Here is a 57671-nt window from a genome sequence, read left to right on the forward strand (position 1 = left end):
TAAACCATTTCAAGTCCCAAAGGAAACCGGTCTCAGAGGTTGTTTATTGTGGAGTAGAATAATGCAGGCCATTACGACACTATGAGGATTGACGGCCAGATTATGCTGGTTTCGGAAACACAAGTAGCATAGCCGGTTGGGGTTCTGACTAGAATATCGGAAGAGAATCAACCGGCTATGTTTACGCCCGGATATTATGTTCTCGTAAAAAGGAAATTGGAAGGCAAAGAGTCCCTGCATCACCTCAAATTCCGATGCAAATCAAGCAATTTTCGCTTATCGTAATGTGTGACTAAATTAATTTGCTGCAAATATCACATAAATATTCGCAATGCTTATTGGTAATCGGACACATAAAAAATAATTCCGTGTTTTCATTTAGAGATACGATTTCGTATTGACCAATAATGTAATCATAGAAATCTTCAAAGAATTCTCTGTTCGTAGGTTTAGTGTCGTCTATGTAAAAAAATATTTCTTTCAGTATTTTCTTGTTACCATAGTCCCATATGTTCGAAACTACAGTTCGGACATTTCTTTCAACTGAATATACTGTCGCATTACATTCTCTGGCAATATCAATATACAAGCATTTCATGGAGTAAAAATCTAAATCTTTATTTCTATATAGAAGTATAATGCCGTTAACAATATAATCATAGCCTCTATAAACGGATCGATGAATCCCTAAACTTTTAAGAGTTTGTTTGGTAATAGCTGCTATTTTATTGTATTGCATCCAATCTACCCTCCATTCTACCTTACACATATCTATCGTAAAATGGAAATGTTTGGTATGCAATACGGTTTATTCGACACAGGTCGACATGGTTTGACAAATCAACAAAATGTGTCATGTGTGAAAAGTGCATACAGAATCTATTGACATCGTGCGATTATTGTGTATAAATAAATTGACGAGGTAATTTAGTCTGTAATCGATAGTGGATCAACGGATACAGAGTTTAGAATTTGAGATAGTACGACCGCAACCCCACTGGCTTTAAACGACGGGTTAAGGTCGTCACAAAAAGGAAGGGTAATAGAAATGATGCGGAAAATGATGAAGGATGCCGGGCTTGCAGTACAGGCTCATATGAGGAACGGAAAACGATTCGGGAAAACAATTCTTTATTTCTTATGTCTGTTCATAATACTGTCGGGCCTTGCCGGTTGTGCCGGCGAGACGCTGTCGGAAACCTACGGAACCGGGAGCTTTTCCGAGAAAGCGGGCTATTTGGCAGGTGAAGACTGGCTGGATTCTATCCCGGATTACCGGGGAACCCCTTATATAGAAGTGAATCATGATGTCCCTTTCTTTTCCGATGATGACAAAAAGAACAAAGAGGCTTTTGAGATATACAGTGATTTAGATGAACTGGGACGGTGCGGTGTGGCCTATGCAAATATCTGCGAGGAGATTATGCCGACTGAGGAGAGGGAGGATTCGCTTAGGTCGGTCACTCCTTCCGGCTGGTGTCAGAAGCAGTATAACGGCGAATACCTTCTGAACCGCTGTCATTTGATCGGTTATCAGCTTGCAGGAGAAAATGCAAATGAGAAGAATCTGATTGCCGGGACCAGATATTTCAATGTAGACGGAATGCTGCCGTTTGAGAATACCGTAGCCGAGTATATCGATGAACACCCTTTTAACCATGTTCTGTATCGGGTGACGCCTGTTTATAAAGGGGAAAATGACCTGATGGCGTATGGCGTTTTGATGGAGGCATGGTCGGTGGAGGATAATGGCTACGGGTGCCAGTTCTGCGTCTTCGTATATAATGTGCAGGAGGGCGTGGAAATCAACTATGCTACGGGCGAAAACCAGAGGGCCAGAGAGAAGAGTTCCAAGCGGGCTGATGCCGAAGAAAATGCCACATATGTTTTGAACACGGGCAACAGGAAATTCCATACAGAGGACTGTGCGAATGGTGATCGAATCAGTGGCGATAACCGTTCGGTGTATACGGGGAGCAGAGAGGATCTGATAGCGAAGGGGTATGAGCCGGCAGGGTGTTGTAACCCTTAAGAGTCGACACTATATTAAAAAAAATATTGTTTGTGTAAAGATGTATTTGCGAGTATAATGATAGAAAATGCCAGGCGATGTTTTGCAGGGGAAATATGAAATTTCGGAGGTGAATAATATGCAGTTTAATGATGAGAAGGACTATATCATGCGTATGATCAAAGAGGCTGTCAGCGTTCTGTTTTCCGTTATGTTTGGGAAAAACTACGTGCAGGTGGAATTGGAAAAAGGCAACAGATTTGCTGTTTCGGGAAGAAGACTGGATGAGTATAAAGAGATGGTCGACCGGGGAGAAATCAATGAAGCAGAGAATATGATGCTGGAGGACATCAATTATACCAACAAAGACGAAGTGGCGGCTGCCATTCTTTTCTACCGGTATCTGAGTCAAAAGGGAGAAGAGTTCTTAAGAAATAGCCATTACTCAAAGGAAGAGGCGCTTGATGGCCTGAAAACGCTTGCCGAGAAGGCTGGATATCAGGGAATTGTTAACTATGAAAAGGAGATATAATATGATGTTAGAAAAGAAAACAACAGAATTTCTTGCAGAATTATCTTCTGCGGCACCGGTTCCGGGAGGTGGCGGCGCTTCCGCCGCGGTAGGGGCATTTGCAGCGGCATTGGGGATGATGGTCGCGAATTTGACAGTGGGGAAGAAGAAATATGCGGATGTGGAAGCAGAGATTATTGAGATACGCGGACGATTAGAGAAGCTCAGAGATCAGATGGTCCGCCTTGTCGATGAGGACGCAAAGGCCTTTGAACCACTTTCTAAGGCGTATGGACTGCCAAAAGAGACCGGGGAGCAGAGAATCGAGAAAGAACGTGTGATGGAGAAGGCGCTTTTCGAAGCCAGCATGGCGCCTCTTCAGATCATGGAGACGGTTCTGGAGGCAATGGGGCTGCTTGCGGTGCTGGGAGAAAAAGGGAGCCGGATTGCAGTCAGCGATGTGGGTGTCGGGATTTTATTTGCCCAGGCGGCGGTAGAAGGGGCATCTCTGAATGTGTTTATCAATACGCGGCTGATGAAGGATCGTGAGCGCGCGGGGGAAATGAATGCGCAGGCGGAAGAGATGATTCGAAAAGCGCGGGAAATGAAGAGTGTTGTGTATGAAAATGTATTGGCTAAGATAAAATAAATTGTATATACAGATGTGCCGGACAAGGTAAAAAGAAAGCAGGAGAGAAAATTATGGGAACGGTAATGTTAGGAGCCGATGTGGCGAAGGCGATGAAGGCAGAGATCATAAGCCGGGTGGAAGAATTGAAGGCAGAAGGGATTTTTCCGTGCCTTACGATCATCAGAGTAGGAGCCAGACCAGATGATATCGCATATGAGCGGGGCGCCAGGAAGAGAATGGAGCTGACCGGAATCGCATGCAGGGTCCTGGAACTTCCGGAGACGATTGAGCAGAAGGAATTTGAAGAGAAGTTCCGGAAGGTAAATGAAGATGCTTCTGTTCATGGAATCCTCTTATTCCAGCCGCTTCCGGCACATTTGAACGCGGAGAGAGTGCGCGTGATGATCCGCCCGGAAAAAGATATGGACTGTATGAGTCCGGTGAATATGGCGAAGCTCTTTGCCGGGGATCGGACGGGCTATGCGCCCTGTACGGCGGAAGCAGTCATGAAAATGCTGGAGCATTATGAAATTGATCCGGAAGGAAAACGGACGGTGATCGTGGGCCGCAGTATGGTGGTGGGGAAACCTCTTGCCATGCTCATGCTGGCGAAAAATGCGACCGTGACGATTTGCCATACGAAGACGAAGGAGATGGCGAAGCTCTGTAAGGAAGCTGAAATCTTAGTGGCGGCGGCAGGGAAAAGCCGTATGATCACTGAGGACATGGTAGGAGAAGGCACTGTTGTTGCCGATGTGGGGATCAATGTAGATGAAGCGGGAAATATCTGTGGCGATGTGGATTATGATGCGGTGGAGAAGAAGGCTTCTTATATCAGCCCGGTGCCGAGGGGCGTTGGCAGTGTGACGACTTCCGTGCTGGCATGGCATGTGGTGCGCTCTGCGATGCGAAGTGCCGGAAAAGCAGAGCTGTTGTAGGTCCTTGCATAGAACACCAGGGAAACAGACGGCTGGCAAATAGGCTGGTTGGCTAAAATATAAGAGTGGATACTGAACTTTGCGAAACGGGTAGAAGTGTTTCGGCAGAAAAGGGGAGAGGAGACATGACGAAGGGGAGAGGGCTGTCTGCAAATGCATTGAAAATGATTGCCATGGGGTCTATGTTCCTGGATCATCTGGGCAGCGGGATTGTCTATCATCTCTATCTGGAAGCCTGTATGGTGGACGGTGTGGATATAGTGGGAGATATTATCCCGGAAGAGGCGAAGAGACTGCATTTATTGTATCAGATTCTGCGCATCATTGGTAGGATCGCTTTTCCGGTGTTTGCCTATCTTCTGGTGGAAGGATTTCTACATACGTCGAATTGGCTGAATTATGCAAAGAGATTGTTTTGGTTTGCAGTGATCTCGGAGGCTGCCTATGATGTACCCTGGAGCGCTGACAGCTTTCTGCGGCAGAATGTGCTCTGGACTTTTTTGATTGGACTTGTTATGCTGCACCATCTGCGGCTGGAGGAGCATCTTGCGGGGCGCCAGAGAAACGGAAAGATGATTCGGGATATTCTGACGGCCATGCTGATGGCGTTCCTGATCCAATCCGATTATTCTGCTCTGGGAGTGCTGCTGATCGCGGTGCTATATATTTACCGGGGAAATTACCGGCGGCAGGCTGCGGCGGGAACTGTAGTGCTTGTGCTGATGACGGTCGTGCAGACCATGCTGTACCGCATGATGTGGATACAGATCTTTAGTGTTCTGGCCTTTGTATTTCTTTATTTTTATAATGGAGAGAGGGGCAGAGGGAATAAGTATGTGTTCTATGTGTTTTATCCACTGCATCTTTTGATTTTGGGGTTATGCAGAAGTTTGATAGATTAGAGATTTACAGATGGTTTGATACACTATACCAGATACTATGGGTAAAACAGTGAAAAATGAAAACAGTTTGTGAAAATAGAATAACGGCATATCCGTTTTGCTGTCAAGCGTAGCTAAAAGAAGGTCTGAAGGCCACACTTTTGGTGCCTGGCATAGTGAAAAGAAGGTCTAATGTCCCTTCCTTTTGCACCAGGCGTACCTGAAAGAGTGTTCAATAGACCTTCTTTTAATTAATTTCTACAATATTACAAAGCAAATATTATTCCTTACTTTTTTACTTCAAGAAGGACGCCAGGAAATCCATAGACGTACCTCTGAGCAGGAACCAATATCCTGCAAATGCCGCAGCGGCAAGGATCAGGATTACCAGAATTACGACGAGTACCGTCGGAAAATGTCCTTCGTCTTCCTCTTCAAAGCCTTCGTCCAGCATGTTCTGGTAGTTTTCGCGCATCTCTTTCTCACGTTTTTCGCGCACTTCCTTCGGCGGAATATTGGAGTAGGTCCGCTCCTCAGTCGCACTTGCAGGAGCTTTGCGTTTCTTTGCCCTGGGCTGAGAATCGAAGGATTCTTCCAATGCGTCGGAGAACTCTTCAATCGGCTCTTCCATTGCGCGTGCTGCGGATTTTACTTTCGCCGGGCGCGCCGGATTTCCCGCTTTCTTTGAAGCTGCCGGGCGTGCAGCCTTCTTCGGCATTTCGGAGTCTTCCCGTTCATTGCGTATCGGTCTGCTTTCCGCATCTGCCGGACGTTTTTTCTTTTTCGGGCGCGGTTTCACTTCTGATTCTGCAGTGGCAGAAGCTTCCGTTTTGGAAACCGTCTTTTCCGGATTCGGGGAAGCCGGACGTTTTTTCTTTTTGGGACGCTCCGTAGTCTCCGTATCAGATGTGGATACACGTTCTGCTTCCGGAGAGGGACGATTCTTCACTTTCTTTTTCGGACGATCTTCCGGGGCGGAAGCGCCTGATGCCACGGCTTTATCTACCGCAGTGGAAAAGCTAATGGTAGGAGAGACGAGAGCATCGCTTGCCTCCTTTGGTTCTGCCGGACGTTTCTTCTTAGGTCTTGCTGCGCCCTCAGCCTCGGAAACAGGGCGTTTTTTCTTCTTCTTGGGAGCCGGTGCTTCCTCCGCTTTCGGAGCCTTTGGCTGTTCGGCCGGTACCTCTTTTTTGGCACGTTGTTTATCTAAATTCCACTGTTTTTTACAGTCATGACAGATGGCAAATTCATTGTAGATCGCATCGCCGGCAGCAGTCTCGCCGACCTTTTTATTCTTAATCTCCAGTTCTTTCTGACAAATGGGGCATTTCATTGGTAATCTCTCCTCTTTTGTTCTTAATTTATCGTTTATGATTTCTTATTTTATATATTTACCCATACATATACCATGTTATCACTTCTACAAAAGATGTCAAGAAATTTTATCGATGTATTGATTAAAACTTTTTGCCGATATACGAATTAAAACTTTGCAGAAGAAAGAAATAATGGTAGAATGGTATTATTCAGCCATGCATGAAATCTGGCAGACAGAATGCGCAGGCTGGCAGACAAAGGAAGGAATCGTAAAAATGGAACATAGAGTAGTGAAAATAGGGCTTCTAGGCCTTGGAACAGTTGGGACCGGCGTATATAAATTAATCGGCCGGCGCAGCGATGAGCTGGAAGAGCGGATCGGCGCTAAGGTCGAGATCAAGAAGATCCTGGTCCACAATTTAAGCAAAATACGCCATGGTGTGGAGCCGGCTCTTCTCACCGATCAGTGGAAGGAGATCCTGGAAGATGACGAGATTCAGATCATCGTGGAGGTCATGGGTGGAATTGAACCGGCAAGATCGATGATACTGGAAGCGCTTCGCGCCGGTAAGCATGTAGTCACGGCAAATAAGGATCTGGTGGCCGAATATGGAAAAGAATTGTTCGAGACGGCCGGGGAAAAACAGGTGGATTTCCTGTTTGAGGCGGCGGTGGCAGGAGGAATTCCGATTATCCGCCCTTTGAAGCAATGCCTTGCCGGAAATGAGATCGATGAGGTGATCGGGATTGTCAACGGGACGACCAACTATATTTTGACCAAGATGTTTGAAGAGGGAATGGATTTTAAGGAGGCGCTGGAAAAGGCAACCAAGCTGGGGTATGCGGAGGCGGATCCGACGGCGGATATCGAGGGTCTGGACGCCGGACGAAAAGCGGCGATCATGGCGTCGGCGGCCTTTCATTCCCGTGTGGTATTTTCGGACGTGTATACGGAAGGAATCACAAAGATTACGGCAAAAGACGTGGCGTATGCGAAGGAATTTGACAATGTCATCAAACTTCTGGCGGTATCCCGGAAGACTTCCGGCGGGATTGAGGTCGGGGTGTATCCGATGATGATTCATAAGCAGCACCCGCTGGCATCGGTGCGTGATTCTTTCAATGCGGTGTTCGTCCATGGAGATGCGGTGGGAGATACCATGTTTTATGGAAGAGGGGCAGGGGAGATGCCGACGGCAAGCGCAGTGGTGGGAGATATTTTCGATGTGGTGCGAAATCTTAAGTATCACTGCAATGGACGGATCGGCTGCGGCTGCTATCGGGAGGTGCCGATTAAGGATTTCCGGGAAGTGAAGAACCGGTTCTTCCTGCGCATGCAGGTGAACAACATGCCGGGAGTTCTGGCGGGAATCGCGAAGGTATTCGGCGACCATAAGGTGAGTATTGAGCGGGTGATCCAGCGGCAGGCGGTGGAAGCGAAGGCAGAGCTGGTCATCGGTACGGCGTCCGTAAAGGAGTATCATTTGAAAGACGCCTTAAAAGAACTGGAAAAGATGGAATATGTGGGCGAGATCAGCAGTGTGATCCGTGAGTATTAACGCACGAAAGCAGAGGAGGTGATCCGGTGCGGGAGAGGACGACGATTGGATTTTTGATCAAACAGATCAATAACGGCTACGAGAAGGATTTTAATAAAATGCTGAAAACCATTGGAATCACGTCTTCGCAGTGCGAGGTGCTGGATTATCTGTTCCACAGTAGCAAAGAGGAGATTACCCAGCGGGATATCGAGAGGAGCCTGAATTTGAAGAATCCGACGGTGACCGGGCTTTTGAAACGGCTGGACGAGAAGGGATTTATCCTCTCCGTTCCCAGCACTACGGATAAACGCTGCAAAAATATTTATCTGACGGAAAAGGCCTACGATATTCAGAGGAAGATGGAGGCCAGCAGGAAGAAGAGTGACCGCCAGCTTACCATCGGAATGAGCAAGAAAGAAATACAGGCGCTTAAAAAGGTGCTTGAGAAGGTGTTATATAATATTTCCGAACCGTAGGAGTAAGAAGCGTGAGGAAATGACAGGAGGAATAGAAGATGAGCTATGCAGACAAGATATTTGTAGAGATGTGCCGGGATATCATCGAAGGCGGCACCAGTACAGAAGGAGAGAAGGTGCGGCCGCACTGGGAGGACGGAAGCCTGGCCTATACGATAAAACGTTTTGGCGTGGTGAATCGTTATGATCTGCGAAAAGAATTTCCGGCGCTGACGCTCAGAAGGACGGCGATCAAGAGCTGTACGGACGAGCTGTTATGGATCTGGCAGAAGAAATCCAATAATATTCATGAGCTGAACAGTCATATCTGGGACAGTTGGGCAGATGAAGAGGGTTCCATCGGTAAGGCTTATGGGTATCAGATGGGCGTAAAGCATCAGTATAAAGAGGGAATGATGGATCAGGTCGACCGGGTGATCTACGATTTAAAGCATAATCCTTACAGCCGCAGGATCATGACCAATATTTACGTGCATCAGGATCTGCACGAGATGAATCTGTATCCCTGCGCCTATAGCATGACGTTCAATGTGACCCGGGATAAAGACAGCGGGAAGCTGGTTCTGAATGGAATTTTGAACCAGCGCTCCCAGGACGTGTTAACTGCCAATAACTGGAATGTTTGCCAGTATGCGGTGCTTATGCATATGCTGGCTCAGGTATGTGATATGCAGGTGGGAGAATTTGTACATGTGATCGCTGACGCCCACATTTATGACAGGCATATACCGCTTGTGGAGGAACTGATCACGCGGGAAATGAAACCGGCGCCTACGTTCTGGCTGAATCCGGAAGTGAAGGATTTCTACCAGTTCACGCGGGACGATGTCCGGCTTGAGAATTATGAGACCGGGCCGCAGATCAAGGACATCCCGGTCGCAATATAAGGGAAGATCCATGATCCATTGGACCTTCACTTAGGAATGCACGGCGATTAAGAAAAAGAAGTCTGGCATATAGCGAAGAAGAGAAAGGATTGGATGAGAAAATGAAATTGATCGTTGCCGTTGATAAGAATTGGGCTATCGGGAAGAATAACCGTATGATGTGGAGCATTCCCGCGGATATGAAGTTTTTCAGGGAGACGACGAAGGGTAACATCGTGATTATGGGGAGAAAAACTTTGGAGAGTTTTCCGCAGGGACAGCCTCTTAAGAATAGAGTGAATATTGTGATTACACAGAACCAGGATTACAAAGTAAAAGATGCGATCGTGGTCCACAGTGTTGAGGAAGCCCTAAAGGAGAGCCAAAAACATGAGGGCGAAGCATTTGTGATTGGCGGGGAGAGCATTTACCGGGCCATGCTTCCCTATTGTGATACGGCCCTGGTCACGAAGATCGATTACGCCTACGAGGCGGACACCTGGTTCCCGAACCTTGACGAAGAGGAAGACTGGGAGATGACGGAAGAAGGGGAGGAGCAGACCTGCTTCGATCTGGAATTCGCATTTACGAAATATGAGAGGATAAAGAAATAATTGGAGATTCTGCATTGACGAGAGGAAGCAATGCAAAATCGCGGAAATAATAAAATAAATCAAGAAAATATGCAAAAAGTGTCATTGACAAATGCAGGTGATGGTAAGTATAATGGTTACAATCAGTTGTGACATATAGGAAATGCTATGACAGGGAGGAGTACATAATTTTCTGATGCAAAGAGAGGGAACGGCGGGTGTAAGTTCTCGTGAAGAGATTATGGAAGTAGCCTTTGAGCAGCGAACCAAACGGGCGGCGGGCCTTAGTAGACTTCGACGTGACTCTCACGTTACAGAGAAACAATATCGGACAAAAGGTCCCGTATTGACAGAGTGCAGAGAGAATTCTCTGAATTTAGGTGGTAACACGGATTGTATATTCGCCCTAGGCTAGCAATAGTTTAGGGCATTTTTATTGTAACTGTCAGGTATACTGATATGGCAGAAAATGAAAGACGTAACACGAAAATATAAGGGAGGTAACAGCATGAAGAAAATTTCGGGGAACAAATTGCTGGTGAAGGCACTTCGGGAGGAAGGCGTAGATATCCTGTTTGGATATCCGGGAGCCTGCACGATCGATATCAGTGATGAAATTTACAAACAGAATTATACGAAGGTGATTCTCCCCAGGCATGAGCAGGCTCTGGTGCACGCGGCGGACGCCTATGCAAGGTCGACCGGCAAGGTGGGAGTGTGTCTGGTGACCAGTGGCCCGGGAGCGACCAACCTGGTGACGGGGCTTGCGACCGCGAACTATGACAGTGTGCCGCTGGTGTGTTTTACGGGCCAGGTGGCGCGGCATCTGATTGGAAATGATGCATTTCAAGAAGTAGACATTGTGGGAATTACCAGAAGTATCACCAAATACGGAATCACCGTAAAGAAAAGGGAGGATCTTGGACGGATCATCAAGGAAGCCTTCTATATTGCAAGGACAGGGCGTCCGGGACCGGTGCTGGTGGATCTTCCAAAGGACGTGATGGCGGAACTGGGGAGCGGAGAGTATCCAGGTACAGTGAATATCCGGGGATACAAGCCGTCCACCACGGCGCATATCGGGCAGCTCAAGCGTGCGATCAAGATGCTGGGTAAAGCCAAAAGACCGCTGTTTTTGGCGGGAGGCGGCGTGAATATCGCGCGGGCCAATGAGAGCTTTCGGAAAATGGTCGAGATCACGAAGGTTCCTGTTGTGACGACAATCATGGGAAGAGGAGCGATTCCTACGGATCACCCCTTATTTATCGGCAACCTGGGAATGCACGGTGCTTATGCATCAAACATGGCGGTAGGGGAATGTGATCTGCTCTTCTCCATCGGAACCCGTTTTAATGACAGAATTACCGGAAAGCTGCACGCATTTGCACCAAATGCACAGATTGTACATATTGATATTGATACCGCATCTATTTCACGAAATATTAAGGTAGACGTGCCGATCGTGGCAGACGCCAAGGAGGCGATCGACAAACTTTTGGAGTATGTGGAAGTCTGCGATACCGCAAAATGGCTGGACGAGATCAGCGTGTGGAAGCGGATGCATCCGCTGAAAATGAAGCTGAAAAATGGGGTTATGCAGGCGCAGGATATTCTGGAGACGATCAACGAAGTGTTCAAAGATGACGAGAAGATCGTAGTGACCGACGTAGGGCAGCACCAGATGTTCACGTCCCAGTATTTGGAGGTCAATGAAAAGACCAGAATGCTCACGTCAGGCGGTCTTGGCACAATGGGCTACGGCTTCCCGGGAGCGGTCGGGGCGCAGATCGGCAATCCTGACAGCACCGTCATTGCGATTTCCGGCGACGGCGGAATGCAGATGAATATTCAGGAATTTGCTACGGCCGTGCTGGAGGAGCTTCCGCTGATTCTCTGCGTATTTAATAATACCTATCTGGGAATGGTGCGGCAGTGGCAGAAATTATTCTATGGAAAACGGTATTCCATGACAGATCTTCGTTCCGGAGCGGCGACCAGAAGGGGCGAGGAGAAGCCACCGACATACACGCCGGACTTTGTAAAGCTGGCAGAGAGCTATGGAGCAAAGGGTATCAGGGTCACCAAACCGGAAGAGATGGCGCCGGCATTTGAACAGGCAAAAAAGAACCGGGCACTTAAAGTACCGACCTTGATCGAATTTATGCTGGATCCGGAGGATCAGGTCTATCCGATGGTACAGCCGGGCGGAACCTTGGAAGAGATGATTCTGGATTAATAAGGAGGGGTAAATGATGGATAACACAATGCGAAAAAGATGGATTTCCTTATATGTGGAAAATCAGGTGGGCGTACTCTCCAAGATTTCAGGACTATTTTCTGCAAAATGCTACAACCTGGAGAGCCTGACCGTGGGAACGACGGAAGATCCTACGATCTCACGTATGACGATCGAGACGCTCAGTGACGAGGAGACTTATGAGCAGATTAAGAAGCAGCTCAACCGTATGGTGGAGGTCATCAAGGTAATTGATTTTACCGAGATTTCCGTGGTGATGCAGGAGCTTATGTTCATCAAGGTAAAGAATTGTTCGAAGGAGGATAAGGCAGAGTTGTTCCGGATTGCGCAGACGTATCAGGCGAAGGTGCGCGACTACGGACATGACAGTTTGCTGTTAGAATTTGTGCACACGGCGCATAAAAACTCAGCGATCATTCAGTATTTGAAATCGGAGTTCAAGACCATCGAGGTAGTGCGGGGCGGTACCGTGGGAATTGAAGCGATCACGATGCCGAAAAGGTAGGGAACACGCCTCGAAGAAGTTGGCGTAAAGAGCGTGAAAGAAAACAGAGCGCACTCTTGATTTTTGAAACTGGTAGTATTATAATGAAAAAAGATTTTAAATATACAGATAAGGGACAGCGAGATTGGAGGAATTACAATGGAAAAGAAGCAGATTGACTGGGCAAATATCGGATTTGGCTATATGCAGACAGATATGCGATATGTCTCTAATTATAAAGACGGAAAGTGGGACGATGGCTGTCTGACAGCAGATGCAAATGTTGTGCTGAATGAGTGTGCCGGTGTGCTTCAGTATGCGCAGACAGTATTTGAAGGGCTGAAGGCTTACACGGCCGAGGACGGACGTATCGTGATGTTCCGCCCGGATTTAAATGCAAAGCGTATGGTAGATTCCGCAAAACGTTTGGAAATGCCGGCATTTCCGGAGGATCGTTTTGTAGATGCAGTGACGCAGGTAGTAAAGGCAAATGCCGCATATGTACCTCCATACGGTTCAGGCGCCACATTATATATCCGGCCGTATATGTTCGGCTCTAATCCGGTAATCGGAGTAAAACCGGCTGATGAATATCAGTTCCGTGTATTTGTCACACCGGTAGGACCGTACTTTAAAGGCGGCGCAAAACCGATCGTGATCAAGGTTTCTGATTTTGACCGTGCCGCACCGCATGGTACAGGACATATCAAGGCAGGACTTAACTATGCGATGAGCCTTCATGCCATCGTGACTGCACATGAGGAAGGATTTGCAGAGAATATGTATCTGGACGCTGCGACCAGAACGAAGGTGGAAGAGACCGGCGGGGCGAACTTTATTTTCGTCACCAAGGACGGCAAGGTGGTAACGCCGAAGTCTGACAGTATTCTTCCGTCTATCACCAGACGTTCGATTCTGTATGTTGCGAAGGAATATCTGGGACTGGAAGTAGAGGAGAGAGAGATTTCGTTCGAGGAAGTAAAAGAATTCGCAGAGTGCGGACTTTGCGGAACCGCAGCAGTGATTTCACCGGTAGGTAAGATCGTAAATCACGGTGAGGAGATCTGTTTCCCGAGTGGAATGGACGAGATGGGACCGGTAACCAAGAAATTATACGACACATTGACAGGAATCCAGATGGGACGCATCGAAGCTCCGGAAGGCTGGATCAAGGTGATAGAATAATGAATGAGAATATCGTAAAACGCAATGCGCTTCTTGCAGAGAAGATGATAAAAGCGCTGGAATCCAGAAACATGGAAGGATATTATGCTAAGACGAAGGAGGAGGCTCTCGCTAAAGCACTGGAGCTGATCCCGGAGGGAAGCTCTGTGTCCTGGGGCGGCTCTATGAGTGTGAAGGAGATTGGATTAAATCAGGCGCTTCATGAAGGAAATTATGAGGTGTATGACAGAGACGGATGCAGCACTCCGGAGGAAAAACGTCAGATGGCAGTGAAGGCATTCGACTGTGACTATTTCCTTGCCAGCGCCAATGCCATGACCGAGGACGGCATTATTGTGAACATTGACGGAAACGCCAACCGTGTGGCGGCGATTGCATTCGGACCGCGAAATGTACTTATGATCGTGGGAATGAATAAGGTCGTTCGGACCGAGGCTGACGCCATGTCAAGGGCGAAGAATATAGCGGCGCCGATCAACGCGCAGAGGTTTGGCGCGGCTCCATGTACGAAAACAGGAGAGTGTATGCTTTGTAAATCTCCGGCGTGTATCTGCTGTCAGACGATGATTACCCGGTTTAGCAGAGACAAAGGAAGAATTAAAGTGATTCTTGTAGGAGAATCGCTGGGATTCTAAATGGCCGGGTATGCCTTTGTTAAAGTACAGGGGTCGTTCTCTCAGTATGACAGAGGTATAAAGTAACAGAAATTGTGAGGACAAATAGTTTGTGATAAGGCCATACTATTTGTCCTTTTTATTTCAGATGAAAGTTCGAATTTCATATAATAGGGCTGGAGTGTCGGTGTGCTCGTCATAATATGGATTATATAGATTTTTCATGATTTTTGTATAAAAAGACAGTCTCATTATGCTGCCAGAAGTATTGACATTGTAACACGCAAAGATTATGATGGAAGAGTATTTGAGGAGAAGTGCCGGTAAAAAGTTAGGAGGCTGGCGAATGAATATAAATTATGAGAACAATATCTATATCATAGATCGAGATTTTCACCTTGTGGAGTTTGACAAGGCGGTGGCGAAGCGCTATCCGGGAATTCAGGTGGGCGATCTGTGCTACCAGGCCGTCATGAAGCGGGATACACCGTGCGCCCATTGCCCAATTGCGGATTGCTCGGACAATACTTCCGTAGTGTATTATGATTCCTTTTATGATGGGTTTGTTGAGGCCGCTTTTTGTGAGTTGACCGGGGGAAAATATTGCGTGACGCGCCATAAAGTGGGCGTGGAGAGCGAGCACATGGAGAAGCAGATTGAGCGTTCCATTGGCTTCTTTGATGCTTTCAGCCACGTGTTTGTATCCACCTATTATGTGGAATTTTCCTCGGGCACCTATTCGGTATTTAACCGCGAAAGTTTTTTTGATGAGCGATACAGCCAGGACAACCATTGGGAGCAGTTTGATGACTATATCCGTAACTTTATCCATAAGGACGATCAGGAAAAGCTTTTCCAGGCCAGCCGGATTGAGACCATGCGGGACCGGCTTCAAAAAGAAACCCGATATTCAGTGGTGGTTCGGGAGGTTACTGAAAAGGGCATGCGTTGGCTGCGCTTCGAAGTGAATCGCAGCGTTGACGGCGGCCATGCGGCGGTCAGCTTATTGGATGTTACCGAGGAGAGAGAGACGAAAATCAAGTTGGAGCAGATGGACATTGTCAAAGCGCTTAGCCGCGATTATACGGAAATCACCCAGGTTGATCTGGAGAAAAATACGTCCGTTGTCTTTAAGTCGCGCGGTGAGTTGGTTGATGATGATAACAGGAAGGTCCATCCATATGATCAGACCTGGGCATGGGTTATCGAAAAGTATGTGCTTCCAGAGGACCGGGAGGCGTTTCGGGAAAAAGTGTCTGCATCGGCGATTGAATGTGCGCTGAAAGACGTGGATGTGCTGTTGATTCCCTTTCGGGCGACACTGGAGGGTAAAGTTCATCACTATCAGGTGAAGTGTGTCACGGCGGGCAGCAACAGGAAGCATCTGATTCTGGGTATTCGAAATGCCGACGCGGAAGTCAGGGTAGAAGAAGAAAGAAGGAAGGTACTCCGGGATGCGCTGGCCGCGGCGGAGCACGCGAATAGGGCCAAGACCACCTTCCTTAATAACATGTCCCACGATATCCGCACGCCAATGAACGCCATTATTGGTTTTACTGCCCTTGCGGCGGCGCACCTTGACAACAAAAAGCAGGTGGCGGACTACCTTGGGAAGATATCCGTGTCCAGCGAACATCTGCTCTCCCTGATCAATGATGTTCTGGATATGAGCCGGATTGAGAGCGGTAAGGTCAAGATTGAGGAAAAGGAAGTGCATCTTCCGGATGTCCTCCATGATCTCAGAACCATCATTCAGGCCAACGTGCATGCTAAGCAGCTCGAACTCTACATAGATACCGTCGATGTGGTTCACGAGGACATCATCTGTGACAAGCTGCGGCTGAACCAGATTCTGCTGAATCTTATCAGCAACGCTGTGAAGTTTACAAAGCCTGGCGGTATGCTCAGCATACGCGTTATCGAAAGGAATGACGCGCCCAGCGGGTACGCCAGCTATATGTTCCGGGTGAAAGATTCCGGTGTCGGTATGAGCAGAGAGTTTCAAAAACATATTTTCGAGGCATTCACGCGGGAGCAGACTTCCACCGTCAGCGGCATTCAGGGCACCGGCCTTGGTATGGCGATTACCAAGAATATTGTGGACATGATGGGTGGGACCATTTCCGTGGAGAGCGAGATTGGCAAGGGATCAGAGTTTACTGTTTGCCTGCAATTCCGCATCAGCGATAACCCGGCGTACTGCGAGCAGATAACCAGGCTTGCCGGCCTGCACGCACTGGTCGCCGACGATGATTTCAACACCTGTGCGAGTGTCACCCGGATGCTCGGGAAGATTGGTATGCGCGCGGAATGGACCACTTCCGGAAAAGAAGCCATCCTTCGCACACAGCTTGCCATAGAGAATGACGACGAATTCAGCGCCTACATTATCGATTGGATCATGCCGGATATGAACGGGATTGAGGCCGTACGGCGTATCCGGGCGCTGATTGGCGACAGCAAGCCTATTATTATCCTGACGGCTTACGACTGGACGGAGATTGAGGAGGAGGCGAGGAAGGCAGGCGTTACAGCCTTCTGTTCAAAGCCGCTGTTCATGTCGGAACTCAGGGAGGCCCTTCTTAAGCCCATCGAGGAGGCAGAAGCGGCGGAGGCAGAGGTGGAATTACCCGACGAAATCTTCGCGGGAAAGAGGATCCTCCTGGTGGAGGACAACGAACTGAATCAGGAGATTGCGGCAACCATTTTGGAGGAACAAGGATTCTCGGTTGATCTGGCCGGGGACGGGAACGTGGCCATTGAGAAGGTGAAGACAGCGGAGGCGGGCCGGTACGACCTTATCCTCATGGATGTCCAAATGCCGTGCATGGACGGCTACGAGGCAACCCGTCGAATCAGATCCCTGGATGACAGGGAGGAGGCGAACCTTCCCATCTATGCGATGACGGCCAACGCCTTTGACGAGGACAGGGAGAAGGCGCTGGAGGCTGGTATGAACGGTCATATTGCGAAACCGATTGATATTGCAAATCTTAGGGCGGTTTTGAAAAGCGCATTAAAATGAAGAAAATTTTAGGGGGCAAAATGATGAAGGACAAAATCAAAAATTTTCTGATCGGTAGCCTGGCCAGTGTGTGTATTGTGTGCATTGTGGCTTTTGCGGTGCTGGCGGTTTATCTGAACCGTCAAAACGAACAGGCTATCGCCCAATTGGGAAACATTTATATGACCAACATAAATGACCGTATCTCCAAGCATTTCGGTGCCATCAGTGATCAATGCCTGACTCCGATGACAACATTTGCCGAGAACATTCCTCCCATGTGTGGGAGCAGCAAGGAGGAATATTTCAGATGGATGACCTATTACGGGAAGAGCCGGAATTATGAGTCCGTAAGCTGGTGCGACGACGAGGGCAACATTGAGACGATTTATGGAGAACCGCTTCAGTACTCCGGGCCTCCAGTATTTCTGAAAGCGTTGGAGAACGGGGAGAGCAGGGTTGCGGTTGGATACAACGGCGCCGGGGAACAGGTGGTTTTGATGTGTGCGCCGGTTCACCTCGATATTCCTGGCATGGAGGACTGCGTCGCCATGGTGGGAGAGCTGCCTATCAGCTATTTGTCTGATATCCTATCCCTGGAAGAGGAGAAATCCCTCGTCTATTCCCTTGTTATCCGCAAGGACGGCACCTTTGTGGTCCGCAATTCCGCTGCAGTGCGAGACAACTATTTTGACCGTGTCCGCGCCGTATACAAGGAAACGAACGGCCAGACCCCAGAGGAATATATTACCGAGCTTGAAGAAGCCATGCAAGCAGGCAGAGATTATTCCACTATGGTTGAGGTCGATGGGGTGCGGCAACATATGTATGCGTCCAGCCTGCCTAACAGTGTGTGGTATCTGGTGACATTTATGCCCTATGGGGCGCTGAACGAATCGGTGGAAGGTCTGGGAACGCGCGCCATTGGGGCCTCCGCGGCAGTCTGCACGGTCATACTGCTGTCCCTGATCGTTGTGTTTCTTCGGTATTTTATCCTGAACCGGGCGCAAATGAAGGAATTGGAGGAGGCTAAGCGTCTGGCGGAAGAGGCCAGACAGGAGGCTGAAATTGCCAGCAAGTCCAAGGGAGAATTCCTCTCCAACATGAGCCACGACATTCGCACGCCAATGAACGCCATTGTAGGTATGACGGCCATTGCCACAGCGCACATGGATGACCCGCAGCAGGTGCAGAATTGCCTGAAGAAGATTACCATGTCCAGCCGGCACCTGCTGGGGCTGATCAATGACGTGCTGGATATGTCCAAAATCGAGAGTGGCAAGATGACGCTCAGCGAAGAGCTTGTATCCCTGCGGGAGATCATGGAGAGCATCGTGAGCATCGTACAGCCACAGGTAAAGGCAAAGCATCAGAAGTTTAACATCTCCATCTTTAACATCCTTTCGGAGAATGTGCATTGCGACAGCGTACGCCTCAATCAGATGCTGCTGAACCTGCTTTCCAACGCCATCAAGTTTACGCCGGAGAATGGCTCGATCGATGTATCCCTCCACGAGGAGGTATCGCCCAAGGGAGATGAGTATGTCCGTATCCGCATCCACGTGAAGGATAGCGGCATCGGAATGTCTGAGGAATTCCAGCAGCACATCTTTGAATCCTTTGCCCGGGAGGACAACAAGCGCATCCACCGCACCGAGGGTACCGGTCTGGGCATGGCTATCACCAAATACATCGTGGACGCTATGAAAGGCGAGATTACGGTGAAAAGTCAGCAGGGCGTGGGTACAGAGTTCCAGGTGGTTTTGGATCTGATGCGCGCGGAAGAGCGGGTGGAGGACATGATTCTGCCCGACTGGGTTATGCTGGTGGTGGATGACGACCGTCAGCTGTGCGAGAGCACCGTCGATTCTCTGCGCTCCATCGGCGTCCGGGCGGAGTGGGTGCTGGACGGTGAGGATGCTGTAAAGATGGCAACCCGGCACCATAGGGAACACAAGGATTATCACGTCATACTGTTGGATTGGAAGCTGCCGGACATGGACGGCATTCAGACCGCACGGGAGCTGCGCAGGCAGTTGGGCGACGATGTGCCTATCCTGCTGATGTCTGCTTACGACTGGAGTGAAATCGAGGAGGAGGCCCGGGATGCGGGAATCAGCGGCTTCCTGATGAAACCGTTGTTCCGCTCCACGCTGTTTTATGGTTTGAAACCCTATGTGGATGACGAGGAGGTCCAACCCGTTGAAGAGGAAAATACGCTTCAATTTTCTAACAGGCGCGTCCTGGTTGCAGAGGACAACGAACTGAATTGGGAGGTTGCTTATGAGCTGCTTCGCGATCTTGGCCTTGAGCTGGAGTGGGCGGAGAACGGCAAGGTCTGCGCAGAGATGTTCCAAGAGTCCAAGCCCGGATACTACGATGCTATCCTGATGGATATCCGAATGCCCATTATGGATGGTTATGAGGCGACCGACACAATCCGCGCCATGAACCGGCCGGATGCTGTGCTTCCCATCATCGCCATGACAGCGGACGCGTATTCCGACGATATTCAGAGGTGTTTAAGCCATGGTATGAACGCACATGTGGCAAAGCCTATCAACATCGATGAGGTTGCCCGTGTTCTTAAAAAGTACCTGAACGATTGATCGCTGTTTGATTTCCAGATACTAAAAATGCTCAGTGGACGTTTTTAGCGCTTGTATGACAGCCGAGATGAAGGTCTGCTGGACCTTCACTTAGGCATGTTTAGCAATGCAGACGGGCACGGTAGAACTGAAAAGTCCTCCCGTGCCTGTTCTTTTTTGCCATGCATACCTGAGTGAACGTCCACCGGACGTTCATCTCGGTTCATAGGAAAATGCAGGAGCCCATTCTATTTTATTTCTGTATATACTTGACAAATTTGGTCTATTGATATAGACTTACAATAAAGAGAAGGTCTATTCCAATAGACCAAAACGTAATGAATATAAGATGAACAGAAATTCTGCGTAAAAAGCAAGGAGTAAAGAAGTCCAGAATCCAGTTATTAAGAGGATTATCTGTTTTTGGAACTATATTTAGGAAGGGAGTGGGCCAAATATGGAAGAATTGAAACTATGTGACAGCGAATATCGTTTCATGTTGCTGGTGTGGGAGGCTTCCCCCGTAAAGAGCGGCGAGCTGGTCAGGACTGCAAGGGAAAGGCTGGGCTGGAAGAAGTCCACGACCTATACGGTGATTAAAAAGCTGGCTGAGAGAGGTTTCTTGAAAAATGAGGACACCGTGGTGACGGCACTTGTTCAGAAGGAGATCTGTCAGGCCGTGGAATCGGATTATTTTGTGGAACGGACATTTGAAGGATCACTCCCCAAATTTATCGCGGCATTTTTGGGTGGCCGGACCATTTCGGAAAAAGAGGCGGAGGAAATCAAGAGGCTGATCGACTCGCATAAGGAGGGGTGATTATGAGAGAAATCTGTGCACTTTTCAGGTTGGTGTGTAACATGTCCCTGACGGCGGGGGTTGTCATTCTCATGGTCCTTTTGGCCAGGCAGTTACTGAAAAAGGTTCCCAGGAAATTTTCTTACTGCCTGTGGCTGGTCGTGGCATTTCGGCTTTTATGTCCTTATTCTGTTCCCAGCGGGATCAGTATGTTCAATCTGGAATTTTTCCGGGACATGGCATCTGCCGGGAATCAGGTGATCTGGAATCTGTCCGAGGTGCTTAATGGAACCCCTTGGGGGCAGACTGCGGTTCAGACAGGCGATGAGGCGGGGGCACAGGCAGAAACATTTTTCGCCGAGCAGAATGCAGACGGTTTTAAAGGTGAGGGGAACAGGACCGGGCAGACGGGAGAGAATCCGGTGACTCCGGCGGATCCGGCAGAACGGGAAGGAATGACGAACGCATTATCCGCGGGAGATGGAAGCGGAAAAGCCGGTACGGCATATGAGAATGGAAGTGCAGGCGGATCGCATTTGGCAGGGAACGGTATATTTGGCCTCTCCGGTGAAAATATAACCCTCATGGAAGTGCTTACGGTCATCTGGCTTGCTGGGATTGTGGTATTTTTATCCTATCAGCTGGCGGCATACTTAAGGCTGAAAAAGCATGTGGAAACAGCAGTTCGCTCCGGGCAGAATATCTATGAGAGCGACACCATACATACGCCCTTTGTCATGGGATTTTTCTCGCCGAGAATCTATCTCCCGTTTCGCCTGACGGAACAGGAAAGGACGTATATTCTGCTTCATGAGCAGTACCATATCCGGCGAAAGGATCATCAGATCAAGGTATTATCCGTGCTGCTTCTTGCGGTGTACTGGTTCCAGCCGTTGGTCTGGATTGCTTATCATGCTATGTGTAAGGACATGGAAATGAGTTGTGACGAGATGGTCATTGCAAAGCTAGGAAGCAAAGTCAAGGAGGATTACAGCCGTTCGCTGCTGGGATTTGCGGTGAAGGGGAGAAACTTTGCGGCAGCTCCTCTGGCGTTCGGAGAAGTTCCGGTCAAGACGCGCATCAAGAATATTCTGCGATTTCAAAGTCCGAAGAGAGCGGCGATGCTGTTTGGCCTTGTGGTCTGCATACTCGTAGCGGTGATCGGCGTTGGAAATGGAAGAAATAGAAATGGGATCCGTTTTGCGGGGCGGCGCAGCATTTCCGCTGGGGATAGGCTGAATTTTGACCAGGCAGTTTCCTATGAATATGAGCTGCCCAAAAATGTGCAGAGCCTGCTTCTATATAAGGAGAGTTACCGGAACGGCGTTCTGGAGGACTATACGCAGGTCGCGCTGCATGAGATTGAAGATGGGCAGAGGAAAGGAACATTTACCATAGAACGGGAATTATTTCAAACGAAAGTGGGAGAGGCTGACGCCATATTTTCTCTGCAATTTCCGGGGCGGGAAGAAAGCGTGGTGGATTACAGCTCTCTACAGCCGTCGGGATTTGCCGGAGTGGCGGAGACCTACTATATGGAAAATAACGATGACTGGACAAAGATCGAGCCGGGAACGGACATTGTAATCGCTGCCTGGAATCTGGGGCTTAGGGAAACGGACGGAGTAGAAGGTATTTCCTGTACTCATTTTATGGATCAGAATCTAAAGTGGGACGCGTTGGGAAGAAATGACGGTGAGATTCTGTATCACCTGGTATTTTCAGAAAAAAGCGCACAGGAATTGGAAGAAGAATATGCCGTCTCCCCTTATGTCAAAGAGCTGTATACGCTAAAGAATCCTTATATTGGTGACGCAGTCGCTGACGGGAAGCTGGTACATGCATTGGGGATCGCTCAGGATCTGGCGCGGACGATGGAACTGGAGACGACGGAGGAGCCCTATGCCCTGGTTCTTCATTTTGAGGATTCTCCGGAAAACGAAGCGGAATTTTATCAGGAGATGGTATGGAAGGCGACTGCACTTTTGGTTTTGATCGACAACGCAGGGAGGGTGGAGTGGAACTACCCGGCAGAAGAGGGAGGCGTAGAGGTCACACGCCATTTCAGTTGGAGCAAAGAGCAGGCAAAACAGGCTCTGGGAGCAGGCAATTTACAGGAATTTGCAGGAGATGAAAGGGCGTTGCAGAACTTCTTTGTCAAGGTGGTTTATGAGCAGCTGGCGTATGAGAAGCTTCCTGAAACAGAACAGGGTTTTCTGGCGCCCAACGGAAAAACGTACCGAAATCGCCAGATTATGACCGGAAGGCACCCGAACGCCGCTGCCAGCAGCACATATCTGGTGTATTATGATGATCCTGAGATCACATTTCAGGATATCACGGACTATTTTTTTTCCAGCGATAGTGCGAAAGCATTTCGGGAAGATATGTATGTGACGTGGCCGACAGAAGAGGGGGAGATGGAATAATGGAACAAGTCAGAAAACAGTATGTATTTACCGGTCGGGTTCAGGGAGTCGGTTTCCGCTACACCGCCCAGTATCTGGCTCAGCATCTTGGAATCACGGGTTGGGTGAAGAATGAATGGGACGGCTCAGTGGTCATGGAGGCCCAGGGGACCCAGGAAATGCTTGAAGAGCTGGTGCGAAAGCTTCAGATGCGGAATTTCAGCAGGGTCGACTATGTGGCGGAGCTTACGATCCCGACGGTGAGCGAGTATGGGTTTCACGTGAGGTAGGACTGGCAGTTGAAAGGGGCACTTCCTATCGTCAGAATATAAATTATGGTTAATAAAATTGAATAAAAGTTAACTACGCAGCGAATTGTAAAATCCTTCTTAGCTTGGTATGATAAAGACAGAAAAGACGTCTTTATCAAAATGGTGCAGAATAAAAGAAAGAGCACCAAAACATACCAGGATAAGGAGGATTTTTTATGGAAATCGGGAAAGTGATACACAAATACAGACAGGAAAAAGGGTATACGCAGGAGCAGCTTGCCAAAATGCTGGGGATATCCGCGCCTGCGGTGAATAAATGGGAGAACAATAATTCTTACCCGGATATCACGCTACTTGCGCCGCTTGCAAGAGCGCTGGATATTACGGTGGATACCTTGCTGTCATTCAGGAAGGAACTGACGGAGCAGGAAGTGCAGGTCATGGTGCAAAGGCTGAGCAAACAGATGGGAGCAGGCGAGTTCGAACAGGCATTTTCCCAGGCGAACAGATGGATGGAGGAATATCCGGGGAGCGAGCTGTTAGCGTTGAATCTTGCTGCGGCATTTAAGGGAGGAATCCTGATGTATCAGGTAGAAGAAACGGGGGAGTACCGGAAATGTGTCCGGGCATGGCTTGAACTGGCGGTAAAAAGCCCCGACCAGCGGGTGCGTGAGGCGGCGATTCCATTTCTGGTGGCAGACTATGAGAGTGAAGAGGAAAGCGAAAAGGCGCAGGAACTGCTTGACAGCGTGCCGGAGCATTCCTTTAATAAGAATTTGATGCAGGCCACGCACTACCGGAAGCAGGGGGAAATCCAGAAGGCTTATGTGTGCCTGGAGAAGTATATGCAGTATTTGTGCAATAATTTAGAAGGAGCGTTGCAGCAGTTAGCGGCCTGTGCTTGCAAGGAAGGGGATTATGGGGCGGCGAAGCAGTATGCCGCAGCATATCGGGAAATGACAAAAGCACTGGAGCGTTCACCGTATAATTATTACGTGCTGGATTTCCTTGTGGCTTCCGAGATGAAGGATAAGGAGATGGGGCTTGCCGCTCTTGCGGAGATGATAGGGGGCATAGAAAAGCCGAGAAATATGAGGGAGGAATTGTTTTGCCGGCATTTGGAATTATCGGAGGGGGCAGGACAGTTTAATGAGCAGATGAAATGCATGCTCAGGAAAAGCTTTATGGAAGCGGAGGAATGTGCATTTCTTCGGGAGGACGAGAGGTTCGTGGAGTTGATGGAGAGATTGAAATAAGGAGTGATGTGGGAGAGGCCTACCGAGATGAACGTCCACTGGACGTTCACTTAGGTATGCTTGGCAACCGAGATGAACATTCGCTGGACTTTCGCTCAGGTATGCTTGGCAACCGAAATGAACATTCGCTGGACTTTCGCTCAGGTATGCATGGCAATATCAAAAAATTTCGCTTGCAATTTGCAGCAGGCGGAATTTTTTACAGGTAAGTGTAGGAAATTTTATAGTTATATAGTAGAATAAAGAGAAATAGCAAGCTGGAAATGGAAAGGAGCAAAAAACAATGAGTAAGTACGACCCGTTATGGGAATATGTGCAGAAAGATGGAAGTAAATCTTTCAAGCTGACATTTGAAGAAATAAAGAATATTGCAGGAATACCGATAGATCATTCTTTTTTGAAGTATAAAAAGGAATTGACAGAATATGGCTATCAGGTAGGGAAAATATCTATGAAAGAACAGACTGTCATTTTTAATAAAATTGATCAGTAAAAGCAGATAGAACGTAAAACGTCCATGACCTTCTCTTAATGCTCTCTTGCTTGGCACCAAAGATCAGAGTATGGAATCTGGCTATTTTGGGAAAATAATAGCAGTAAGATTTTAGCAAAGGCATAGAGGAAGGAAAGAGCGTGACATGGAAGAGCATATGACAGAAGAATATGACGTTGTGATTGTAGGAGCAGGGCTGGCAGGTCTGTCCTGTGCGTACCGCCTGTCGGCAAAGGGGAAGAAAGTTCTGGTGCTGGAGCAGCATACGTATGCCGGTGGGCGGACTTCTTCCTTTGTTGACAGGAAAGAGGAGACTGGGGACGTAGATACCAGAGAAGGAAGAGCAGAGGAGGGAATGCTGGTCGAATCCGGTCTTCATCGTTATATAGGCTATTATTCTGCACTTCCGGCACTTCTAAGAAAGTGTGGCGTGAGGCTTAGGGATATGGTCACGTGGGAGGAAACAGCAGAGATTCTGGTCGCTAAGCAGATCCGGGAGAAGGGGCGGTATGAAGGAAAAAAGGTGGTGCTCGGTCTGGCACCGGTTTTCGGACCATGGAAAACATTGCGTGGAGTATTGGGGAACCAAGATGCGCTGGGAGTGCGGGATAAACTGTCTCTGGTTCCATTTTTCCTGAGTGGTTTTTCCGGTTATGTGTGTTCAAAAAAGCTGGATCGCTATACGGTCGCGGAGTATGCTGACCGCCATCACGTGACGAAAAGGGCGCAGCGGCTGATTCTGGAGCCCCTTAGTACCGGTATTTTTTTCCTGCCGCCAGAGCAGTATTCTGCTTATGTGTTTTTCGGACTTTTTGCTCCGGCAATTCCGAAATTCTATAAAATGCGGATTGGGGCGTATCTGGGCGGAATGACGAAGGTTATGTGTGATCCGATCGTGCGGAAGGTAGAAGAACTGGGAGGAGAGTTCCGGTTTGGAGAGACTATAGAACGTGTTTTAGTGGAACAGGGGAGAGTGACTGGGGTAGTCTCGAAAAGCGGTCAAAAATATCGTGCAGGGAATACGGTGGTCGCTGCGACTCTTCCGGCGGCAAAAGAGATACTGGAACCACTTAAGGAATACGGGGAGCTCCGGGATTTTTTTCGCCTTCCGTGCATGTCCTCGGTTACCGTGCAGATGGAACTGGATATGCCTGTATCGTGCAAGGATATCACGACTTTTGGCCCCGGAACGGATATGGCAAGTTTTGCGGAGCAGTCACGCAGCACTTTCCGGGGGAAGGCTGGAAGGCTGTCGGTGATTTTAGGGAATCCGGAGAACTATGTGGATAAAAGTGCAGAGGAATTGCTGGATGTTGTGGTCGGGCAAATGGAACTGCTGGGCGTGCATCTAAAAGGGCATGTTTTAGATGCAAGAAAGGTGGCGGAGAAGAATGATTTTTACTCTCTTGCTAAAGGGAATCAGCATTTAAGACCGAAGCAGGATACGGGAATTCCCGGACTTGTTCTGGCGGGGGATTATACGCTTACCTCCTCATTTGCAACGATGGAAGGGGCGGTAAAATCGGGGAAGAAGGCGGCGAAGGTCTGCCTGAAAAGAGAGAAAGCATGTTTATAAAAAATTTATTTCCGTGAGCAATGAGCCAAGGATTTGACTTGCTTTTGTGAGAAAGACATGATAGTATGCTTATATTACAGATGATGACTGCTATATAGAGTTACTATCAATTTTCTTGGTTGCCAGGATATTTACTCGACAGTCTGTTGTGTTTTTAGCTTGGCTCTGGTGTTCATAATATGTAATCTGAAAGAGTTCCTCTCGGTTCGAGAAGATTTCAGAAGTGTAAGATATATAAATTGAGTGTATGAAAGCAATTTTAATTTGGTTAAATTCATTGTCTGAAATATTAGATTTTGATATAGTATAAACAGATAGTTTCTCTATATAGCTTATAGAAAGGGAGGCTATATGGATAAAAGAAGCAAATTGCAAAATGAGTATGAATCGGATTCCGCTATTCAGCACGAAGATGCGGCGCTGAAAACTGCGATGCAGTTTTTTGCACAGGAACTGCTTCCTTATTTCGGGATTAAAGAGAAGGTGGTTTCTTTTGCTCCTACGGAACAGGTGCATTTGGATTTACAAAAATTGTTTCAGGATTTTAATCTGGTGATGGAAGATGGTTCCTGGAAGCATTTCGAATTTCAGAGCACCAATGAAGGACGCAAGGGGCTTAAACGTTTTCGGGCGTATGAGGCAATCAGTAGTTATCAGAATCAAGTACCTGTTACAACATATGTACTTTTTTCGGGAAAGATACGAAAGCCTATGACGTATTTTACAGAGGGGATTAATACGTATCGGATTGTACCAATTATCATGCGTGACCTGAATGCGGATCAATTGTTTGAAGAGTTGAATGCAAAAGTGGAATGTGATGAGAAACTCACAAAACAGGATTTGGTTCCGCTGACCTTGTGCATGCTTATGAGCGGAGCTATGGAGCTCAAGGAGCGGATTATAACGGCCTACGAGATTACACGGAAGGCGACAATGGTAGATTCCATAGATGTAGGAAAAATTGAGGCGGTATTGTATATTATGGCGGATAAGTTTTTAGATGCAATGGATATGGAAGAAATTGTGGAGGAGATCAGTATGACGAGATTGGGACAAAAATTGGTGGATAGAGGACGGGAAGAAGAAAAAATTGAGATTGCAAAGAATTTGTTGGGAATTTTAGATGAGTATACGATTGCAGAGCGTACAGGGCTGTCTTTGGAACGGGTACGCGAACTGAAGAAGGAAGCCGGTCCTGTGGCTGTATAGAGACCTATTTGGGCTAAGCCGGGGTAGAACAGGAGAAACCAAATAATGGAGACGTTAGAAATAAAACTTACAAAATATGAACAGCGCGACAGAGACAAGATTACAAAATGGATTGCAGAGTTTTATGGTTTTCACGCGTCCTTGATTAGTGGGAAAAGTGTGTTAAGCGAAGGCGCATATGAGGAAGCAAAAGAGATATTGGAAGACTGGTTAGCGCCAAATCATGAGCTTTACATTATCAACAAGGGGCAGGAAAAGGCAGGGTTTCTGCATTTGGATTACCGCGGTGACATTGTGGCATGGATTGAAGATCTCTTTGTTGATACAAAGTTTAGAGGGCAGAAAATTGCGACGACAGCGATTCGCATGGCAGAGGAAATCATAAAATCAAAGAGTGGATATACAGCAGTTTGCATGGATGTGGCGCCAAGGAATAAGGCGGCGGTTAAGCTTTATCACAAATTAGGATACGATAGCTTGAGTCTGGTGACAGTCCGCAAAGAATTTTATGAAAATAAGCGTGATCGGGTTGAGGAAATTCTGGGTTTAGATTTTAAAATTTAAATAATTTTCCCTATTGACTTTGACGTTACGTAAAGTAGTATGCTGAATCTACCGAAGGAGGTACGTCATATGGAATATAGCATCAGAGAATTATCAGAACTGGCAGGCGTGAGCGCGCGCACGCTGCGCTACTATGATGAAATCGGTCTTTTGAAGCCGTTATATGTTACGGAGGCCGGCTATCGGTTCTATGGAGAGAATGAGCTGGCGATTTTGCAGCAGATTTTGTTTTACCGGGAAAGAAAATTTGATCTGCAAAGGATACGGAAGATTCTCTACGAGGACGATTTTGATCTTATGAGTGCCATGGAAGAACACCTTCGGGAGCTGGAAGAACAGAGAGAACATGTGGACTTACTGATTCGGACAGTGAAGCAGACGATTTTGTCGATGAAGGGAGAATATCATATGAATGATCAGGAAAAATTCGAGGCGTTTAAGAAACATATGGTGCGTGAAAACGAAGCAAAATATGGGAAAGAAATCCGTGAAAAATATGGCGATGATACGGTCGCGGATTCAAACAGGAAGCTCTTAAATATGTCGCAGAAAGATTGGGAGAGGTTCAAGGAACTGGAAACAGAGATTTTGGCGGGACTGCGGGAATGTGTTCAAAATGAGCTAAGCCCGGGGAGCGAGGAAGCAAAAAAGCTGGTGTCTCTTCACAAGGAATGGCTGCGTATGACCTGGAAGCAGTATTCTGTGGAGGCGCACAAAGGAATTGCGAAAATGTATGTTTCCGATGAGAGGTTCAGAGCGTATTATGACAGCGAGGTGCCGGGGTGTGCTGCATTTTTAGAGCAGGCAGTGGCCCGGTGGGCGGACAGACTATAAGAGAAGCTGGTTATATGTGATAGAGAATTCCCCTTGCCGTACTTAACGGGAGGGGAATTCTCTATTTATATTCTCTTTTTATCAAACAATAAGACAGATAAAATAAGATTAATTATGGTAAGAAATGCGCTGGTTCCGAGCGCACCAAGAAACGCCTCTATCGTTTCCGTCTTGTACAAAATGGGAAGCGAGCTTAAGAGTTTTGCAGGCAGGTAGTCCTGTATTCTCGGCAGCAGGCTCAGGAGATATAGTGCTATGAAGATCCCGCCCGTAGACGTGATGACGGCAGAGCCGCTCTCAAAAAGCGTGGACATCAGCATGAGCAGGGAAATCAGCCAGATTCCCAGTACATAAGGGCAAAGCGCAGCAAACGCAGGGTGGGAGGCGATATGGTTATCCCAGAAAAAGGCGTTGTACGCGTAGGTGATCCCGTAACAGAGCCAGTAGCCGCAGGTCCAGGCGAGGAGCAGAAGGAGAGTCTTGGAGACAATCACATTTATGCGAGGCAGTCCTTTAGTGAGAAGGGGAATCAACGTCCCCTTCTGGTATTCAGAAGTCAGAATGTTGCTAAAAAGCAGCAGGAAAATGATGAGTGCCATGGGAACGTTCTTGTAGAACTGTGTCCAGGAAGTGAGAGCATCTACGGTCATATCGGTCATGATGATTCCGGCCTCGGCAAAGCTGTCTGCAAAGGTGGATACCAGCCAGGGAGTCAGTTTGGCGATAGCGGGATTCATGATTCCGAACAGGGTGAAGATGAGAAACAGAATCAGGAGTTTCCCCGTGCGCTTCAGTTCTATGAGTTCTTTGTGAAAAAATGCAGTTGTCGTTTTCATTTTTAAATACTCCTGTTTTGAAAAATTTCGTGTGCTGAGAATAAAGCTAAGCCGTCTCGTTTCCCGTCATTTTCATGAATAGATGCTCCAGCGTAAATTCGCACATTTCTATTTTCCGCACCGGTATGCTGTTTTCAGCCAAAATTTGAATTGCATACAACATATCTTTTTCGTTTTTATGTTCATAGAGAAGCTCCGTTTTGCCGATGACCTTCCCACCGGGGCAGCCTGCGGCAAAACGGCTCAGGTCGTCCGGGCGGAGGAATTCCATCTGAAATCCGGCGTCCTGATGCTGGTGCAGATGGGCCAGAGTCCCGCTCCATGCGATTTTCCCCTGGTGCAGGAGTGCGATCTCGTCGCAGATGCGCTCTACATCGGAGAGGATATGGGTGGAAAAGAGGACGGTGGTTTCATTTTTCACCGCCGAGAGAATATCCAGAATCTCTTTCCGGCCCAAAGGGTCCAGGGCGGAGGTGGGCTCGTCGCAGATCAGGAGGCGGGGCTTTCCTAAAAGGGCCTGGGCAATACCGAGACGCTGCTTCATTCCCCGCGAGAAACCGTGGATTCGTTTCTTGACATCACCGAGTCCCACCAGGTCAAGAAGCTCCCTGGAGCGGTGTGCGATCGTATGTTCCGGCATTTTTGCGATGCGCCCGGCGAGCGTTAAATATTCGGCGGGAGTGAGAAATCCGTAGAACTCCGGTACATCGGGAAGGTAGCCGATGAGGCGGTTGGTAATATTTTGCCCATAGGTCACCGGCCTTTGGTCTACCAGAATCTGTCCACTGTCAGCTTTTAACAGTCCCAGAATCATTTTCATTGTGGTAGTCTTTCCGGCGCCGTTTGACCCAATAAAGCCGAAAATGCTGTGCTCCGGGACGGAAAAACTTAAGTCTTCCAGAACGGTATGGTCTCCAAAGGATTTAGAGACATGTGTAAGAGTGAGCATTTCCATCTAGTCATCTTCCTTTCCCAGCAGAAAATATAAGATGGGGCCGACAAATTCCATGCCGACGATCGTAACGATAAGCCACAGAACCCGGTTTCCCCTCTTGTAGGTGGTGTGCGTCAATATGTGACGCAGGGTAAATATAAGAAGTGCGATTTCTGCGATCGCCAGGGGAATGAGAAATGGCAGGATATCTTTCAGTGAATTCATTGTTTTTCTACCTCCTTTGTCAGGTTGTTCTTAATCTGTTTAAATGTAAGGTTTCCCTGCAATATGGAAAATGAGGGGTGGTCCAAAAGCTGGAGTGAACTGTCTGCGACCATTTTCTTATCTCTTGGCGGTGCGGGGCCCAGATCGAGCTGGGTGATCCACTCGTCGAGAAGATCAAAATAGGCGTCGCCATGAAGCGCAATGTTCGATTCGGCCAGCAGGTAGCGGATATTTTCCTCATATTTTGCCAGGTAGAACAGTGCCCTTTCTTCCAGGCCGTGCATACTGTAGATGACAGCGGTCTGATAATAGAAGGAAGAGGCCGTGTTCGGGTGCAGGTGCTCAATTTGAAAGGTATCTATGAGGGCCGTGATGCGCCGGATTGTCTCTTCGCAGGCGGCAAGGTCAGCACTTTTGATGGAAAGATACTCCAGCGCACTGGCTACGAGACTGAGAAGATGCATATACATACTGATCTGCGCGCGGCTGGCGGCCTGATGCGTTTTTCCGGAGAGAAGATAAGCGCGGATCAGAACGCCGTCGCTCTGGCCTGCCAGGCGGAGCGGATTTAGGAGTTCTTCCAGTGCGTCGATGACTTCCTGTGCCTTTCCCAGCTGCAGATCGACCGTAGATTTGAGAAGGATCGCATCGTTACAGATTCCGATATCGTCACAATCGGAGATGATATGGGCACATAGGCCGGCGGTCTCCTGAAGGATTTGCTGCTGCATCTGCGGACCTTGAGCGAGCATGAAATGATTCAGCCACAGCACGGCCATTTGAAACAGAAATGGATAGCATGCGTAGTATTTTTTGACCAGAGAGCGGCTTTTATCCATAATCTGCCGGAAGGGCTGTTTCGCAAAATCCGAGGCAAGTTCATGGTAGATTTTCCGGATCTGCTCTTTGGAAAGCTGTGGCTTAAATCCCAGCAGCTCGTCTAAAGTGACATCGAAAAAAGAGGCGAGCTGGGGGAGAAGAAGGATATCCGGCAGGCTTTGCCCCGTTTCCCACTTGGAGACAGAGGCTTTGGTTACGCCGAGAAAAGAGGCGAGCTCTTCCTGGGTGATCTTTTTTTGACGGCGCAGCCGGATCAGATTTTCCGAAAAATGAATGGATTCTGATAAGATCATGGTAAATCCTCCTGTGCGGTGTGATTTCATTTGTTGAGATTATTGTACCCGCAGGAAGGAGGAAATACAATGGAGAGGATCGATACTTTGGGAAAATAAATCAACTGACGCGATACTTGGCGGCGGAGAGGAATTGTGGTTGTTTGGGCGACCCGCCGCAGGCGGAGAATCCTTAAAGATTATTCTGCATATACTGAATAAATCGATTCACAGCAGCAGGGACATACTCCTTGTTTGGCAATAGCGCATAAAAGATACGAGTCGTATGACTGCTGTCAAGCCTGTAAAATTTCAGGCTTGTATCTTCCGGCCGTACCAGCCGGTCGCTGACAAAGGTGGCTGCCATATTCGCTCTTGCCAGCCGGTACGCTGTAACGAGCTGTGATAAGTCCAGTTTGATCTTTGGCTTGAAACCGGCCTCATGAAACATAGCCCAGGCACGGTCATACAGATTGTTGCCCTTTCTTAAGAGAATCAGCTCAAGCTCTGAAAATGCCGCCAGTTCTATCATCGGACAATCGGCAGATAAATGTCTTCCCTCAAAAATTTCGGAAGCAGTTAGTGCAAAATCTGCATAACGCGCATTGATTGAATGTTCTTCCGGAACGGCAAGAAGAATATGATCTTCAAAGACCTTGTAATGGTTGTAATTCTTGATTAATGCCGGATTACAGTTAAAGGTAAGATCCAGCTTATAGTCGGCAAGCATATCTGCCAGGTCATAGGAGCTGGCTTCCATGATCTCCAGCTTTACGCCGGGGTATTCCCTGACGAAGCCGGCCAGGATATCCGGCATAATATAGGCATTCAGGTAATGGGAACCGCCCAGCTTTATGGTTCCTGTGACCACATTGCGGATATCGTTTAACTTTTGCTGCTGTTCCCGTTCCAGGAGCAGTGTCTTTTTGATCAATTCAATATAAATCTCCCCGGCATCTGTTAGCTTAAGAGGCCTTCGGCTTCTGTCGAAGAGGGGCATTCCAATAGATTGTTCTATTTTCTGTATAGAAATACTTAACGCAGGCTGGGTCAAAAACAGCTTTTTGGCAGCTTTGGAAAAGCTTCCTTCCTGATATACGGTGTAAACATAGAGCATTTCTTCTTTCATGATTGCTTCTCCGTTTCTTTCTATTATAAATTTAATTTATATTAATATAAAATCTATAAAATTGATTATATATTAAAACAATGATATTGTAAAGATAGATAAAAAATAATATAGAGCAATCACATAATTGTGAAAAATACACAATTTTTATGAGCTGGCGCGGTAAATGGTTTTATCTGGAATGGAGGAAAAATCTGCCACAGAATTCAAACGATTGCCCTGGAAAATGAAACCTCAAAACTCAAATTTCAAGAAACGGAGGATTAGCAAATGGAAATCAATGCATTGTTGATGGACGAAAATGACAATGTAGTTACCTGTGTCAGAGAGGTAGCTACAGGAGAAAATGTAGTCTATCGCAAAGGTACAAAGGTGTGCAGCCTGGAAGCAAAAGAGACGATTCCATACTGTCACAAAGTTGCACTGGAAACGCTGGAGAACGGCGTGGATGTCATGAAGTACGGAGAACTGATCGGCAAGACCAATACCCGCATAGAAAAGGGGTGTTGGGTTTCCCACGACAACATTTTCAGTGTTCCCAGAGATTATGACAGCGAATTAGTAGAAGAAACAGAGGAGGAAATGCCAAAGGTCGTTAAAACGAAGTCCGGCATGAAGTTCTGGGGCTACCGCAGGGCGGAAGGAAGGCCGGGGATCAGGAATCATGTGCTGATTCTGCCGGGGTGTGCCTGTGGAAGTGAAAGCGCTCGAATCGTTGCAAGCCAGGTGAAAGGAGCAGTCAATATCGTGTTCAATACAGGCTGTTCTGATGTGGCTGCCAACACTGCCATGTCGCAGAAAATACTGACCGGATTTGCGTGCAATCCTAACGTTTACGGTGTAGTCATCATTGGACTCGGCTGTGAGACTGTTAATCATAAAATGCTTCGTGAAAAAATACAGGGCATGACCTCGAAGCCGGTCGTCTCTTTTGGAATTCAGGAAGAAGGCGGCACGTTAAAGACGATTGAAAAAGCGGTCCGTGCCGCAAGAGATATGGCGGCGCAGGCAGGTATGCAGCAAAAAGAATTGTTTGATATTTCCGAACTGCTTTTAGGAATTGAATGCGGCGGATCTGATGCAACCTCCGGTATCGCTTCTAATCCGGCTGTGGGCGAGCTGAGCAATCTGCTGGTAGATCGCGGGGCGTCAACGATCATGAGTGAATCGATTGAATGGATCGGTGGCGAACATATCGTTGCAAAGCGGGCAGCGACTACCGCTATTCACAATGAGATCATAGAGGTGTGCAGAGCATATGAGGAGCATTTAAAATCGGCTGGTCAGGACTGCCGTGCAGGTCAGCCGACTCCGGGTAATAAAGCCGGCGGTCTCTCTACACTGGACGAAAAGAGTCTGGGCTGTATCCGCAAAGGCGGCACCCGTCCTGTAATGGAGGTATTAAAACAGGCCGAAAGACCGACTAAGACAGGAGCTCTGGTCATGGATACTGCCGGATATGACATCTCTTCTGTAACGTCCATGGTAGCAGGAGGATGTCAGGCAGTCATCTTCACCACCGGAAGGGGTACCCCTACCGGAAATGCTATCGTTCCTGTCCTCAAAGTCACTGCAAATGAAGTGACCTACCGGAATATGGAGGACAATATGGATATCGATCTGTCAGCCATAATCCGTGGTGAAAAGACCTATCAGGAAATGGGTGAGGAATTATTGGAAGTAATCGGAGAGATTTGTAACGGAAGACTTACAAAGGCGGAGGCGTATGGGTTCTCAGATATTGCAGTTGACCATGTATGCCGGTTTGTCTAATATGGAAGAAACAGGAGGAATGAATTCATGAATACACTCACGATATGTATTATTATTTGTATTCTGACAATGATCAGTTATGTTATTGGTAAAATCCCTATGGGGCTGACCGCGATGTTAAGTATGGTCGCTTTTGTGATTACCGGATGTCTGAATCCGGATACGGCAGTCGGATATTTTGGCAATACCAACGGGGTAATGATGCTTTCCATGTTCGTTGTGGCAGCAGGATTTAATCGCACGCAGTTCGTAAAGCAGGTCGCATCAAGTGTGAACCACATCGCCAAGGGCTCTCTGACACGAGTGATGTTTGGGTATATGTTGATTACGATTATTCTTGCACAGTTCATTCAGAGCTCCGTTATCGTATATGGCATTATGGCTCCTATGATGATTGCAAGCTGTGATGAATTGAAGATCAAACCTTCTAAAGTGTTGTTTCCTCTGGCGATGGCCAGCATAGCAACCATTTCGGTTCTTCCTCTGGGAAGCGGCGCCACGGTTTTCGCCGAGTTGAACGGATATTTGGAGGCAAATGCATACACAACGTATGCTGTGGGCCTGACCGATCCGATGAAGGCTCGTCTGCCTATGCTGATCGCCATTTTCATTTACTGTGTATTCTTTGCATGCAAGTTCAGCCCTGACAAAGAAGTTGTTGCTGTCAGCAATATTCAGACCCGTGAAGACAAACGGGAGCCACTGTCCCCCTTCAAGGAGCGTGCCGGTTACATTATCTTTATTCTGACTACTGTTGCCCTCATTTTCCAGCCGCAGCTTAATCTTCCGGTATGGGTAATCTGTCTGACGGGCGCCCTGGCTATGGTGTTGTTTGGCGTACTTTCTGAGAAAGAAGCAATCGGCGCAATCAATTGGCCTATGGCATTTTTATTCGTAGGCGCCCTCTCCATGGGCGGTGCGCTGACGGAAACCGGCGCCGGTGAAGTGGTCGGTGGTATTTTAGGTAACTTTGCAAATACCCTCAGCAATCCGTATCTGATTGGTTTTGTATTCTTTGTCGTACCGTTCCTGCTGACTCAGGTCATGATGAACCGTACCGTAATGATTATTTTCATTCCGATTGCAATCCTGGCATGTAAGGCGATGAACGCCAATCCGATCGGCATCATCATTTTGGTTCAGGCTGCATGCCTAAGTTCCTTTATGACTCCGATGGCTACTCCGGCCATTCCGATGTGTATGGCCAGTGGTGGTTACGACCTGAAATCTATCATGAAGCAGTCACTGATTCCTGCGATCATACTTTGCGTTGTCTCTGTGTTCTGGATTATGACTGTATTTCCGATGTACTAAATGGAAGGAGAAAATAAGATGAAAATCAAAACATTTCCACAGGATATGAGCGTATTTGAGGTGGATCACGCCCAGCCGAGACGCTGCCTGGTTTCCGGGCTTTTTGAGGAAACCGTAGAGGTGAATGGGCAGAAGCGGATTTTTTATACATACATAAGTCCCGATCTTCTCTATAACAGCCCCTGCCTGGTGCTGGCTTTGTCAGATCATATTTCTGTGGCCGAATATTTGGAAAATAGTTTCTGGCTCCATTTCGCCAAAGAGCATCATATGTTCCTGCACATTCTGGTTCCCCAAAATGAAGCGTGGGATCTGTCAGGGGGTGATGCGGATTACATGAATAAAGTTTATCTGCAGATCAATTCCCGAAGATTCTATGTGACCATGCAGGACAATATCTATGCTGCCGGCATTGGAAATGGCGCTGCCATAGCCCAGCAGGCTGTTATGAAGATGAGCAGCGAATGGTCTGGCCTTGCTACGTTTGGAGATTTAGATGATAGAGCGCTTCTGAACACAGAAGCAACTCACGGGGGAGAAGATACCGGAAAAACGGAGCTTGTCATCTCTGCCGCAAAGGTACAGGTCCCTGCCTGGATGGCGTGGAGCGAGAATAAGGGCGCCAATGCCAAGGTATGTAATTATTGGAAAAAGATCAATCAGGTAGAGGACGAGATCTATTCCAACCGTTGGGCTGATGAGATTTATTTCCCGTCAAAGATTTGTAAAAAGAGCCAGGTGAACGAAGAGAGCATTTCCCAGGTACGTGTGACAAATGGGTTTACCGGAGATGTCGAACAGGAATTCTTCAGTGCAGTATGGGATTATATCAGCCTTGCCTGCCGTCACCGTGGTTTTGGAACGAAGATGCTTCGTTACCGGATCGACCCTGAAAAATATGGATTTACGTACCATACTATGGAGTATGATGGTTTTACACATAGCTGGTACGAATATGTGCCCGAGCAGGTGAAAACAAGCGGAAAACCGGTACCGCTGGTGGTATGTATGCATGGAAGAGGCGGGACTGCCGAGACTTTTATCAGCCTGTCCGGCATGAGCCATGTCGCAGAAGAGCGGGATTTTATCGTCGTATTTCCGGAGGCAGGCGTTTCCTCACAGCGTCCCGGCGGAATCCGAAATCTGCTGCTGTGGGATGGCAACTATGGAGATAAAAAAATAGATGATACCGGTTTTATCCTGAAAATGATTGATGACGTCAAGGAACGCCATTTGGTGGATACGACCCGTGTGTACGCTTGCGGGCAGTCCAGCGGCGGTATGATGACATCGACCCTTGCAGTTAAGTATCCCGGGGTATTTGCCGCAGTTGCGCCCTGGTCAGCGCTGGTTAAGCCGGAGGACGAATTGATTCTTCCTGAAAAAATAGAGCCTGCAGTTCCGTTCCTGTTTCTGTTTGGAGAGAATGACTGGCTCTGTGTTGACCGCGAGAACGGACAGTTGGAATATCATGTGGCAGATAACATTGCAGCTTTTCTCAGGAATCTTATGAAGCTCTATCAGTTAGATGAAAAGCCTCTGCGTTATACTTGCGGTGAGATCAGTTATTATGTATATATGAATGCAAAGCGTGTTCCCATGCTTACCGTAGGCACGGTCAGAGAGATGTCCCATGCAAACTATCCAAGAGAGAGCTGGATTTCTTACGATGAGTTCCTGACCAGGTTCTCCAAACAGGAGGACGGCACTCTGCTCTATATGGGTGAGCCTGCGATGTAAATGAGTTTATCTCTGTCAAGGCAGAGTTTTAGATAACAGGAGGAAAAAATGGAAAGAAAATATCCTAATTTATGTAAGCCGATTACGATAGGAAGAACCACTTTTCGTAACCGCATGTTTTCTGCGCCGATGGGTGGGACTGATATTACCAATGACGGCTGCATCGGACCAAAATCAACCGCATTTTATGAACTGAGAGGAAAAGGGGGAGCAGGCGCGGTGACTGTCAGTGAGTGCATGGTACACCCCCAGACAGATGCTTCCCACGCATATCATCTGGATACGAAGATCTTGAATTCTCTGGCATCAGCGACCTATACGGCAGATGCGATCCGCCGTCACGGAGCAATCCCGAGTCTGGAACTTTCGCATTCCGGAATGTATGCGGGAACATATATGACGGATAAAAGCAAGCAGAAGACTATGAATCAGTGGGGGCCATCGGATACGGTCAGGCCTGACGGCGTTACGGTCAGGGCTCTGACGAAAGAAATGATCGATGAGATCACGGCTTCCTATAAGGAGGTGGCGTCTCTTGCAAAGAGAGCCGGATTTGAGATGCTGATGGTGCATGGTGGACATGGCTGGCTCATCAATCAGTTTCTGTCCCCTTATTTTAATAAGAGGACAGATGAGTATGGCGGTTCCCTTGAGAACCGGTGCCGCTTTGCAATCCAGGTATTGAAGGCAGTAAGGGAAGCGGTCGGGCCGTTTTTCCCGATTGAATTCCGTTTCAGCGGATCCGAGCTGTTTGAGGGTGGTTACACACTGGAGGAAGGTGTGGAAATTGCGAAAATACTGGAGCCATACATTGACCTTTTGCATGTGTCGGCAGGAACGTATCAGAGGGGATTTGGCGATACCCACCCGTCCATGTTTAAAGAGCATGGCTGTAATGTTTATCTTGCAGCAGAGATTAAGAAACATGTTTCCATTCCGGTGGCTACCATTGGAGGCCTAAACAGCCCGGAACAATTAGAAGAGATTATCGCAGGCGGGAAGGCAGATGTAGTCTACATGGCGCGTGCGCTTTTGGCAGATCCGTTTCTCCCGAGAAAGGTCATGGAAAACCGGGATGAAGAGATTGTAAAATGTCTGCGCTGCTTTACCTGTATGGCAGAGCGGGCGGCAACTTCGACCAGAAGATGTACGGTCAACCCGCTGATCGGGCGTGAGATGGAAGGTGACGAGGTGCTTCCGGCTCCGGTCAAAAAGAAGGTACTCGTCGCGGGAGGCGGCCCCGGAGGGCTGTATGCAGCTTATACGGCGGCGAGACGCGGTCATCAGGTAATTCTCTGTGAAAAGGAAGAAGAGCTGGGTGGTATCTTAAAGAGCGAACAGGCATTGCCATTTAAGCATGAGATGTATGAGCTGGCCGGAACATATGCATTGCTGGCCCAAAAAGCCGGTGTGCAGATTTGCACTTCCACAGAAGTGACGCCGGAATATGTGGAAAAGGAAGCTCCGGATGCGCTGATCATTGCGGTCGGCTCTGAGCCGCTCATTCCTCCGATCAAAGGACTTAACGGCGAAAATGTCGTTGTGGTAAATAATTATTATCTGGAAAAAGATAAAGTCTCCGATGATGTGGTCGTTTTTGGAGGCGGACTTGCCGGGTGTGAATGTGCGATCCATCTTGGCATGGAAGGAAAAAGGGTGCATTTGGTTGAGATGAGGGACGAATTGGCGCCGGATGCAAATGTCCGCCACCGTCCACTGCTTTTAAAGGAGATAGAAAAATATGTGACTGTACATACCGGATATCGCGGACTGGAAGTGACAGGGGAAGGCGTTCTGTGTGAAAATCGGGAAAAGGAACAGGTTCTGGTACCGGGCACCACTGTTATTTGCGCTCTGGGGCAGCGCTCCCGGACAAAAGTGGTGGAAAGTCTAAGAGACAGCGCGCCGTATACAGCCGTAATCGGCGATGCGTCGAGAGTCTCTACCATCACAAACGCTGTATACTGGGGATATCACGCTGCCCTTGACATTTAGATTTAAATATGAAGGAAAAAAGAGATTTAACTATTCGCTAATGATTCTTCCATCGGTGGAAATAATCACAATTTGCCAGGGAATCAGCCTGCCGCTTGCCTGGAGCGCTGTTTTCACGGCCTGTACCATACCGACGCAGCAGGGAACTTCCATGCGGACAATGGTCAGGCTCTGGATATCATTTTCCCGAAGAATCTCCGCAAGCTTCTCAGAGTAATCCACATGATCCAGTTTCGGACAGCCCACAAGCGTAATATGATCTTTGATAAAACGATTGTGGAAGTTTGCATAGGCATATGCCGTGCAGTCTGCGGCGATGAGCAGCTTTGCGCCGTCGAAATAGGGTGCGTTTACCGGCGCCAGCTTAATCTGGATGGGCCACTGGGACAGCTGGCTTTCCAGGGTAGGTGAAGCAGATTTATCTTGGTTTTCCCGCAGGATCTGCCTGGACTTTGTGCCGGGACAGCCACAGGGCTGGGCTTCTTTTTTGGCGGCCTGTGCTGCTTTTACGGCAGCCTCATCGTAAGATGCGGCCTCGCGCTCCACAAAAGTGATTGCTCCCGTGGGGCAGGTAGGGAGACAATCGCCCAGACCGTCGCAGTAGTCGTCGCGCAGTAGCCTGGCCTTCCCGTCCACCATGCCGATGGCACCTTCGTGGCAGGCCGAGGCGCAGGCGCCGCAGCCGTTACATTTATTTTCGTCAATGTGAATGATTCTTCTTATCATATGATGCTCCTCCTTTGTTTTGCTGCTCCGTCTTTGTGTACTGTTTTATTTGCCATGCATGCCTGAAATAAGGTCCAGTGGCCCTCATTTTGGCGTTCCAGTCCAAGTCTGCTAAACAGAAATGTATTTTGGCGGAGCGGCCTGTCATTTCTTGACTTTATGTGGTTATTATAGTATGACGTGAAGGAATATTCTGTTGTATTTACAACGAAAAGGGAAATTGTTATGAAGAAATATTTGCCTGTTTTGAAAAATACAAAGCTTTTCAGGGAATTCTCGAGGAAGATAACAGGAGCCATTTTACCAGAAATAAGTATAAAATGACTGCTTCTTTGGAAAATATTATTCCGAGAGGCAGTCATTTATTCTACTCTTTGATTAGATAATTCTTTTATAGTTTTGACCGTTGTACAGGAAACGCCTTACTTCCATAATCAGATCTGCGGGATTGTCATCAATCACCACATAGAAGATAGTGTAATTATCCACATATATGCGATAATATTTATACTTACGTTCTTTTATAGATTCATATGGCTCGAAGGATTCCGCTACAGGAAGTCGTTCGTGGATGGCTTTTTCTACTTTGTCTAATAGTGCATTTGCTGCTTGCGGATTTTTGAGTTTGTAGGTAATGTATGAAACCTTATCATCGAGGTCTTCATAGAAGAGCGGCAGATAGTTTAGTCGGTATTTCTTATTTGGCATTTATCTTCCTCCGAAGATTTCCGAACACTTCATCATGACTCATACGTCTGGAATCGGTATCTGCAATTCTGTCCGCCTCATCTAATGCGGCTTCAACACCGTCTGTTAATCGAGAGTAAGCATCAAGGCTCAGTACAACCATAGAGCCATAACCATTTTTGGTCAGATATATTGGCTCTCCCTCATTGACGATTCTTTCAATCTCCGGGAATTTATTCCTTAAATCGGAAACAGGTCTGATTTGTATCATATGGCATCTCTCCTTATCATAATTTTATCATAATTTTATAATGGTTTTATTGTATCGTATTATGCGGAGAAAAGCAATATAATTTTAAGGAATAAACTATAAGACAATCCTGAGCAATAGCCTGTCATTTCTTGACTTTATGTGGTTATTATAGTAGGGTGTAAAAGAATATTCTGTTGTATTTACAACGAAAAGAGGAATTGTTATGAAGAAATATTTACCTGTTTTGAAAAATACAAAGCTCTTTCAGGGAATACGAGAGGAAGAGATAGAGGAAATGCTGGGCTGTCTGGGCGCGAGGAAGCGGGAGTTCATGAAAGGGGAGTGGATTTATCATGTTGGAGATTGCATTACGGAGGTGGCGTTGGTACTGGAGGGAGCCGTCCATATTAAAAAGGAAGATTACTGGGGGAACCTAAGTATTTTGAATGTTGTGGAGGCCGGCGAGGTGTTTGGTGAGGCTTATGCAGTCTATGGGAGTGAACCGATGGTAAATGACGTGGTCGCCGCCTGTGACACGACGGTGCTGTTTCTTGATATCGGCAGGGTGCTCGCGAGTTGTCCCTCCACCTGTCATTTTCATACGCTGTTGATTCAGAATTTTTTTGCGGTGCTTGCTGCAAAGAACAGAGCTCTGGCGCAGAAAATCGGCCATATGTCCCAGAGAACGACGCGGGAGAAATTGCTTTCTTACCTGTCGGAGCAGAGGGGAAGGGCGAAAAGTCCGTCGTTTGAGATCCCGTTCAACCGACAGCAGCTTGCGGATTTTCTGTCGGTGGACAGGAGCGCGATGTCGAGTGAACTGGGGAAAATGCGGGATGAGGGAATCGTAGAATTTAACAGGAACCATTTTTGCCTGAAATAAAAATAGTTAGGTTTTTTCAGGTTTTGCAAATTTGTGAAATATGCCGGATTGCGTGTGGGGAGAGTGTTTTGTATAATAGAGGTACTTTTCATGGGATTGCATTATAGAAGTGGTCAAGTGGATGCGTTTTTTCGGTGGGAAGAGCAGAGAGGAGTTTGTGAGTATGGCAAAGACAAGCGAATATCTGGATGAAGCTTTTCGGACGTTGGAGGAGCTCAGTGCGGACGATGTGAAGAGATTGGAATATGAGGCAAGGGAGAAGGCATTAAAAGATTATAATACCCAGATGTCAAGCGCATTAGCGCGAGGACGGAGGATTGGGCAGGAACTTGGGGAAAAGCTCGGAGAAGAGCGCACCAAAAAAGTTTTTAAACTGTATCTTCAAGGAAAGACGCCGGAAGAGATTGCTGCAAGCTGTGATGTGACAGTAGAAAAAGTAAGGCAGATCTTGGAGGAATAATCAGATGAAGGTCTATTTTGAGGAAAATTATTGGAGTAAAGGCATGGGTAGAAAGCCTGGAGAAAAAGTGGTGATAGAAAAAGAATTTGTCTGGGATTGTCATGAATGGCGGATACCGGCACTCTACCTCTGTGAGGAGGGAGTCGTAGTGGACTTATGCGTCCGGATTCCCCGGGGGGAAGTGGAAGAGTTCTTGGACAAGTGGAGCTTTGAGAGGCGCAGCCAGGCAGAAGAAGAGTTTAACGAGGAAGAGATCGAACAACTGGAAAGAGAAAGTCCGTTTTGCCGGAATTTCCGGATGCAGGCGGAACTAGATGGCAGAAAGATGGAGAGCAGAGGGTGGTGCGGGACAGCCTGGCACCCGTTTTCGGAGACTGAGGAGGCAGTTTCTGTGACCGAGGAGATGTTGATGAGGGAGTATGGGTGCAGCAAGGAGTGTGGCTGGTACTTTTGCAGAGCGTATTTTGCGGGGGCGGGCGAACCTAAGTCTGGTAAACCTTCCTCTAAGGAGCGGGGTATGTTCAGGCAAAATTCTGATAAATCTTCAACTTGGGAGCGGGGTATGCTTAAGCAAAATTCTAGTGAACCTCCTTTCTGGCGAGAGGAGGAAGGGAGGAAGAATTCGCACAATCTTGCGATTACCTTTGAGAAAGAGGCGGAGCAATATCCGGGACCACATTTTTGTACCAGAGCTGGGGATAGGGGAAGCCGGATCAGGTTTACCTATCCGGGCGATGGACAGGTTCATGTGCTGCAGGTGGTGGCGTGTGAGCAGGGACAGGTGAATGAAACCAGCGAGCATGATAAGTGCCTGGGAAAGAATAGTGTCACAAGATTTCCTGCAAATTATCTGGAACTTTACTATACGCTGGAGCCAGAACTTCCGGAGGATTCTTTATTTATCAAAGATCTGGTCCGGTCAGATCCGCCGGAGCTTAAAAGGCAGAATAGTATAGAGGACGCAGAGGTAAGCGTAATCGGTGGTGCGGATGGACCGACGGCTGTTTTTCTGGCCGGAAAATGGAACGATGGGAGACCAAAGGATCATATCGCATACCCAAGGGCATCCCGTATGGCCATTCGGCCGTTTCACAAAGTATACCCAAGGGCATCCCGTATGGCCATTCGGCCGTTTCACAAGGGATATTCCTCTCTGCATTATGAGCCGGTGGAATCGGTTGAGTGGAGAATGGTGTTTCGGGTGAAGGAGGAAAGCGGGATGGAGGTACAGTTGAATTTCTAGTACGATGATGCCACCACATCGCCTCATTTGGCTGTCAATTCCGAGACAGGCATAATGTGAATAAAAGACATGGATTTTGAAACCATATTCAGAACCATGTCTTTTTATTATTGCCGGGAATATCTAAAGGAAGGTCCATCAGACTAGCTTTGTCTGCCAGAAATATCGGAGGAAAGGTTTGCCGGCTTTTTAGCTTATTGAGAAAAATAACACTTGCAAAATACCCATAAGGGGTATATAATGATTCACAGAAAGGGAGGTACACATCATGAACGAAAGAAAAGAATGTTGTTCCCACAAGACGAAGGAACGTTCGGAGAAAGAGTATAAGAGCCTTCTGAACCGGCTGAACCGTATTGAGGGGCAGATACGGGGAATCAAAGGGATGGTGGAAAAGGACGCGTATTGTACGGATATTCTGATTCAGGTATCGGCGGTGAATGCGGCGCTTAATAGTTTTAATAAGGTCCTTTTGGCAAATCATATTAAGACCTGTGTGACGCAGGATATTCGGGACGGCAAGGAAGAGACCGTGGATGAGTTGGTAACGGTTTTACAGAAATTAATGAGATAATGAGAATGTGGAGGCAAAAAAGCTATGGGAAATGTGATTGTAATTGCAGTTCTTTTGGTAATTGCATTTTTTGCGGTAAAAAGCACAATGAAACATTTTAAGGGAGAGGGCGGCTGCTGTGGAGGCGGCTGCAGTGAATGTGGAAATGCAAAGATGAAACATAAGAAACTTGAGGGAGATAAGATTGCGGAAAAAGTGATCAGGATAGAGGGCATGCACTGCGAACATTGCAAGCACGCGGTGGAAGAGGAGATTAATAAGATTGACGGAGCTTCAGCAAAGGTGAATCTGCGGAAGAATCTTGCAGTAGTTTCCATGGATCGCAGGATTGCAGATGACGAACTGTATGCAGCGGTAGCGCGTGCCGGATTTCAGGTGGTGGAGTGATCTGCCCCAAGGACGATTTTGAGTTGTTATGCATATCTGAGTGAACGTCCGGTGGACGTTCATCTCGATTGCCAAGTATACCTGAGTGAACGACCAGTGGACGTTCATCTTAATGAAGGAGGAGAAACAGATGAAACAATATACAGTGACAGGGATGAGCTGCAGCTTGCAGCGCCCGGGTCGAGAAGGCCGTCTCAAAGGTGCAGGGCGTGACTTCCTGCTCAGTAAGCCTTCTGACTAATTCTATGGGAGTGGAAGGGACGGCAGCTCCCGCGGATATTATTAAGGCGGTGGAAGAAGCCGGATATGGTGCATCGGAGAAGGGAGCGGGGGGAGCCGCGAAGGCTTCTGTATCTGCAGCAGAAGGAGAAGAGATGCTGAAAGACAGGGAGACGCCCGTGCTCAAACGCCGTCTTTTCACGTCGCTTGGATTTTTGATCGTGCTGATGTATTTCTCCATGGGACATATGATGTGGGGCTGGCCGGTTCCTTCCGTTCTGGAGCATAATCATGTGGCGATGGGGCTGATCCAGCTTCTGCTTACGATCAGCGTTATGGTGATCAACCAGAAATTCTTTATCAGCGGGTTTAAGAGTTTATTTCATAAGGCGCCGAATATGGACACGTTAGTAGCGCTTGGTTCCAGTGCGGCGTTCGTTTACAGCACTTATGCGCTTTTTGCCATGACGGATGCGCAGATGCGCGGCGATATGAACGGCGTTATGTCCTACATGCATGAGTTCTATTTTGAATCGGCCGCAATGATCCTGACGCTGATCACCGTAGGAAAGATGCTGGAAGCAAAATCGAAGGGACGGACGACGGACGCGCTTAAGAGTTTGATGAAACTGGCGCCGAAGACGGCGACCGTCCTGCGGGATGGCGTGGAGACGGAGGTACAGATTGCGGAAGTTGGTAAGGACGATATCTTTGTAGTGCGTCCGGGCGAGAATATCCCGGTCGATGGCGTGGTGATTTCAGGCAGTAGTGCGGTAAATGAAGCGGCGCTGACGGGCGAGAGTATTCCGGTCGATAAAGCTGAGGGGGATCATGTCTCTGCAGCTACCGTGAACCAGTCCGGTTTCATTACCTGCAAGGCCACAAGAGTCGGGGAGGATACGACACTGTCGCAGATTATCCAAATGGTAAGCGATGCGGCGGCGACGAAAGCTCCGATCGCGAAGGTGGCGGATAAGGTATCTGGTGTATTCGTGCCGACAGTTATCACTATTGCGGTGATCACGACAATCGTGTGGCTGCTCTTGGGAGAAAGCGTTGGCTTTGCTCTGGCACGCGGCATTTCCGTGCTGGTGATCAGCTGCCCGTGTGCGCTCGGTCTTGCCACTCCGGTGGCCATTATGGTCGGGAACGGGATGGGAGCGAAAAACGGAATCATGTTCAAGACGGCGGTGTCTCTGGAGGAGACCGGGAAAATGCAGATTGTGGCGTTAGATAAGACCGGAACGATCACGGAAGGACAGCCGAGGGTGACGGATATGATACCGGAAGAGGGTATTTCAGAAGCGGAACTGCTTCAGATGGCGTATGCATTGGAGCGCAAGAGTGAGCACCCGCTTGCAAAGGCAATCTTAGAATATGGTGACCAGCATCAGGTGAAGGCGGAGGAAGTGGAAGAGTTCCAGGCTCTGCCGGGAAATGGTCTGGCGGGTATCTATTTAGGAGAGCGGCTCTGCGGCGGTAATGGTAAGTTTATAGAAGGTCAGGCCGAAGTTTCCGGGGAAATGAAAGCGAAGGCCGAGGTGCTTGCGGGTGAAGGAAAAACGCCTCTTTATTTTGCAAAGGGAGGTCATCTGATCGGAATGATCGCAGTGGCGGACGTGATGAAGGAGGACAGCCCTCAGGCAATCAAAGAGCTGCAAAATATGGGGATTCATGTGGTGATGCTGACCGGAGACAATGAGAAGACGGCAAATGCCATCGGCAGGCAGGCAGGCGTAGATGAAGTGATTGCCGGCGTACTTCCGGAAGGGAAGGAGAGCGTGATCCGCTCTCTGAAACGAAAAGGAAAGGTTGCCATGGTCGGCGATGGAATCAACGATGCACCGGCGCTCACCCGTGCAGATATGGGAATTGCCATCGGGGCAGGCACGGATATCGCGATTGATGCGGCCGACGTGGTGTTGATGAAGAGCCGCTTAAGAGACGTGCCGGCGGCAATCAGAATGAGCCGTGCGACCCTTAAGAATATTCATGAGAATCTGTTTTGGGCGTTCTTCTATAATGCTGTGGGAATTCCACTTGCAGCCGGCGTGTGGATTCCGATATTTGGCTGGAAGCTGAATCCGATGTTCGGGGCGGCAGCAATGAGTCTTTCCAGTTTTTGTGTAGTGACAAATGCGTTGAGGCTTAACTTGTTTCATATGTATGATGCAAGTCGAGATAAAAAAGTAAAAGTGAAAAAGAAAGCGGAGGTTAAGAACATGGAAAAAACAATGAAGATCAATGGAATGATGTGTGGGCACTGCGAGGCAAGAGTGAAAAAGGTGCTGGAGAAGATTGAAGGCGTGGAAAATGCTGAGGTCAGCCATGAGAAAGGAACTGCGGTTGTGACTTTGAGTGGGGAAGTTGCTGACAGCGTGCTGAGAAGTGCGGTGGAAGAGCAGGATTATGAGGTGGTGAGCATCCAATAAGGGCGTAGGTTGAGGTGAGCCCCGGGAGCATGCCAGGTACGTTGCTCCGATGCCTCCGGGGGCTCCGACTAGTCCACCAAAATCTAAGAGTCCGAAACAGTCGACCAGAGGGTCTCCTGTCTCGGGCTCTAAGATTTTGAGGGACGGATTCTGCGCCCCCTCCGGCTTGACCTGCGCAACGTACCTGGCATGCTCCCGGGACTCCTTCAACGTTACTGGACTGCTGAGATGGTGTTGTGTGGGGTAGTCTGCTTCGATTTGTTCAAATACCTCGGCAAGCTGTTGGTAGACGGTTTCGTGGGTGGAGCTCAGTTCACTCTTCCTTCTGCCGTCCCTGGTGTTCACGGATAAGAAGCTATTGACGCTGCTGTTGTCTACTTATAGCTTCTATGGAATCTATTTGTCTGCTTAACAGGACTCTAAAGATTTTCGGGGACTATCGGGAAAGTATGTTACATATGAGAATTTATTCTTGTTTTGTACGCTCATTGTTGCCCTTGTTGGTTTTGCTATAAGATTTTCAAGGACAAACGAAAATAGCCGCCATTACTTCCACTTAATAATGACGGCTGTTGTCAATAACAATTAGCTGATTGTTAATAAGGAGTAAGCCGTGTCTTTGGCTTTCCTTTTATATTACTATATCATTCTTTAGGGCGGCAGACAAGTGTTTTTGTCTTATAGACAAATTAATTTTGAGGGAGCGCTTGAAAAATGTAAGAAGTGAAGGCGAAAAGGCGGCAGAAGTTATTGACTTTTCAACACCAGAAATAAACAGCTTACGTCTGCCGACCGTAAAATTAAATAGTGGACAAAAGCGCCTGCCGGATTTATAATTGTCTGTAATCGATTTAGTTGCCATGCATACCTAAATGAAGTAACAAACTGTAGTAAAGAGAGGTTTTGAACAATGGAAAATGCTGATAAATACAGTATGTACGGTAGTTTTGCCCGTGTTTACGACATTTTCATGGATAATATTCCCTACGATGCGTGGAGCGAATACCTGACCGGGCTTCTTAAAAAGTACGGGGTACATGAGGGGCTAGTCCTTGATCTGGGATGCGGAACGGGGAATATGACGGAGCTGCTTGCACAAAAAGGCTATGATATGATCGGCGTGGATAACTCTGAAGACATGCTGGAGATCGCGCTGGAAAAACGGATTGAGTCAGGGCATGAGATTCTGTATCTTTTGCAGGACATGCGGGAATTTGAATTATATGGAACGGTCTGCGCGGTGGTCAGTGTCTGCGATTCGCTGAATTATATTACGGAGCCGGAGGAACTGCTTACAGTATTTCAGCTCGTCAATAATTATCTTGACCCCAAGGGGGTATTTATTTTTGATTTTAATACATTATATAAGTACAGCGAGGTCTTAGGGGAGAGGACGATTGCGGAAAACCGGGAAGAGTGCAGCTTTATTTGGGACAATTACTTTGATGAAGAAGACGGGATCAATGAGTATGAACTGACGTTATTTATCCGGGAAGAGGGCGGCCTGTTCAGGAGGTATGAGGAGACGCACTTCCAGAGGGCGTATACACTGGAAGAGATGGAGCGGCTTGTGAAGCGCTCAGGGCTGGAATTTGTGACGGCCTATGACGCATTTACCCTCAATGCGCCGATGGAAACGAGTGAGCGGATCTATATCGTGGCGCGGGAGTGTGGAAAATAGTCCGTAGGACTGCTGATGGCCGAAGGGAAGAAATATGGTTGGAAATGCAGAGGAAGCATTTGTGAATTAAAATGGTGCGATGCATGGTGTTATATATTTTGAAAAGAACAGAATGGTAGGAGAGATAGCAATGGAAGATTATATTGTAAGAGCGACGGCGGGAAACGGACAGGTGCGTGCATTTGCCGCGACTACGAGGAACCTGGTGGAGGAGGCGAGAAGCAGGCATAATACCAGCCCAGTCGCGACGGCTGCCCTGGGCCGACTTTTGACGGCGGGAGCTATGATGGGGAGCATGATGAAGAATGAGACCGATATGCTGACCTTACAGATTAAAGGCGACGGACCGCTTGGCGGAATCACCGTGACTGCGGACGCAAAGGCGGACGTGAAGGGGTATGTAGAGCACCCGGACGTGATGCTTCCGCCGAAGAACGGGAAGCTGGACGTGGGTGGTGCGGTGGGCATCGGCCTGCTGAGTGTAATCAAGGATATGGGCCTTAAGGAGCCGTATTCGGGGCAGACGATCCTGGTATCCAGCGAGATTGCGGAGGATCTGACCTATTATTTTGCGACCAGTGAGCAGGTACCGTCTTCCGTGGGGCTTGGGGTACTGATGGAGAAGAACAATACGGTGCGCTGTGCAGGGGGATTTATCGTACAGGTGATGCCTTTTGTGACGGACGATGTGGTGAGTACACTGGAGGAGAATATTAAAAATATTTCTTCCGTGACGCAGATGCTCGATGAGGGCGATACTCCGGAGCAGATCCTTGAAAAAGTGCTCGCGGGTCTGGACGTGGAGATCACGGATACACTGCCGGCCAGATTTGCCTGCAATTGTTCTCATGAGAGAATCGAAAAAGCGATTATCAGCATCGGAAAGAAAGAGATCCAGGAGATGATAAAGGAAGGAAAAGAAGTGGAAGTGATGTGCCATTTCTGTAACACGGCGTATAAGTTCAGCGTGGAGGAACTAAAAGCGATTTTAAAACGGGCGAGATAGAAGCGAGGTTGAGGTTATGAAACAGGGATTTATTAAAGTGGCAGCGGTCACGCCGGATATCCGGGTGGCAGATGTGAATTATAATTGTCAGGAAATCATTCAGAAGATGAAGGCGGCGGTGCGGGAAGGCGCGAAGATCATCGTCTTCCCGGAACTGTGCCTGACCGGGTATACCTGTGGAGACTTATTTACGCAGGATATTTTGCTGAAAGAGGTGCGAAGTGCAATCTGGAAGATTGCAGCCGAGACGAAGAATTCCGGCAGTCTGGTGTTCGTGGGAATGCCGCTTGCGGTGGAAGGCGAGCTGTACAATGTGGCGGCGGCTTTAAATGATGGAAAGATCCTTGGATTTACGACGAAGAGTTTTCTGCCGAATTATGGGGAATTCTATGAGATGCGGCAGTTCTGCCAGGGACCAGATACCGCAAGAGAGATTCTGTTCGAGGGAGAGCGTGTCACATTCGGCCCGCAGATTCTCTATCAGGCGAAGGAGATGGAAGAACTGGTTGTATCGGCGGAGATTTGCGAGGACGTGTGGTCACCGGTTCCGCCAAGTATTAAAGCGGCCATAGAAGGGGCACTAATCCTGGTCAACTGTTCGGCAAGCGATGAGACCATCGGAAAAGAGGGTTATCGCGAGGAACTCATCAAAGGGCAGTCAGCGCGGCTGATCGCCGGTTATGTTTATGCAAACGCAGGAGAAGGGGAATCCACTACCGATGTGGTGTTCGGCGGTCATAATATTATCGCAGAGAACGGAAATATTTTAAAAGAATCCGGAAGGTTTGAGAATACGACGATTTTCAGTGAGATCGATATCTGCCGCCTTCTTGGTGAGCGCAGGAAAAATACGACGTTCCAAGTCTCCAAGGTGCGCACTTTGCCGAGAATTGGTTTTTCGGTAGATGTGGAGGAGACACATTTGACAAGAGAATTTTCTCCTTCACCCTTTGTGCCGTCTGATATGGCTCTGAGGGAGAAACGATGTGAGGAGATTCTGTCTATTCAGGCGATGGGACTTAAGAAACGTCTGGTACACACGAATTCCAGGACCGCAGTGGTGGGAATCTCGGGCGGACTGGATTCTACCCTTGCACTTCTGGTTACGGCAAAGGCGTTTGACATGGTGGGAAAGGACAGGAAGAATATCATTGCGGTTACCATGCCTTGTTTCGGAACGACGGACAGAACCTATCAAAATGCATGCCTGATGTCGAGAAAGCTGGGAGCTTCTCTTCGGGAAGTGCCGATTGCCGATTCCGTCAGAGCACATTTCCGGGATATCGGACATGAGGAGGACGTGCATGATGTGACTTATGAAAATGCGCAGGCCAGGGAGAGGACGCAGGTTCTTATGGACATCGCCAACCAGGAGATGGGAATGGTGATTGGGACCGGGGATATGTCGGAGCTGGCGCTTGGCTGGGCGACTTATAATGGGGACCATATGTCCATGTACGGGGTGAATGCGTCGGTGCCGAAGACGCTGGTGCGCCATTTGGTCCGGTATTATGCAGATACCTGTGAGGATAGCGAATTAAGTGCGGTGTTAAATGATGTGCTTGATACGCCGGTAAGCCCGGAACTTCTGCCGCCAAAAGACGGCGAGATCGCGCAGAAGACGGAGGATATGGTCGGGCCCTATGAGCTGCATGATTTTTATTTGTATTATGTTCTGCGGTTCGGCTTTGAACCGTCGAAGATCTACAGGCTGGCTAAGTTTGCTTTTGAGGGAGCGTATGATGACGCTACGATACTGAAATGGCTAAGGACGTTCTATCGCAGATTCTTTACGCAACAGTTCAAGCGTTCCTGTCTGCCGGACGGACCGAAGATTGGAACGGTGGCTCTATCACCCAGGGGAGATTGGAGAATGCCAAGTGATGCCTGCGCGGCGGTTTGGATGAAGGATCTGGAGAATTTGGAAGCATAGAAGGTAAGCCTGGTAATATAAAACAGGAGGCTGGAAATCATTTTGTCAGCCTCCTGAACGCTTCCTATACATACACTATACTATGGCGCATAGTATTCAGATCATATTAATTCAGTTTCAGATTCTTGAATAAGTCGCCAAGACTGGTTCCGATATTCTCAGATTTAGGAAGAACGATCTTCTCGACAGGTTCCTCTTCTGCCTTCTCCTTGTCCTCTATGAGCGCTTTCATGCTGAGGCTGATCTTTCCTTCTTTGATGCCGATGACTTTGACATCTACCTCATCGTCGATCTTCAGTACCTGTTCCGGTGTCTTGATTCTCTGGGTGCTGATCTGGGAGATGTGTACCAGGCCGGAAAGACCATTTTCCAGGCGTACAAATGCTCCGTAGCTCTGGAGAGATTCTACTTTGCCTTTCAGGACACTGCCGACCTTTACGGAAGCGAGAAGTTCTTCCTTCGCTTTCTTCTCCTGCTCTCTTAAAATCTCGCGGGCAGATAAGATCAGACGTCCTTCTGCCTGATCGGCTTCAATGACCTTAACATCAAGCTCTTTTAACAGATATGTCTCCAGATTCTCGATGTAGGAAAGGGAAAGCCGGGAAGCGGGAATAAATCCGCGGATACCTTCTACCATAGCGATCGCGCCGCCATTTACAATGCCTTCGATGGTGACATGAAGGACGGTCCCTTTTTCTAAATAATCCTTGACGATGTTCCATGGATTTGCATCGTCGAAATGCTCCTCAAGATCTGCCATGGTCTCTGTTTTTTCCAGTAACTGTTCGTTGTCCATAATTCTTTACCTCTGTTTGCTTTTTCTTGTTACAGATGTAACGTATATTATCATTATAACATGTTTTTTCGTCAATAGGAACTGAAATTTGCGCAAAACCACAGCAAAAAATCAAGAAAAAACAAGACTTTTGAAGCATTTGATCAGGACAGATGTTTAAAGGAAGGCTTTGGACGTAAAAAAGTGCACGAGGAAAACAAAAGATTTGGGAAATAAGGTTGACGAAAGCGTGAAAAAATGGCATTCTGAATGGTAGAAAGATGGAGGATGTGAATAAAAATGGAGAGTAAAAAAACAAGAAAAACTTATGTGGTGGGACATAAGAATCCCGATACGGATTCTATTTGTTCTGCAATCGCGTATGCAAATCTGAAGAGGAAGGTCACGGGGGAAGAGTATGTAGCCAAGAGAGCCGGTGATCTCAACGGAGAGACGGCTTATGTGCTGGAGCGTTTTGGGGTGGAACAGCCCGGCTACTTAAGTGATGTGCATCTTCAGGTCAAAGACATGGATATTCGCCATGTGGAAGGTGTGATGTCCAATGTATCTATTAAAGAGGCATGGGCGCGTATGAAGTCAGAGAATATTCGGACTCTGCCGATCACGCGGAATGAGCGGCTGGAAGGGTTGATTACGATCGGGGATATCGCCACTTCCTATATGGAGGTCTATGACAGTCATATCCTGTCTACGGCAAAGACACAGTACCGGAATATTATCCGCACTCTCGATGGGGAGATGATTACCGGGAATGAGCACGGGTATTTCCTGAATGGTAAGGTCGTGATCGCGGCGTCAAGCCCGGAGCTCATGGAGAATATCATCGAGAAGGACGATTTGGTCATTTTGGGAAATCGTTATGAGTCGCAGCTTTGTGCGATTGAATTGGACGCGAGCTGTCTGGTGATCTGTCAGGGAGCGGAGGTTTCCCGCACGATCCGCAAGATGGCTGCGGAGCGGGAGATTGTAGTGATCCGGACGCCCCATGATACTTTTACGGCAGCCAGGCTGATCAACCAGAGTATTCCGGTAAAATATTTCATGAGTACGAATAATCTGGAGACCTTCCGCATGAATGATTATGTAGATGATGTGAAGGAAGTCATGTTAAAGAAAAAATATCGGGATTTCCCGATCCTGGATAAAAAAGGAAGATTCTGCGGTTTCCTTTCCAGACGGAAATTACTTAGTTCCCGGAAAAAACAGGTGATTCTGGTGGATCATAACGAGAAATCCCAGGCGGTAGAGGGAATCGACGAGGCTGAGATTTTAGAGATCATCGATCATCACAGGCTGGGAAGTCTGGAGACCATTGGACCTGTATTTTTCCGCAACCAGCCGGTGGGCTGTACTGCGACGATCGTGTACCAGATGTACCAGGAGAATGGGGTAGAAGTGGATAAGACGATGGCGGCGCTGCTTTGTTCGGCGATTCTTTCCGATACTCTTCTTTTCAGGTCGCCCACCTGTACGATGGTGGATCAGGCGGCAGCAGAGGCGCTTTCAAAGATCGCAGGAATTGATATGGAGCAGCATGCGAAAGCCATGTTTAATGCGGGAAGCGACCTGGCCGAGAAGACGCCCGAAGAGATCTGCTTCCAGGATTTCAAGGTATTCAATTCCGGCGGTGTGGTATTTGGCGTCGGCCAGATTACCTCGATGAACCAGGAGGAGCTGGACAGCGTCCGCAAGCGTTTGAAGGATTATCTGGAAGAAGCGAGACATGCACAGCGTCTGGATATGATCTTCCTGATGCTCACGAATATTCTGGAGGAGTCTACAGAGATGATGTCCTGTGGAGACGGCGCCAAACAGTTGATCCGCGACGCATTTGAGGTCACGGACGAGAAGGAGCATATTCTGCTGGAGGGCGTGGTATCCCGGAAGAAACAGCTCATTCCGCCGATCGTGAATTATTTGCAGCAAAGATAGATTGAAAAGGCAGAATGGATCGATATGATAGAAATGAAAGAGATAGAGAGGCAAGGCTTAGATGGCAAAACAGGTTTGGAAGGCCGGAAATATGCTGTATCCGCTTCCCGCTGTTATGGTGAGCGTAGCGGACGGGGAAGGCAGAGCTAACATTCTGACGGTTGCGTGGACCGGGACGGTGTGCACGAATCCTCCGATGGTGTCCATTTCCGTAAGACCCGAGCGCTATTCTTATCATATGCTGGAGGAGACCGGAGAATTCGTGATCAACCTGACGACGGAAAAACTGGTCCGTGCCACGGATTACTGCGGGGTCAGGTCCGGGCGGGACGTGGACAAGTTTCGTGAGATGGGCCTTCATAAAGAGGCGGCAAGCCATGTGAAAGCGCCGATGATTCAGGAGAGTCCCGTGAATATCGAGTGTCGGGTCGTAAAGAAAGAGGAATTGGGATCGCACCATCTTTTTTTGGCGGAGGTTTTGGCAGTCCATGTGGAGGAAGCCTATCTGGACGAGAAGGGGCGGTTCGCCCTGGAAAAAGCAGATCCGATCGTGTATTCTCACGGGCAGTATTTTGGGATCGGAAGTTTACTGGGCAGTTTTGGATACAGTGTCCGCAAAAAGGTTTCGGATAGCAGGAAACGTCCTGTGCCAGGGGAACGGAAAGCCCGGAAGCCGGAGAAGAACGGGATTCAAAAGGCGGGAGGACGGAAAACTTAAAAATGTATTTTAAGGGCGGAATTGCTTTAAAGGCGGTTTCGCTTTTTTGTGCCAAGCATACCGGAAATAAGGTCAGGTGGACCTTGTTTTGGAACCAAGCATGCCTGGGGGTCTTTTTTAGCCGCCTGACATACCTGGACTTTTCAGTCATATAATGAAATGATAGAGTGCGTATATAAAAAGGAGAGGGAAGCGTGAAAGGTAAAGTGCTGTCCGTTATCTGTGGTTTGGTTTATATGGTATGTCTATGTATGGCGTGGGGCATTATGGAAAACGGGACCTGGGAGACGATTCATTTTTCAGTGCCTGCCGGGGAAGCAAATTCGGGGCAAAAGCAGGCGAAAACAGATGCAGGCGGGGAAGTGGACGGGAAGAGAATCGTAAAAGAAGAGGAGGAAAAGAAGATCGCGCTTACGTTCGACGATGGTCCCCGGCCCAGAACGACGCCTGCTCTCCTGGACGGTCTTAAGGAGCGCGATGTGAAAGTGTCATTCTTTGTGATCGGAGAGTATGCCGCGCAGTATCCCGAGATCGTAAAAAGGGAGGCCGAGGAAGGACACATCGTGGGGAATCATACCTGGAACCATGTGGAGATTACCCGGATCTCCGAGGAGCAGGCCCGAAAGGAGATTATGGACACCAGTGAACTGATTGAGAAGATCACCGGGAAACCGACAGCCTTTATGCGCCCACCGTTCGGTGCCTGGCAGAAGGAACTGGAGATGGAGCTGAATGTGATGCCGGTCCTCTGGAATGTGGATCCTTTGGACTGGACAACGGAGAATGAAGATGAAATTGTAAATAAGGTAGTGACGGACGTGAAGGAAAATGATATTATTTTGTTACATGATTGCTATATCTCTTCCGTCAACGCCGCCCTTCGGATTGTAGATCTGCTACAGAAAGAGGGGTATACATTTGTTACGGTAGAGGAGTTATTGCTGGATTAGTAAGGAGTTAAGAGATAATGAATGAATTTTCCAGAATGGAATTACTGATAGGAAACGAAGGCGTTAGGAGACTTCGGAGCTCATCCGTCATGGTATTTGGGGTGGGCGGAGTCGGCTCGCACTGTATTGAGGCGCTGGCGAGATGTGCAGTGGGCAGGCTGATTCTCATCGACAGCGACCGGGTATCCCTGACGAACATTAACAGGCAGTCCATCGCATATCACAGTACCGTGGGACGGCCTAAGACGGAAGTGATGCGGGAGCGAATCGCAGATATTTGTCCGGACACGAAAGTGGTGACTTATGAGCGGTTCATTCTCAAAGAGAATCTTACGGATATTCTGGAAGAGGGCGCGGACTATATCGTCGATGCGATCGATACGGTGACGGCAAAGCTGGCGCTCATCGAGGAGGCCGAAAGG

Annotated in this window: 53 protein-coding genes, 1 pseudogene and 1 other annotated feature (2 of these 55 cut by a window edge); of the genes and pseudogenes, 43 read left to right on the top strand and 11 right to left on the bottom strand. The window is 48.1% G+C overall.

The window, feature by feature from the left end; genetic code table 11:
• Positions 1–62: the 3' end of a nitroreductase gene (locus ABXS75_08590; protein XCP86835.1), read on the top strand. The gene continues 586 nt to the left of window position 1, outside the view; only the last 62 of its 648 coding nucleotides appear in the window; its start codon lies off the left edge, out of view; it ends in the stop codon at positions 60–62.
• A gap of 230 nt (positions 63–292) precedes the next feature.
• Here the strand turns inward: ABXS75_08590 and ABXS75_08595 are convergent, their stop codons facing one another.
• A complete protein-coding gene (locus tag ABXS75_08595; protein XCP86836.1) occupies positions 293–769 on the bottom strand; it encodes a sporulation initiation factor Spo0A C-terminal domain-containing protein in 477 nt (158 codons plus the stop codon).
• A 279-nt stretch (positions 770–1048) separates the two neighbouring features.
• Here ABXS75_08595 and ABXS75_08600 point away from each other — a divergent pair, with 279 nt between their 5' ends.
• The 5 genes from ABXS75_08600 (at position 1049) to ABXS75_08620 (ending at position 4993) form a co-directional block, all read left to right on the top strand.
• The gene (locus ABXS75_08600; GenBank protein XCP86837.1) at positions 1049–2032 is read left to right on the top strand and encodes a DNA/RNA non-specific endonuclease; all 984 of its coding nucleotides are present in this window, start codon (positions 1049–1051) and stop codon (positions 2030–2032) included.
• Between the two features lie 118 nt (positions 2033–2150).
• A complete protein-coding gene (locus ABXS75_08605) occupies positions 2151–2543 on the top strand; it encodes a DUF6483 family protein (protein XCP86838.1) in 393 nt (130 codons plus the stop codon).
• Between the two features lies 1 nt (position 2544).
• A complete protein-coding gene (locus ABXS75_08610; protein XCP86839.1) occupies positions 2545–3171 on the top strand; it encodes a cyclodeaminase/cyclohydrolase family protein in 627 nt (208 codons plus the stop codon).
• A gap of 53 nt (positions 3172–3224) precedes the next feature.
• Complete coding sequence (locus ABXS75_08615; protein XCP86840.1) at positions 3225–4091, top strand: bifunctional 5,10-methylenetetrahydrofolate dehydrogenase/5,10-methenyltetrahydrofolate cyclohydrolase; 867 nt, start codon at positions 3225–3227, stop codon at positions 4089–4091.
• A 125-nt stretch (positions 4092–4216) separates the two neighbouring features.
• Positions 4217–4993 carry a TraX family protein gene (locus ABXS75_08620; GenBank protein XCP86841.1) on the top strand — a complete coding sequence of 259 codons (777 nt, stop codon included), beginning with the start codon at positions 4217–4219 and terminating at the stop codon, positions 4991–4993.
• A 274-nt stretch (positions 4994–5267) separates the two neighbouring features.
• On the opposite strand, the gene ABXS75_08625 is transcribed toward ABXS75_08620, so the two are convergent.
• Positions 5268–6305: a hypothetical protein gene (locus ABXS75_08625; protein ID XCP86842.1), complete on the bottom strand. Its 1038-nt coding sequence runs from the start codon at positions 6303–6305 to the stop codon at positions 5268–5270.
• Between the two features lie 259 nt (positions 6306–6564).
• On the opposite strand from ABXS75_08625, the gene ABXS75_08630 reads away from it, so the two are divergent.
• The 19 genes from ABXS75_08630 to ABXS75_08720 all read left to right on the top strand — a co-directional run bounded on the left by ABXS75_08630 (position 6565) and on the right by ABXS75_08720 (position 29311).
• The gene (locus tag ABXS75_08630; GenBank protein XCP87113.1) at positions 6565–7848 is read left to right on the top strand and encodes a homoserine dehydrogenase; all 1284 of its coding nucleotides are present in this window, start codon (positions 6565–6567) and stop codon (positions 7846–7848) included.
• Between the two features lie 26 nt (positions 7849–7874).
• The gene (locus tag ABXS75_08635; protein XCP86843.1) at positions 7875–8306 is read left to right on the top strand and encodes a MarR family transcriptional regulator; all 432 of its coding nucleotides are present in this window, start codon (positions 7875–7877) and stop codon (positions 8304–8306) included.
• 38 nt (positions 8307–8344) lie between these two features.
• Complete coding sequence (thyA, locus tag ABXS75_08640; protein ID XCP86844.1) at positions 8345–9193, top strand: thymidylate synthase; 849 nt, start codon at positions 8345–8347, stop codon at positions 9191–9193.
• 101 nt (positions 9194–9294) lie between these two features.
• Positions 9295–9786, top strand: coding sequence for a dihydrofolate reductase (locus ABXS75_08645; protein XCP87114.1), 492 nt, complete (start codon positions 9295–9297; stop codon positions 9784–9786).
• Between the two features lie 138 nt (positions 9787–9924).
• Positions 9925–10177: a binding site (T-box leader), on the top strand.
• 96 nt (positions 10178–10273) lie between these two features.
• On the top strand, positions 10274–12001 hold the full coding sequence (gene ilvB, locus ABXS75_08650) for a biosynthetic-type acetolactate synthase large subunit (GenBank protein XCP86845.1): 1728 nt from the start codon (positions 10274–10276) through the stop codon (positions 11999–12001).
• 16 nt (positions 12002–12017) lie between these two features.
• Entirely contained in the window at positions 12018–12527 is a 510-nt protein-coding gene (gene ilvN, locus ABXS75_08655; protein XCP87115.1) for an acetolactate synthase small subunit, read from the top strand.
• Between the two features lie 138 nt (positions 12528–12665).
• Entirely contained in the window at positions 12666–13691 is a 1026-nt protein-coding gene (locus ABXS75_08660; protein ID XCP86846.1) for a branched-chain amino acid aminotransferase, read from the top strand.
• Positions 13691–14326 carry a lactate utilization protein gene (locus tag ABXS75_08665; GenBank protein ID XCP86847.1) on the top strand — a complete coding sequence of 212 codons (636 nt, stop codon included), beginning with the start codon at positions 13691–13693 and terminating at the stop codon, positions 14324–14326. The genes ABXS75_08660 and ABXS75_08665 overlap by 1 nt, the downstream gene beginning before the upstream one ends.
• 325 nt (positions 14327–14651) lie before the next feature.
• Positions 14652–17330 carry a response regulator gene (locus ABXS75_08670; protein XCP86848.1) on the top strand — a complete coding sequence of 893 codons (2679 nt, stop codon included), beginning with the start codon at positions 14652–14654 and terminating at the stop codon, positions 17328–17330.
• A gap of 20 nt (positions 17331–17350) precedes the next feature.
• On the top strand, positions 17351–19918 hold the full coding sequence (locus tag ABXS75_08675) for a response regulator (GenBank protein XCP86849.1): 2568 nt from the start codon (positions 17351–17353) through the stop codon (positions 19916–19918).
• Positions 19919–20354: 436 nt separating this feature from the next.
• Entirely contained in the window at positions 20355–20717 is a 363-nt protein-coding gene (locus ABXS75_08680) for a BlaI/MecI/CopY family transcriptional regulator (GenBank protein XCP86850.1), read from the top strand.
• Between the two features lie 2 nt (positions 20718–20719).
• Positions 20720–23125, top strand: a complete 2406-nt coding sequence (locus ABXS75_08685; GenBank protein XCP86851.1) for a M56 family metallopeptidase — start codon at positions 20720–20722, stop codon at positions 23123–23125.
• Entirely contained in the window at positions 23125–23394 is a 270-nt protein-coding gene (locus tag ABXS75_08690; GenBank protein XCP86852.1) for an acylphosphatase, read from the top strand. The genes ABXS75_08685 and ABXS75_08690 overlap by 1 nt, the downstream gene beginning before the upstream one ends.
• A gap of 197 nt (positions 23395–23591) precedes the next feature.
• Positions 23592–24632, top strand: coding sequence for a helix-turn-helix domain-containing protein (locus tag ABXS75_08695; GenBank protein ID XCP86853.1), 1041 nt, complete (start codon positions 23592–23594; stop codon positions 24630–24632).
• Between the two features lie 283 nt (positions 24633–24915).
• A complete protein-coding gene (locus tag ABXS75_08700) occupies positions 24916–25125 on the top strand; it encodes a hypothetical protein (protein ID XCP86854.1) in 210 nt (69 codons plus the stop codon).
• A 145-nt stretch (positions 25126–25270) separates the two neighbouring features.
• Positions 25271–26701 (top strand): FAD-dependent oxidoreductase, encoded by a 1431-nt coding sequence (locus ABXS75_08705; protein XCP86855.1) that lies wholly within the window; start codon positions 25271–25273, stop codon positions 26699–26701.
• A 351-nt stretch (positions 26702–27052) separates the two neighbouring features.
• Positions 27053–27913 carry a hypothetical protein gene (locus tag ABXS75_08710; protein ID XCP86856.1) on the top strand — a complete coding sequence of 287 codons (861 nt, stop codon included), beginning with the start codon at positions 27053–27055 and terminating at the stop codon, positions 27911–27913.
• Positions 27914–27958: 45 nt separating this feature from the next.
• Positions 27959–28477, top strand: coding sequence for a GNAT family N-acetyltransferase (locus ABXS75_08715; protein XCP86857.1), 519 nt, complete (start codon positions 27959–27961; stop codon positions 28475–28477).
• A gap of 69 nt (positions 28478–28546) precedes the next feature.
• On the top strand, positions 28547–29311 hold the full coding sequence (locus ABXS75_08720; GenBank protein XCP86858.1) for a MerR family transcriptional regulator: 765 nt from the start codon (positions 28547–28549) through the stop codon (positions 29309–29311).
• A 65-nt stretch (positions 29312–29376) separates the two neighbouring features.
• Here the strand turns inward: ABXS75_08720 and ABXS75_08725 are convergent, their stop codons facing one another.
• The 5 genes from ABXS75_08725 to ABXS75_08745 all read right to left on the bottom strand — a co-directional run bounded on the left by ABXS75_08725 (position 29377) and on the right by ABXS75_08745 (position 33547).
• On the bottom strand, positions 29377–30147 hold the full coding sequence (locus ABXS75_08725; protein XCP86859.1) for an ABC transporter permease subunit: 771 nt from the start codon (positions 30145–30147) through the stop codon (positions 29377–29379).
• Between the two features lie 46 nt (positions 30148–30193).
• Positions 30194–31102 carry an ABC transporter ATP-binding protein gene (locus ABXS75_08730; GenBank protein ID XCP86860.1) on the bottom strand — a complete coding sequence of 303 codons (909 nt, stop codon included), beginning with the start codon at positions 31100–31102 and terminating at the stop codon, positions 30194–30196.
• The gene (locus tag ABXS75_08735) at positions 31103–31306 is read right to left on the bottom strand and encodes a PLDc N-terminal domain-containing protein (protein XCP86861.1); all 204 of its coding nucleotides are present in this window, start codon (positions 31304–31306) and stop codon (positions 31103–31105) included.
• Positions 31303–32439 (bottom strand): helix-turn-helix transcriptional regulator, encoded by a 1137-nt coding sequence (locus tag ABXS75_08740; GenBank protein ID XCP86862.1) that lies wholly within the window; start codon positions 32437–32439, stop codon positions 31303–31305. The genes ABXS75_08735 and ABXS75_08740 overlap by 4 nt, the downstream gene beginning before the upstream one ends.
• Positions 32440–32611: 172 nt before the next feature.
• Positions 32612–33547: a LysR family transcriptional regulator gene (locus tag ABXS75_08745; protein ID XCP86863.1), complete on the bottom strand. Its 936-nt coding sequence runs from the start codon at positions 33545–33547 to the stop codon at positions 32612–32614.
• Between the two features lie 270 nt (positions 33548–33817).
• On the opposite strand from ABXS75_08745, the gene ABXS75_08750 reads away from it, so the two are divergent.
• Genes ABXS75_08750 through ABXS75_08765 form a run of 4 tightly spaced genes read left to right on the top strand, consistent with a single transcriptional unit; the run spans position 33818 to position 40369 of the window.
• Positions 33818–35320 (top strand): altronate dehydratase family protein, encoded by a 1503-nt coding sequence (locus tag ABXS75_08750; protein XCP86864.1) that lies wholly within the window; start codon positions 33818–33820, stop codon positions 35318–35320.
• Positions 35321–35347: 27 nt separating this feature from the next.
• Complete coding sequence (locus ABXS75_08755; protein ID XCP86865.1) at positions 35348–36634, top strand: SLC13 family permease; 1287 nt, start codon at positions 35348–35350, stop codon at positions 36632–36634.
• Between the two features lie 18 nt (positions 36635–36652).
• Positions 36653–38374: a PHB depolymerase family esterase gene (locus tag ABXS75_08760; protein ID XCP86866.1), complete on the top strand. Its 1722-nt coding sequence runs from the start codon at positions 36653–36655 to the stop codon at positions 38372–38374.
• 48 nt (positions 38375–38422) lie between these two features.
• Entirely contained in the window at positions 38423–40369 is a 1947-nt protein-coding gene (locus ABXS75_08765) for an FAD-dependent oxidoreductase (GenBank protein XCP86867.1), read from the top strand.
• A gap of 30 nt (positions 40370–40399) precedes the next feature.
• On the opposite strand, the gene ABXS75_08770 is transcribed toward ABXS75_08765, so the two are convergent.
• From ABXS75_08770 to ABXS75_08780, 3 genes are all read right to left on the bottom strand, one after another.
• Complete coding sequence (locus tag ABXS75_08770) at positions 40400–41095, bottom strand: 4Fe-4S binding protein (protein XCP86868.1); 696 nt, start codon at positions 41093–41095, stop codon at positions 40400–40402.
• Positions 41096–41473: 378 nt separating this feature from the next.
• On the bottom strand, positions 41474–41803 hold the full coding sequence (locus ABXS75_08775; protein XCP86869.1) for a type II toxin-antitoxin system RelE/ParE family toxin: 330 nt from the start codon (positions 41801–41803) through the stop codon (positions 41474–41476).
• Positions 41793–42053 (bottom strand): type II toxin-antitoxin system Phd/YefM family antitoxin, encoded by a 261-nt coding sequence (locus tag ABXS75_08780; GenBank protein XCP86870.1) that lies wholly within the window; start codon positions 42051–42053, stop codon positions 41793–41795. The genes ABXS75_08775 and ABXS75_08780 overlap by 11 nt, the downstream gene beginning before the upstream one ends.
• Positions 42054–42258: 205 nt before the next feature.
• Between ABXS75_08780 and ABXS75_08785 the strand changes: the two genes are divergently transcribed.
• The 10 genes and pseudogenes from ABXS75_08785 (at position 42259) to ABXS75_08830 (ending at position 52853) form a co-directional block, all read left to right on the top strand.
• A complete protein-coding gene (locus ABXS75_08785) occupies positions 42259–42918 on the top strand; it encodes a Crp/Fnr family transcriptional regulator (GenBank protein ID XCP86871.1) in 660 nt (219 codons plus the stop codon).
• Positions 42919–43081: 163 nt separating this feature from the next.
• Positions 43082–43378, top strand: a complete 297-nt coding sequence (locus tag ABXS75_08790; GenBank protein XCP86872.1) for a hypothetical protein — start codon at positions 43082–43084, stop codon at positions 43376–43378.
• A gap of 4 nt (positions 43379–43382) precedes the next feature.
• Complete coding sequence (locus tag ABXS75_08795) at positions 43383–44621, top strand: hypothetical protein (GenBank protein XCP86873.1); 1239 nt, start codon at positions 43383–43385, stop codon at positions 44619–44621.
• 268 nt (positions 44622–44889) lie between these two features.
• Positions 44890–45195, top strand: a complete 306-nt coding sequence (locus ABXS75_08800; GenBank protein ID XCP86874.1) for a metal-sensing transcriptional repressor — start codon at positions 44890–44892, stop codon at positions 45193–45195.
• Between the two features lie 24 nt (positions 45196–45219).
• On the top strand, positions 45220–45582 hold the full coding sequence (locus tag ABXS75_08805) for a heavy metal-associated domain-containing protein (protein ID XCP86875.1): 363 nt from the start codon (positions 45220–45222) through the stop codon (positions 45580–45582).
• A 130-nt stretch (positions 45583–45712) separates the two neighbouring features.
• A pseudogene (locus ABXS75_08810) lies at positions 45713–48233 on the top strand (heavy metal translocating P-type ATPase).
• A gap of 707 nt (positions 48234–48940) precedes the next feature.
• The gene (locus tag ABXS75_08815; protein ID XCP86876.1) at positions 48941–49069 is read left to right on the top strand and encodes a hypothetical protein; all 129 of its coding nucleotides are present in this window, start codon (positions 48941–48943) and stop codon (positions 49067–49069) included.
• A gap of 74 nt (positions 49070–49143) precedes the next feature.
• Positions 49144–49914 (top strand): class I SAM-dependent methyltransferase, encoded by a 771-nt coding sequence (locus ABXS75_08820; protein XCP86877.1) that lies wholly within the window; start codon positions 49144–49146, stop codon positions 49912–49914.
• A gap of 130 nt (positions 49915–50044) precedes the next feature.
• On the top strand, positions 50045–50920 hold the full coding sequence (gene hslO / locus ABXS75_08825; GenBank protein XCP86878.1) for an Hsp33 family molecular chaperone HslO: 876 nt from the start codon (positions 50045–50047) through the stop codon (positions 50918–50920).
• A gap of 16 nt (positions 50921–50936) precedes the next feature.
• Positions 50937–52853: an NAD(+) synthase gene (locus ABXS75_08830; GenBank protein XCP86879.1), complete on the top strand. Its 1917-nt coding sequence runs from the start codon at positions 50937–50939 to the stop codon at positions 52851–52853.
• 106 nt (positions 52854–52959) lie between these two features.
• On the opposite strand, the gene ABXS75_08835 is transcribed toward ABXS75_08830, so the two are convergent.
• Entirely contained in the window at positions 52960–53649 is a 690-nt protein-coding gene (locus ABXS75_08835) for a S1 RNA-binding domain-containing protein (protein ID XCP86880.1), read from the bottom strand.
• A gap of 279 nt (positions 53650–53928) precedes the next feature.
• Between ABXS75_08835 and ABXS75_08840 the strand changes: the two genes are divergently transcribed.
• From ABXS75_08840 to ABXS75_08855, 4 genes are all read left to right on the top strand, one after another.
• Positions 53929–55581 carry a putative manganese-dependent inorganic diphosphatase gene (locus tag ABXS75_08840; GenBank protein ID XCP86881.1) on the top strand — a complete coding sequence of 551 codons (1653 nt, stop codon included), beginning with the start codon at positions 53929–53931 and terminating at the stop codon, positions 55579–55581.
• Positions 55582–55642: 61 nt separating this feature from the next.
• Positions 55643–56299, top strand: a complete 657-nt coding sequence (locus ABXS75_08845; GenBank protein XCP86882.1) for a flavin reductase family protein — start codon at positions 55643–55645, stop codon at positions 56297–56299.
• Between the two features lie 194 nt (positions 56300–56493).
• Positions 56494–57249 carry a polysaccharide deacetylase family protein gene (locus ABXS75_08850; protein ID XCP86883.1) on the top strand — a complete coding sequence of 252 codons (756 nt, stop codon included), beginning with the start codon at positions 56494–56496 and terminating at the stop codon, positions 57247–57249.
• Between the two features lie 14 nt (positions 57250–57263).
• Positions 57264–57671 carry the 5' portion of a tRNA threonylcarbamoyladenosine dehydratase gene (locus tag ABXS75_08855; protein XCP87116.1) on the top strand. It continues 321 nt past the right edge of the window, so 408 of the gene's 729 nt are visible here — the first part of the coding sequence; the start codon lies at positions 57264–57266; its stop codon lies beyond the right edge, outside the window.

Source organism: Roseburia hominis (assembly GCA_040702975.1).
GTDB lineage: Bacteria > Bacillota > Clostridia > Lachnospirales > Lachnospiraceae > Allocoprococcus > Allocoprococcus hominis_A.

Excerpts from the sequence above, each read along its gene's own strand:
- ABXS75_08845 (XCP86882.1), top strand. The coding sequence starts at position 55,643 with ATGGCAAAACAGGTTTGGAAGGCCGGAAATATGCTGTATCCGCTTCCC.
- ABXS75_08695 (XCP86853.1), top strand. The coding sequence starts at position 23,592 with ATGGAAATCGGGAAAGTGATACACAAATACAGACAGGAAAAAGGGTAT.
- ABXS75_08785 (XCP86871.1), top strand. The coding sequence starts at position 42,259 with ATGAAGAAATATTTACCTGTTTTGAAAAATACAAAGCTCTTTCAGGGA.
- ABXS75_08605 (XCP86838.1), top strand. The coding sequence starts at position 2,151 with ATGCAGTTTAATGATGAGAAGGACTATATCATGCGTATGATCAAAGAG.
- ABXS75_08780 (XCP86870.1), bottom strand. The coding sequence starts at position 42,053 with ATGATACAAATCAGACCTGTTTCCGATTTAAGGAATAAATTCCCGGAG.
- thyA (XCP86844.1), top strand. The coding sequence starts at position 8,345 with ATGAGCTATGCAGACAAGATATTTGTAGAGATGTGCCGGGATATCATC.
- ABXS75_08615 (XCP86840.1), top strand. The coding sequence starts at position 3,225 with ATGGGAACGGTAATGTTAGGAGCCGATGTGGCGAAGGCGATGAAGGCA.
- ABXS75_08800 (XCP86874.1), top strand. The coding sequence starts at position 44,890 with ATGAACGAAAGAAAAGAATGTTGTTCCCACAAGACGAAGGAACGTTCG.
- ABXS75_08690 (XCP86852.1), top strand. The coding sequence starts at position 23,125 with ATGGAACAAGTCAGAAAACAGTATGTATTTACCGGTCGGGTTCAGGGA.
- ABXS75_08645 (XCP87114.1), top strand. The coding sequence starts at position 9,295 with ATGAAATTGATCGTTGCCGTTGATAAGAATTGGGCTATCGGGAAGAAT.
- ABXS75_08630 (XCP87113.1), top strand. The coding sequence starts at position 6,565 with ATGGAACATAGAGTAGTGAAAATAGGGCTTCTAGGCCTTGGAACAGTT.
- ABXS75_08745 (XCP86863.1), bottom strand. The coding sequence starts at position 33,547 with ATGAAAGAAGAAATGCTCTATGTTTACACCGTATATCAGGAAGGAAGC.
- ABXS75_08660 (XCP86846.1), top strand. The coding sequence starts at position 12,666 with ATGGAAAAGAAGCAGATTGACTGGGCAAATATCGGATTTGGCTATATG.
- ABXS75_08620 (XCP86841.1), top strand. The coding sequence starts at position 4,217 with ATGACGAAGGGGAGAGGGCTGTCTGCAAATGCATTGAAAATGATTGCC.
- ABXS75_08715 (XCP86857.1), top strand. The coding sequence starts at position 27,959 with ATGGAGACGTTAGAAATAAAACTTACAAAATATGAACAGCGCGACAGA.
- ABXS75_08840 (XCP86881.1), top strand. The coding sequence starts at position 53,929 with ATGGAGAGTAAAAAAACAAGAAAAACTTATGTGGTGGGACATAAGAAT.
- ABXS75_08755 (XCP86865.1), top strand. The coding sequence starts at position 35,348 with ATGAATACACTCACGATATGTATTATTATTTGTATTCTGACAATGATC.
- ABXS75_08795 (XCP86873.1), top strand. The coding sequence starts at position 43,383 with ATGAAGGTCTATTTTGAGGAAAATTATTGGAGTAAAGGCATGGGTAGA.
- ABXS75_08830 (XCP86879.1), top strand. The coding sequence starts at position 50,937 with ATGAAACAGGGATTTATTAAAGTGGCAGCGGTCACGCCGGATATCCGG.
- ABXS75_08735 (XCP86861.1), bottom strand. The coding sequence starts at position 31,306 with ATGAATTCACTGAAAGATATCCTGCCATTTCTCATTCCCCTGGCGATC.
- ABXS75_08685 (XCP86851.1), top strand. The coding sequence starts at position 20,720 with ATGAGAGAAATCTGTGCACTTTTCAGGTTGGTGTGTAACATGTCCCTG.
- hslO (XCP86878.1), top strand. The coding sequence starts at position 50,045 with ATGGAAGATTATATTGTAAGAGCGACGGCGGGAAACGGACAGGTGCGT.
- ABXS75_08775 (XCP86869.1), bottom strand. The coding sequence starts at position 41,803 with ATGCCAAATAAGAAATACCGACTAAACTATCTGCCGCTCTTCTATGAA.
- ABXS75_08705 (XCP86855.1), top strand. The coding sequence starts at position 25,271 with ATGGAAGAGCATATGACAGAAGAATATGACGTTGTGATTGTAGGAGCA.
- ABXS75_08770 (XCP86868.1), bottom strand. The coding sequence starts at position 41,095 with ATGATAAGAAGAATCATTCACATTGACGAAAATAAATGTAACGGCTGC.
- ilvN (XCP87115.1), top strand. The coding sequence starts at position 12,018 with ATGGATAACACAATGCGAAAAAGATGGATTTCCTTATATGTGGAAAAT.
- ABXS75_08720 (XCP86858.1), top strand. The coding sequence starts at position 28,547 with ATGGAATATAGCATCAGAGAATTATCAGAACTGGCAGGCGTGAGCGCG.
- ABXS75_08750 (XCP86864.1), top strand. The coding sequence starts at position 33,818 with ATGGAAATCAATGCATTGTTGATGGACGAAAATGACAATGTAGTTACC.
- ABXS75_08675 (XCP86849.1), top strand. The coding sequence starts at position 17,351 with ATGATGAAGGACAAAATCAAAAATTTTCTGATCGGTAGCCTGGCCAGT.
- ABXS75_08805 (XCP86875.1), top strand. The coding sequence starts at position 45,220 with ATGGGAAATGTGATTGTAATTGCAGTTCTTTTGGTAATTGCATTTTTT.
- ABXS75_08835 (XCP86880.1), bottom strand. The coding sequence starts at position 53,649 with ATGGACAACGAACAGTTACTGGAAAAAACAGAGACCATGGCAGATCTT.
- ABXS75_08600 (XCP86837.1), top strand. The coding sequence starts at position 1,049 with ATGATGCGGAAAATGATGAAGGATGCCGGGCTTGCAGTACAGGCTCAT.
- ABXS75_08595 (XCP86836.1), bottom strand. The coding sequence starts at position 769 with ATGTGTAAGGTAGAATGGAGGGTAGATTGGATGCAATACAATAAAATA.
- ABXS75_08725 (XCP86859.1), bottom strand. The coding sequence starts at position 30,147 with ATGAAAACGACAACTGCATTTTTTCACAAAGAACTCATAGAACTGAAG.
- ABXS75_08765 (XCP86867.1), top strand. The coding sequence starts at position 38,423 with ATGGAAAGAAAATATCCTAATTTATGTAAGCCGATTACGATAGGAAGA.
- ABXS75_08680 (XCP86850.1), top strand. The coding sequence starts at position 20,355 with ATGGAAGAATTGAAACTATGTGACAGCGAATATCGTTTCATGTTGCTG.
- ABXS75_08670 (XCP86848.1), top strand. The coding sequence starts at position 14,652 with ATGAATATAAATTATGAGAACAATATCTATATCATAGATCGAGATTTT.
- ABXS75_08730 (XCP86860.1), bottom strand. The coding sequence starts at position 31,102 with ATGGAAATGCTCACTCTTACACATGTCTCTAAATCCTTTGGAGACCAT.
- ABXS75_08790 (XCP86872.1), top strand. The coding sequence starts at position 43,082 with ATGGCAAAGACAAGCGAATATCTGGATGAAGCTTTTCGGACGTTGGAG.
- ABXS75_08740 (XCP86862.1), bottom strand. The coding sequence starts at position 32,439 with ATGATCTTATCAGAATCCATTCATTTTTCGGAAAATCTGATCCGGCTG.
- ABXS75_08820 (XCP86877.1), top strand. The coding sequence starts at position 49,144 with ATGGAAAATGCTGATAAATACAGTATGTACGGTAGTTTTGCCCGTGTT.
- ABXS75_08700 (XCP86854.1), top strand. The coding sequence starts at position 24,916 with ATGAGTAAGTACGACCCGTTATGGGAATATGTGCAGAAAGATGGAAGT.
- ABXS75_08610 (XCP86839.1), top strand. The coding sequence starts at position 2,545 with ATGATGTTAGAAAAGAAAACAACAGAATTTCTTGCAGAATTATCTTCT.
- ABXS75_08665 (XCP86847.1), top strand. The coding sequence starts at position 13,691 with ATGAATGAGAATATCGTAAAACGCAATGCGCTTCTTGCAGAGAAGATG.
- ABXS75_08760 (XCP86866.1), top strand. The coding sequence starts at position 36,653 with ATGAAAATCAAAACATTTCCACAGGATATGAGCGTATTTGAGGTGGAT.
- ABXS75_08710 (XCP86856.1), top strand. The coding sequence starts at position 27,053 with ATGGATAAAAGAAGCAAATTGCAAAATGAGTATGAATCGGATTCCGCT.
- ilvB (XCP86845.1), top strand. The coding sequence starts at position 10,274 with ATGAAGAAAATTTCGGGGAACAAATTGCTGGTGAAGGCACTTCGGGAG.
- ABXS75_08625 (XCP86842.1), bottom strand. The coding sequence starts at position 6,305 with ATGAAATGCCCCATTTGTCAGAAAGAACTGGAGATTAAGAATAAAAAG.